The organism is Thiohalocapsa sp. (genome assembly GCF_022340605.1).
GTDB lineage: Bacteria > Pseudomonadota > Gammaproteobacteria > Chromatiales > Chromatiaceae > Thiohalocapsa.
In genome coordinates, this window is the sequence record NZ_JAJDNQ010000076.1 from 56,906 (window position 1) to 113,387 (window position 56,482).

General features: G+C 68.7%; 55 protein-coding genes (2 of these 55 cut by a window edge). 22 read left to right on the plus strand and 33 right to left on the minus strand.

The features are described from left to right. The 3 genes from LJE69_RS09945 to LJE69_RS09955 all read left to right on the plus strand — a co-directional run. Positions 1-285, plus strand: the 3' portion of a protein-coding gene (locus LJE69_RS09945; protein WP_296924424.1) for a hypothetical protein. 213 nt of this gene lie to the left of the window's left edge; only the last 285 of its 498 coding nucleotides appear in the window; its start codon lies off the left edge, out of view; it ends in the stop codon at positions 283-285. Positions 286-530: 245 nt separating this feature from the next. Further along, on the plus strand, positions 531-2,636 hold the full coding sequence (locus tag LJE69_RS09950) for a PTS transporter subunit EIIC (RefSeq protein ID WP_296924426.1): 2,106 nt from the start codon (positions 531-533) through the stop codon (positions 2,634-2,636). A 114-nt stretch (positions 2,637-2,750) separates the two neighbouring features. Next, positions 2,751-2,891: a DUF4870 domain-containing protein gene (locus LJE69_RS09955; protein ID WP_296924428.1), complete on the plus strand. Its 141-nt coding sequence runs from the start codon at positions 2,751-2,753 to the stop codon at positions 2,889-2,891. Between the two features lie 405 nt (positions 2,892-3,296). On the opposite strand, the gene LJE69_RS09960 is transcribed toward LJE69_RS09955, so the two are convergent. After that, positions 3,297-4,325, minus strand: coding sequence for a cytochrome c (locus LJE69_RS09960; protein ID WP_296924430.1), 1,029 nt, complete (start codon positions 4,323-4,325; stop codon positions 3,297-3,299). A gap of 8 nt (positions 4,326-4,333) precedes the next feature. Continuing rightward, entirely contained in the window at positions 4,334-4,792 is a 459-nt protein-coding gene (locus LJE69_RS09965) for a cytochrome c (RefSeq protein ID WP_296924432.1), read from the minus strand. Positions 4,793-5,256: 464 nt separating this feature from the next. Between LJE69_RS09965 and LJE69_RS09970 the strand changes: the two genes are divergently transcribed. Continuing rightward, positions 5,257-5,817, plus strand: a complete 561-nt coding sequence (locus LJE69_RS09970; protein WP_296924434.1) for a hypothetical protein — start codon at positions 5,257-5,259, stop codon at positions 5,815-5,817. Positions 5,818-5,886: 69 nt separating this feature from the next. Here the strand turns inward: LJE69_RS09970 and LJE69_RS09975 are convergent, their stop codons facing one another. Next, entirely contained in the window at positions 5,887-6,276 is a 390-nt protein-coding gene (locus LJE69_RS09975; protein WP_296924436.1) for a nuclear transport factor 2 family protein, read from the minus strand. Positions 6,277-6,440: 164 nt separating this feature from the next. Between LJE69_RS09975 and LJE69_RS09980 the strand changes: the two genes are divergently transcribed. From LJE69_RS09980 to LJE69_RS09990, 3 genes are all read left to right on the plus strand, one after another. Further along, positions 6,441-7,343 carry a hypothetical protein gene (locus LJE69_RS09980; RefSeq protein WP_296924438.1) on the plus strand — a complete coding sequence of 301 codons (903 nt, stop codon included), beginning with the start codon at positions 6,441-6,443 and terminating at the stop codon, positions 7,341-7,343. A gap of 17 nt (positions 7,344-7,360) precedes the next feature. Further along, the gene (locus LJE69_RS09985) at positions 7,361-7,924 is read left to right on the plus strand and encodes a hypothetical protein (RefSeq protein WP_296924440.1); all 564 of its coding nucleotides are present in this window, start codon (positions 7,361-7,363) and stop codon (positions 7,922-7,924) included. Positions 7,925-8,179: 255 nt separating this feature from the next. Further along, a complete protein-coding gene (locus LJE69_RS09990; protein ID WP_296924442.1) occupies positions 8,180-8,941 on the plus strand; it encodes a DUF2189 domain-containing protein in 762 nt (253 codons plus the stop codon). A 125-nt stretch (positions 8,942-9,066) separates the two neighbouring features. On the opposite strand, the gene ilvC is transcribed toward LJE69_RS09990, so the two are convergent. The 3 genes from ilvC to LJE69_RS10005 all read right to left on the minus strand — a co-directional run bounded on the left by ilvC (position 9,067) and on the right by LJE69_RS10005 (position 12,634). After that, entirely contained in the window at positions 9,067-10,083 is a 1,017-nt protein-coding gene (gene ilvC, locus LJE69_RS09995) for a ketol-acid reductoisomerase (RefSeq protein WP_296924536.1), read from the minus strand. 143 nt (positions 10,084-10,226) lie between these two features. Further along, positions 10,227-10,718, minus strand: coding sequence for an acetolactate synthase small subunit (gene ilvN, locus LJE69_RS10000; protein ID WP_296924444.1), 492 nt, complete (start codon positions 10,716-10,718; stop codon positions 10,227-10,229). Between the two features lie 188 nt (positions 10,719-10,906). Beyond that, the gene (locus LJE69_RS10005; RefSeq protein WP_367114655.1) at positions 10,907-12,634 is read right to left on the minus strand and encodes an acetolactate synthase 3 large subunit; all 1,728 of its coding nucleotides are present in this window, start codon (positions 12,632-12,634) and stop codon (positions 10,907-10,909) included. Between the two features lie 515 nt (positions 12,635-13,149). Between LJE69_RS10005 and LJE69_RS10010 the strand changes: the two genes are divergently transcribed. From LJE69_RS10010 to LJE69_RS10025, 4 genes are all read left to right on the plus strand, one after another. Beyond that, the gene (locus LJE69_RS10010; RefSeq protein WP_296924449.1) at positions 13,150-13,494 is read left to right on the plus strand and encodes a phenylpyruvate tautomerase MIF-related protein; all 345 of its coding nucleotides are present in this window, start codon (positions 13,150-13,152) and stop codon (positions 13,492-13,494) included. 530 nt (positions 13,495-14,024) lie between these two features. Beyond that, positions 14,025-15,752 (plus strand): proline--tRNA ligase, encoded by a 1,728-nt coding sequence (locus tag LJE69_RS10015; RefSeq protein WP_296924451.1) that lies wholly within the window; start codon positions 14,025-14,027, stop codon positions 15,750-15,752. A gap of 84 nt (positions 15,753-15,836) precedes the next feature. Further along, the gene (gene fabA / locus LJE69_RS10020) at positions 15,837-16,352 is read left to right on the plus strand and encodes a 3-hydroxyacyl-[acyl-carrier-protein] dehydratase FabA (RefSeq protein WP_296924453.1); all 516 of its coding nucleotides are present in this window, start codon (positions 15,837-15,839) and stop codon (positions 16,350-16,352) included. A gap of 16 nt (positions 16,353-16,368) precedes the next feature. Further along, positions 16,369-17,976 (plus strand): alpha/beta fold hydrolase, encoded by a 1,608-nt coding sequence (locus LJE69_RS10025; protein ID WP_296924455.1) that lies wholly within the window; start codon positions 16,369-16,371, stop codon positions 17,974-17,976. A 48-nt stretch (positions 17,977-18,024) separates the two neighbouring features. Here the strand turns inward: LJE69_RS10025 and LJE69_RS10030 are convergent, their stop codons facing one another. Continuing rightward, positions 18,025-19,155, minus strand: a complete 1,131-nt coding sequence (locus LJE69_RS10030) for a trypsin-like peptidase domain-containing protein (protein WP_296924457.1) — start codon at positions 19,153-19,155, stop codon at positions 18,025-18,027. Positions 19,156-19,515: 360 nt separating this feature from the next. Between LJE69_RS10030 and LJE69_RS10035 the strand changes: the two genes are divergently transcribed. The 3 genes from LJE69_RS10035 to LJE69_RS10045 all read left to right on the plus strand — a co-directional run bounded on the left by LJE69_RS10035 (position 19,516) and on the right by LJE69_RS10045 (position 21,985). After that, positions 19,516-19,710 (plus strand): YgaP-like transmembrane domain, encoded by a 195-nt coding sequence (locus LJE69_RS10035; RefSeq protein ID WP_296924459.1) that lies wholly within the window; start codon positions 19,516-19,518, stop codon positions 19,708-19,710. A gap of 193 nt (positions 19,711-19,903) precedes the next feature. Continuing rightward, on the plus strand, positions 19,904-20,791 hold the full coding sequence (locus LJE69_RS10040) for an ABC transporter ATP-binding protein (protein ID WP_296924461.1): 888 nt from the start codon (positions 19,904-19,906) through the stop codon (positions 20,789-20,791). 162 nt (positions 20,792-20,953) lie between these two features. Beyond that, positions 20,954-21,985 (plus strand): ABC transporter permease, encoded by a 1,032-nt coding sequence (locus LJE69_RS10045; RefSeq protein WP_296924462.1) that lies wholly within the window; start codon positions 20,954-20,956, stop codon positions 21,983-21,985. Between the two features lie 25 nt (positions 21,986-22,010). Here the strand turns inward: LJE69_RS10045 and LJE69_RS10050 are convergent, their stop codons facing one another. The 4 genes from LJE69_RS10050 to LJE69_RS10065 all read right to left on the minus strand — a co-directional run bounded on the left by LJE69_RS10050 (position 22,011) and on the right by LJE69_RS10065 (position 26,162). Next, on the minus strand, positions 22,011-23,270 hold the full coding sequence (locus LJE69_RS10050; RefSeq protein ID WP_296924464.1) for a Bcr/CflA family multidrug efflux MFS transporter: 1,260 nt from the start codon (positions 23,268-23,270) through the stop codon (positions 22,011-22,013). A gap of 349 nt (positions 23,271-23,619) precedes the next feature. Then, positions 23,620-24,834: a D-alanyl-D-alanine-carboxypeptidase/endopeptidase AmpH gene (gene ampH / locus LJE69_RS10055; RefSeq protein ID WP_296924466.1), complete on the minus strand. Its 1,215-nt coding sequence runs from the start codon at positions 24,832-24,834 to the stop codon at positions 23,620-23,622. A gap of 453 nt (positions 24,835-25,287) precedes the next feature. Further along, positions 25,288-25,488: a hypothetical protein gene (locus LJE69_RS10060; RefSeq protein WP_296924468.1), complete on the minus strand. Its 201-nt coding sequence runs from the start codon at positions 25,486-25,488 to the stop codon at positions 25,288-25,290. 263 nt (positions 25,489-25,751) lie between these two features. Continuing rightward, positions 25,752-26,162: an RpiB/LacA/LacB family sugar-phosphate isomerase gene (locus LJE69_RS10065; protein WP_296924469.1), complete on the minus strand. Its 411-nt coding sequence runs from the start codon at positions 26,160-26,162 to the stop codon at positions 25,752-25,754. A 514-nt stretch (positions 26,163-26,676) separates the two neighbouring features. Between LJE69_RS10065 and LJE69_RS10070 the strand changes: the two genes are divergently transcribed. Next, entirely contained in the window at positions 26,677-27,147 is a 471-nt protein-coding gene (locus LJE69_RS10070; RefSeq protein WP_296924471.1) for a DUF29 domain-containing protein, read from the plus strand. A 291-nt stretch (positions 27,148-27,438) separates the two neighbouring features. On the opposite strand, the gene LJE69_RS10075 is transcribed toward LJE69_RS10070, so the two are convergent. The 14 genes from LJE69_RS10075 to adk form a co-directional block, all read right to left on the minus strand. Next, positions 27,439-28,776 (minus strand): sigma-54 dependent transcriptional regulator, encoded by a 1,338-nt coding sequence (locus LJE69_RS10075; protein ID WP_296924473.1) that lies wholly within the window; start codon positions 28,774-28,776, stop codon positions 27,439-27,441. Positions 28,777-28,978: 202 nt separating this feature from the next. Continuing rightward, a complete protein-coding gene (locus LJE69_RS10080) occupies positions 28,979-30,538 on the minus strand; it encodes an ATP-binding protein (RefSeq protein ID WP_296924475.1) in 1,560 nt (519 codons plus the stop codon). Beyond that, complete coding sequence (locus LJE69_RS10085) at positions 30,525-30,971, minus strand: hypothetical protein (RefSeq protein ID WP_296924477.1); 447 nt, start codon at positions 30,969-30,971, stop codon at positions 30,525-30,527. The genes LJE69_RS10080 and LJE69_RS10085 overlap by 14 nt, the downstream gene beginning before the upstream one ends. After that, positions 30,952-31,980: a hypothetical protein gene (locus tag LJE69_RS10090; protein ID WP_296924479.1), complete on the minus strand. Its 1,029-nt coding sequence runs from the start codon at positions 31,978-31,980 to the stop codon at positions 30,952-30,954. The genes LJE69_RS10085 and LJE69_RS10090 overlap by 20 nt, the downstream gene beginning before the upstream one ends. Positions 31,981-32,034: 54 nt before the next feature. Then, positions 32,035-32,523, minus strand: a complete 489-nt coding sequence (locus LJE69_RS10095) for a hypothetical protein (protein WP_296924481.1) — start codon at positions 32,521-32,523, stop codon at positions 32,035-32,037. Between the two features lie 416 nt (positions 32,524-32,939). Next, positions 32,940-33,314, minus strand: coding sequence for a hypothetical protein (locus LJE69_RS10100; RefSeq protein ID WP_296924483.1), 375 nt, complete (start codon positions 33,312-33,314; stop codon positions 32,940-32,942). Next, complete coding sequence (locus LJE69_RS10105) at positions 33,311-33,511, minus strand: hypothetical protein (RefSeq protein ID WP_296924485.1); 201 nt, start codon at positions 33,509-33,511, stop codon at positions 33,311-33,313. The genes LJE69_RS10100 and LJE69_RS10105 overlap by 4 nt, the downstream gene beginning before the upstream one ends. Before the next feature lie 362 nt (positions 33,512-33,873). After that, positions 33,874-34,017: a hypothetical protein gene (locus LJE69_RS10110; RefSeq protein WP_296924487.1), complete on the minus strand. Its 144-nt coding sequence runs from the start codon at positions 34,015-34,017 to the stop codon at positions 33,874-33,876. 119 nt (positions 34,018-34,136) lie between these two features. Further along, the gene (locus tag LJE69_RS10115; RefSeq protein WP_296924489.1) at positions 34,137-35,432 is read right to left on the minus strand and encodes a bifunctional alpha/beta hydrolase/OsmC family protein; all 1,296 of its coding nucleotides are present in this window, start codon (positions 35,430-35,432) and stop codon (positions 34,137-34,139) included. Between the two features lie 264 nt (positions 35,433-35,696). Beyond that, positions 35,697-36,860, minus strand: coding sequence for a DUF4340 domain-containing protein (locus LJE69_RS10120; protein WP_296924491.1), 1,164 nt, complete (start codon positions 36,858-36,860; stop codon positions 35,697-35,699). Between the two features lies 1 nt (position 36,861). Next, complete coding sequence (locus LJE69_RS10125) at positions 36,862-39,870, minus strand: Gldg family protein (protein WP_296924493.1); 3,009 nt, start codon at positions 39,868-39,870, stop codon at positions 36,862-36,864. Further along, positions 39,863-40,858, minus strand: coding sequence for an ABC transporter ATP-binding protein (locus LJE69_RS10130; RefSeq protein WP_296924495.1), 996 nt, complete (start codon positions 40,856-40,858; stop codon positions 39,863-39,865). The genes LJE69_RS10125 and LJE69_RS10130 overlap by 8 nt, the downstream gene beginning before the upstream one ends. A 371-nt stretch (positions 40,859-41,229) precedes the next feature. Next, the gene (locus LJE69_RS10135) at positions 41,230-42,387 is read right to left on the minus strand and encodes a DUF4124 domain-containing protein (protein WP_296924496.1); all 1,158 of its coding nucleotides are present in this window, start codon (positions 42,385-42,387) and stop codon (positions 41,230-41,232) included. A 183-nt stretch (positions 42,388-42,570) separates the two neighbouring features. Continuing rightward, positions 42,571-43,230: an adenylate kinase gene (gene adk / locus LJE69_RS10140; protein ID WP_296924498.1), complete on the minus strand. Its 660-nt coding sequence runs from the start codon at positions 43,228-43,230 to the stop codon at positions 42,571-42,573. A gap of 377 nt (positions 43,231-43,607) precedes the next feature. Between adk and LJE69_RS10145 the strand changes: the two genes are divergently transcribed. Beyond that, positions 43,608-43,946 carry a sulfur globule protein CV3 gene (locus LJE69_RS10145; protein ID WP_296924500.1) on the plus strand — a complete coding sequence of 113 codons (339 nt, stop codon included), beginning with the start codon at positions 43,608-43,610 and terminating at the stop codon, positions 43,944-43,946. A 312-nt stretch (positions 43,947-44,258) separates the two neighbouring features. Here the strand turns inward: LJE69_RS10145 and LJE69_RS10150 are convergent, their stop codons facing one another. The 5 genes from LJE69_RS10150 to LJE69_RS10165 form a co-directional block, all read right to left on the minus strand. Then, positions 44,259-45,953 (minus strand): tetratricopeptide repeat protein, encoded by a 1,695-nt coding sequence (locus tag LJE69_RS10150; protein ID WP_296924502.1) that lies wholly within the window; start codon positions 45,951-45,953, stop codon positions 44,259-44,261. Positions 45,954-45,972: 19 nt separating this feature from the next. Then, positions 45,973-47,907 (minus strand): CRTAC1 family protein, encoded by a 1,935-nt coding sequence (locus tag LJE69_RS10155; RefSeq protein ID WP_296924504.1) that lies wholly within the window; start codon positions 47,905-47,907, stop codon positions 45,973-45,975. Positions 47,908-48,186: 279 nt separating this feature from the next. After that, positions 48,187-51,033 carry a multiheme c-type cytochrome gene (locus LJE69_RS10160; RefSeq protein WP_296924506.1) on the minus strand — a complete coding sequence of 949 codons (2,847 nt, stop codon included), beginning with the start codon at positions 51,031-51,033 and terminating at the stop codon, positions 48,187-48,189. Between the two features lie 164 nt (positions 51,034-51,197). Beyond that, on the minus strand, positions 51,198-51,398 hold the full coding sequence (locus LJE69_RS20990; RefSeq protein ID WP_367114651.1) for a UPF0175 family protein: 201 nt from the start codon (positions 51,396-51,398) through the stop codon (positions 51,198-51,200). Further along, on the minus strand, positions 51,332-51,523 hold the full coding sequence (locus LJE69_RS10165; RefSeq protein ID WP_296924508.1) for a hypothetical protein: 192 nt from the start codon (positions 51,521-51,523) through the stop codon (positions 51,332-51,334). Before LJE69_RS10165 ends, LJE69_RS20990 begins: the two co-directional genes overlap by 67 nt. 58 nt (positions 51,524-51,581) lie before the next feature. On the opposite strand from LJE69_RS10165, the gene LJE69_RS10170 reads away from it, so the two are divergent. The 4 genes from LJE69_RS10170 to LJE69_RS10185 are packed head-to-tail and all read left to right on the plus strand — an operon-like array spanning position 51,582 to position 53,595. After that, on the plus strand, positions 51,582-52,214 hold the full coding sequence (locus LJE69_RS10170; RefSeq protein WP_296924510.1) for a type IV toxin-antitoxin system AbiEi family antitoxin domain-containing protein: 633 nt from the start codon (positions 51,582-51,584) through the stop codon (positions 52,212-52,214). Then, positions 52,211-52,549, plus strand: coding sequence for a nucleotidyl transferase AbiEii/AbiGii toxin family protein (locus LJE69_RS10175; RefSeq protein ID WP_296924512.1), 339 nt, complete (start codon positions 52,211-52,213; stop codon positions 52,547-52,549). The genes LJE69_RS10170 and LJE69_RS10175 overlap by 4 nt, the downstream gene beginning before the upstream one ends. After that, on the plus strand, positions 52,546-53,421 hold the full coding sequence (locus LJE69_RS10180) for an IS630 family transposase (RefSeq protein WP_296924514.1): 876 nt from the start codon (positions 52,546-52,548) through the stop codon (positions 53,419-53,421). The genes LJE69_RS10175 and LJE69_RS10180 overlap by 4 nt, the downstream gene beginning before the upstream one ends. A gap of 12 nt (positions 53,422-53,433) precedes the next feature. Further along, the gene (locus tag LJE69_RS10185) at positions 53,434-53,595 is read left to right on the plus strand and encodes a hypothetical protein (protein WP_296924516.1); all 162 of its coding nucleotides are present in this window, start codon (positions 53,434-53,436) and stop codon (positions 53,593-53,595) included. A 6-nt stretch (positions 53,596-53,601) separates the two neighbouring features. Here the strand turns inward: LJE69_RS10185 and LJE69_RS10190 are convergent, their stop codons facing one another. Further along, complete coding sequence (locus LJE69_RS10190; RefSeq protein ID WP_296924518.1) at positions 53,602-54,159, minus strand: hypothetical protein; 558 nt, start codon at positions 54,157-54,159, stop codon at positions 53,602-53,604. 396 nt (positions 54,160-54,555) lie between these two features. Between LJE69_RS10190 and LJE69_RS10195 the strand changes: the two genes are divergently transcribed. Next, positions 54,556-55,038, plus strand: a complete 483-nt coding sequence (locus LJE69_RS10195; protein WP_296924520.1) for a nucleotidyltransferase domain-containing protein — start codon at positions 54,556-54,558, stop codon at positions 55,036-55,038. Between the two features lie 5 nt (positions 55,039-55,043). After that, positions 55,044-55,490, plus strand: a complete 447-nt coding sequence (locus LJE69_RS10200) for a hypothetical protein (protein ID WP_296924523.1) — start codon at positions 55,044-55,046, stop codon at positions 55,488-55,490. A 161-nt stretch (positions 55,491-55,651) separates the two neighbouring features. Here LJE69_RS10200 and LJE69_RS10205 read toward each other — a convergent pair whose 3' ends face one another. Then, positions 55,652-56,383: a M48 family metallopeptidase gene (locus LJE69_RS10205; RefSeq protein WP_296924524.1), complete on the minus strand. Its 732-nt coding sequence runs from the start codon at positions 56,381-56,383 to the stop codon at positions 55,652-55,654. 48 nt (positions 56,384-56,431) lie between these two features. Further along, positions 56,432-56,482, minus strand: partial view of a glycine zipper domain-containing protein gene (locus LJE69_RS10210; protein ID WP_296924526.1) — the 3' portion only. 576 nt of this gene lie beyond the right edge of the window; 51 of the gene's 627 nt are visible here — the last part of the coding sequence; its start codon lies beyond the right edge, outside the window; its stop codon occupies positions 56,432-56,434.

A 56,482-nucleotide genomic window follows, 5' to 3' on the forward strand; every position in this document is an offset into this window, starting at 1 on the left:
GCCGAAGCGAGCATCCAGACCGAGGAGACCAAGGCCGACGACACCGCCGTCGCGGCTGAAGCGCAAGAGCGCATCACGGCCGCCGAACGGAAGATCGAGGCGCTCACCGAGGAGCGCGACCAGCGCCTCGCCGAGCTCGCCGCGCAGCGCGACCGCGGCAGCGGCAACCCCGCCGACGACCAGACCTGGGAGATCGTGCAGGGCACGATGGACGCCGTAGAGGACCAATACGACGCGCGCATCAAGGCCGTGCAGACGGAGGTCGATGAGCTGCGCGGTCGGTAGCCACCGGTAGGCCGGGCCGGGCCACGCAGGTCGGGCCGAGCCACAGCGAAGCCCGACAACACCAGCCAGCGCAGGTCGGGCCGAGCGACAGCGACGCCCGACAGCACCAGCGTCGGGCCTCCTGACGTCGGCCCGACCTACGCGACTCGGCATGATTTGATTTCGATGGAAGCGCGGCGGGGACGCCGCTCCCACAGCACGAAGCCATTGCGGCGGGGACGCCGCTCCCACGGGAGACAACAAGCATGAGCCTGAAAGCCACCTGGGATGCCGCCTTCGCCAATCTACAGAAGATCGGCAAGGCGTTGATGCTGCCGGTATCAGTGCTGCCGGTGGCGGGCATCCTGCTCGGCGTCGGCAGCTCGCTGGCCAATGCCGAGAGCCTGCCCGACTGGCTCATCGCCATCGGCGAGGTCATGGCCGCCTCCGGCGGGGCGGTGTTCACCATCCTGCCGCTCATCTTCGCCATCGGCGTCGTACTGGGCTTCACCAAGAACGACGGCGTTGCCGCCATGGCCGCCACGGTCGGCTACTTCGTGCTCATCGCCGCGCTCGGCGTCATCGGGCTCATGTTCATCCACTGGATGGCGCCGGCGGAGCCGCTGGCGCTCGCGGACGGCAGCAATGCCTACGTCGAGTACGACCCCGCCCACGAGCGCTTCATCTGTCTCGACGCCCAGGGCCGCACCTTGAGCAAGGTACGGCTGGACGAGATCGCCCCCGGCACCGACGGCAGCCGCGAGATCCGCTGCGGCGACGGCGACGCCCAGGTGGTCGCGCCCTTCTCGGTGCAGGAGGTCTCCGAGGGCGGCGGCGCGCTGGCGCTGTACCAGGACGGCAGCGGCAACGCCACGCCCTTCCCGGTCGCCAAGAGCCGCGCCGAGATCAAGAAAGTGATGGGCATCGAGTCCATCGACACTGGCGTCTTCGGCGGCATCCTCATCGGCTTGATTGCTGCCTGGCTGTTCAACAAGTACTACCGCATCCAGCTCCCACCGTACCTCGGCTTTTTCGCCGGCAAGCGCTTCGTGCCCATCGTCGTGTCCTTCGCGGCCATCGGCCTGGCGGCGATCCTGGCGCTGGTGTGGCCGCCCATCGGCGGGGCCATCCGCAGCTTCGGCGACTGGGCCGCCTACGGCAACCCCGCGGCGGCGGTGACCATTTACGGCGTCGTCGAGCGCATGCTGCTGCCCTTCGGCCTGCACCACATCTGGAACGTGCCCTTCTTCTTCGAGGTGGGCACCTACGTCGACCCCGACACCGGCGAGGCGGTGCACGGCATCATCAGCCGCTACTTCGCCGGCGACTACGAGGCGGCCATCCTCGGTGGCGGCTTCGTGTTCAAGATGTTCGGCCTGCCCGCGGCGGCGCTGGCTATTTATCACTGCGCCAAGCCGGAGAACAAGGCGCGCGTTGCGGGCATCATGGGCTCCGCGGCGCTGACCAGCTTTCTGACCGGCATCACCGAGCCGCTGGAGTTCGCCTTCCTGTTCGTGGCCCCGCTGCTCTACGTGGCCCACGCAGTGCTGGTGGGCATTGCCTATCTCGTCACCTATCTGCTCGACGCCCGGCTAGGCTATTCCTTCAGCCACGGCTTCATCGACTATGCGCTCTACTGGGTCAACAACATCAAGCCCTGGATCATCCTCATCCTCGGGCCCATCTTCGCCTTGGTGTACTACGGCGTATTCCGGGTGCTGATTCTGAAGCTCGACCTCAAAACCCCGGGCCGCGAGCCGGCGACGACGGAGGCGACGGAGTACAAGGACATCGTCGCCGACGAATACGCCAAGGAACTGGTGCTCGCCTTCGGCGGCAAGAGCAACATCAAGGCGCTGGACGCCTGCATCACGCGCCTGCGCATCGAGGTGGCCAACATCGACAAGGCCGACCCTGACAAACTCAAGGCCATGGGCGCCGCCGGCGTCGTGGTGGTGGGCAACAACATGCAGGCCATCTTCGGCCCCAAGTCCGACAACCTGAAGACGGACATGGAAGAGTACCTCGCCCACGCCGGCGCCGAGGCGGAGCTGCCCGAGGGCGCCGCGGCGCCGAAGGTGCGCTATAAGGCCGACGAGCTCCGCCCGCGCGCCCGCGACCCGGAGGCGCCGCAGAAGGTCCGCGGCATCATCCGGGCCTTGGGCGGTGCGGCCAACATCCTGCAGACCGAGGCCGCCGCGGAAACGCGCCTGCGCGTCGCACTCAGCGACGAGACCAAGCTCGACGATCAGGCGCTGACGGCAGCCGGCGTCGCTGCCGTCATGCGCCTGCCGGACAATGTGCTGCACCTCATCGTCGGACTCAACGCGGACCAGTACGCGGCGGAGATGAAGGCGGCGCTGGCGGGGTAGATACCGTGAAAGGATTCGGTGTATGTCGGGTTGCGCAGCGTAGCCCGACGATGGGCGTCCGTAAGCTATTGATTGTCGCGTTACGCTATCGCTAACCCGACCTACGATCCTGAAGTGCTGAGCCTGGTCGTCATCGGCATACCGCTGTTGCTCGCGGTGCTGGTGCTGACCATCGTGTTCCCGATCATCGGCGGCGTGAAGGCCAACAACGGGGAGTTGTGGCGGTATCCGCTCAGCATCCAGTTTCTCAGCTAGGTGCCGGACCGCTCGGGACAGGGCTCGTGGTCTCACCGACGCTGGCGTAACCTTGGGCTCCGGTTCCGGGTGCCGGGCCGAGTCGCCCGGAGTACGCCCCTCGTCCGGCCTCTTGGCGTCGGCCCGACCTACGTCGCCGGGGCCCTGATCATAACTCCCCTCACAGCCATGACCCCGTGGGAGCGGCGTCCCCGCCGCGATTGGGCGCCCGTCGTGCCGAGGACGGCGCCGTCGCGGCGGCGGACGCATTCATGATCGACGCCTCGCTCGGACCGGCCATCGGGCCTCGTTCGCCGCTCCACCTGCACCGATCGGAACCGCCAATGCGATCCCGCAACGGCTAGGTCGGGTAACGGTCGGGCAACGGGCGCAGCAATGAGGACAAAGCGTTCGCTGCGGCGCAAATCAGTCTTCTTGTTGGTGCGCGATGGGCGGCAGGGACAGGATGTACTCGGCGATGGCGGCGCGGTCATCGGCAGTCAGCTTGGCCGTGCCTTCGTCGATGACGTGGGCCATGGCGCCGCCGGCGAAGTCGCCGCTTGGGTCCATGCCGATCTCCAGGTAGAACGCCAGCATGCTCCGGGTCCAGGTGCCGATGCCGGTCGCCTTGTCCGGCGTGATGTTGGGCGTGCCACCACCCTCGATGCCCGCGTCGGCACCCGAGTAGCGGGCGCCCTGCTCGACGGCGCCGAATACGTTGCGGGGCGAATGGCACTCAGCGCAGTGGGTGGCGGCCTCGGCGAGGTAGGCGCCGCGGTTCCAGGTGTCGCCGCGCGCGGGGTCGGGCTGGAAGGTACCGGGGTGGAAGTACAGCGCCTTCCAGATACCGATAGGCCAGCGCCAGGCCGGGAACCACGCCAGCTCGTGTGGGCGGTTCGGCTGCGCCACCGGCTCCACCGTATCCAGGTACGCCTTGAGCGCGAGCTTGTCCTCGCGGGTGAGCTTGGTGAAAGAGGTATACGGGAAGGCAGGATAGTAACTCGTGCCCGACGGCGATACGCCCTCCGACAGCGCGCGGACGAAGTCCTCGTCGGACCAGCCGCCGATGCCGTAATCCGGGTCGGGCGTGATGTTGCTGGTGTAGAAGGTGCCGAAGGGGCTCTCGATGGCCCGCCCGCCGGCCAGCGGCTTGCCGCCTTTCGCCGTGTGGCAGACGCCGCAGAGCGCGGCATGGAAGAGGTAGCGGCCGCGCTCGACGGTGGCATTCGCGGCGCTGCCTCCACCGCGGGCCTTGCCCCGAGCCGTGTCGCGGACCTCGGAAGCCGCCGTGCTGCCCTGCTCAGGGGCCGCGGCCTGATCGGCCCGGGCGCCCTGCTCCGCTGTCTGCTGGGCCGCTACCGCGCTTGCCAGCATCAGCAACAGCCAAGCGCCGGCGCCGCCGCAACGGCGGTGCCGGCGGCGGCACGAGCCGCGCGCCTCGGGTAGCGAGCCCATGCCCATGCTCAGTTCTTCCGGTAGGCCTCGTGGCAGCCCTTGCAGGCGTCGCCGAGGTCCTTGAAGGCGCCCATGATGGCGGCCTTGTCGCCGGAGCTGACGGCCTCGGAGAAGGCCGCGGCGGCGTCTTTGGCTTGCTGCGCCTTGTCGGCGAACCCCTGTGCGTCGGACCAGACCTCCGCGGTGGCGTCGGTATCGCCGAAATCGGTGCCCTCGGGGAACAGCGCCGGGATGTCCTGGGTGTTGGCGACGAGGCCGGCGGCGACCGCCTCGAGGCTCGGACCGTAGTCGAAGCCGTCGCGGAGCCTGCCGATGGCGGTGCCCACCTCGCCGCCCATGGTGGTCATGACGTTCTTGCGATACTTGATGGCCTGCTCAACCTTCTCCTGCGACAGGTCTTCGGCGAGGGCGGCGCCGGCGAGCCCCACGGCGGCCAGGGTGGCGACAATGACTTGCAGCTTGTTCATACGGTCGACTCCAATCGTGCTGTCGGATGGGTTGCTGTCGGGTGCCATAAGTGTTCGGGAAAATTGCGTGCCATCCCCGGCGCATCAAGGGCCGGCAAGCGATCAAGCGACCCGCCGGCCGAAGCTAGGGCGATGTGCCGTTTAGAATACCCCGCCTGAGGAAGCGGGCCGGCGGTGGAACTGTCGAGGCCGTCGGGTCACCTAAACCCGTCGCATCCACATTACGTCAGAAACCGGAAACCCGCGCGCATGTCAGTCACCGCCGAAAACGACGAAACCGGGCGCGCACGCCACCCTCATCAGCCCCGACCAGGTATTCCGTCACCGGGGGAACCGCTCCGATGCCAATAAAATCGACGCGCAGTCCGGCCGACGCAGCCGTGTCGCGCCGGGCTCACAGCCGCTTACGCCAGATGCGGGACCGGATGCCGGGGCGGATTCGGGACCTGATCCTGGCAGCGGGAATGGCAATCGGCGTCGCCGCGCTGCTGGCGGGTCCGACGCTTGCCTCGTCCGCGGCGCCGGCCACACAGGAACGTGCGCAGCCCGCGGCCACAACGGTCCCGGGCATCCCGGAGGTGCAGGACATCGACGCGCTGGCGCCCATCCCACTGCGCCGCGAGATCTCCCGGGCCGAGGGCCGCATCAGCGACTTGCGCAAGGAGCGCGCTGCCGAGCTGGCGGGCCTCGATGCCGCGGCTGCCGAGGCGCGGTCCGCCATGGAGCAGGCACGGGCGACACCGCAGTCGCGCCACGGAGTACCGGCGACGGGCGGCACCGCCTACGCGGCCAACACGGCCGACGCGGCTGGAACAGCCCCCCTGCTGAACGCGGACACCCACGCCCAACGCCGCCGCGAGATCGACGAGCGCTATGCCCGGCTGCTGGCCAAGGCCGAGGCCCGCCTGGAGCGGCTGCTGGACCGCCAGGCGGTCATCGACCCCGATGCGCCGGACCAACGGCGGCTGCGCCATGCCGGCAACCCCGACACGGCGGCACACTGGCCGGAACCCGCGGGCGAGTGACCATCTGGCTCGTGTGGGCGTTCGCGTGATCCGGCGCGCCGGCTCTCACTGCCGGGTCACCATGTTGGCTCACTGGGCTGGCTCGAACAGCGCCCGCCACCGATGCGGATCGAACAGCAACTCGATGCGCGTGATGCGCCCGCCCTGCACGCTGGCCCACTGCGCCGCGGGGGTGGAGATGCGCTCAGAGAGCTGGGTCTCGAACACGAGCCAATGGCAGACCTCGTCGCCGTCCACGAAGACCCGCCGGCGCTGGATGCCGAGCAGGATGCCGCCGGTCATCATCATGTACTCGAGAAACGCCGCACCGTCGTGGATGCTGGCGATGGGGCTCACGTAGCTGAAGCCATCGGGTGCAATCAGCGCGGCTATCGCATCGTGGTCGTGGGACGCGAGGGCGTCGAGATAGGCATCGACGACAGCTCGCGCGGATTCGTTCAGGGCATCGCAGGCAGGCATCCTCGGCCTCGCGCCGGGAGTTGAAACGATCCGCCCGATTCTAAGCCAAGGACGAGCCGTTGCCACGTCGTCTACCATGAGCACAGACTGGGGGCAGATCATCAGATGATGGCAGGCGATGGCAGGCGCCAGGTTGTGGCCGCGCACCGCCCCGTCATCATGGCATGAGCACCGACAAAGGCATCGACAACATGGCTGGCTGCAGAAAACCCGGCGTCGTGGACGTGTGCGACGAGGTCCAGGCCGAAAGCGCGACCGCCTTGGGCACACACGGCGCGGCCGGCACGGCATCCACTCCGAACTCGATACAGAGCCCGGTGGAGAAACCGGTGGAGAAACCGGTGGAGATCAGAGACCTCGGCGCCGGCTGGGCCGGGTGGGAGGTGAGCCTGCGCGGCAAGACCGCGGTGCGCCTCAGCGGGCAGGACTTCTTTATCACCGGCCGGCCGCAGCCCGGCATGTGGGTGCCGAAGGAAGGCAGCACGACCGCCCTGTTCATCTACAAGGCGTCGAATCCGAAGCGCGTTTTCCGGCTGGATTATCACGGCCTGAAGAGCACGGCGGGCCGCCCGGTGTGGCATTACAACGTCACCAAGGGCTTCGCCCACATCGATGGCCTCAAGACCACCGATCACGCCGTCACGGCGGGCAGCCAAGCCACGGGGCGTGCGCTGACCGTCTTTCGCTGGGGCGGCAGGGCGCTGTTCGTGGTGGGTGTCGGCATGAGCGTCTACGATGTCTGGCACGCGGAGCGCAGGGCGCGCGAGGTAGTGCGCCAAGTGGGCGGATGGACCGCCGGCATCGCCGCCGGCCGGTACTGCGCACGTGTCGGTGCCTCGGGCGGCGCATGGCTCATGGGTGTGCTCGGTCAGGCCGGTCCGCAGGCGGCGGCGCCGGAAGAGCTCGTCACCGTGCCCGTCGGCGCCCTGGTGGGCGGCGCCGCGGGCGGCGTCGGCTGCGGCGTCGTCGGGATGTTCGTCGGCACGGAGGTCAGCGAGAGCCTGTACGACTGGATCTTCACGCCACTCGAGAAAGAAGAATGGATCGTGCTGGGCGAGACGGAATAGCGCCGCGTGTCACCCTGGTGCGCGGCTACCACCCGCTGACACCGGTGCCCGAGGCGGCGTTGCAGGCGAGCCTCACGGCGCGCCTGGCGGTGGTGCTGGACACGGCATCGCCGGACCACGACACGCTGCATTTCCCGGCCGAGGTCTTCCTGTCGCTGCTCGCCGCGGCCACCGATACGGTGACGCACGACGCCGTCGAGGTGCAGGCGGACGCAGAGAACCGCTACGACAACCTCGACCCCTTTGCGGCGCACCTGCGCGCCGCGGCGGAGGACGAGCGCCTGCCGCCGCTGCGTGTGCTGATCCTGCACCGGCGGCAGTTGGTCATTATGGAAGAGACCGAGTTCTGGGCCTTCTGCGGCGGCCCGGCCCCTTACGGTGATTCCTTTACCGCCTCGTTCTACACCGAGCCCGCCACCGCCGAGCGACTGGAGCAAGCGATCGCGGCCGCCTGCGCGCGGCTGCGGATCTCCATCGACGCCCGCATCCAGGGAGCGGATCGTCCGGTGCCGACCTGGCGCCGGCGCCTCGCCGGCATCCTGCCCGGCCGGCTTGGGCCATCACGGCCCCGCTCTGATTGATCTCTGGCGCGCCGGCGAGCGCTCCGGTCAGCGTCGGACGTCCCGCTAGCCTCGCCTCGATTGCCGGCAGCCTTGTAGTTCGGCCGGCGCGTTCTAGGCTTAAGATAATGCCCGAGCAAAATACTCGGGTGCCAACCGCGCGCTGGACGCCACCGGACGCCGATCGACCGGGTGATCGCGGTGCTGCCGCGGACTCCGGCCCCTCGGGGTCGCCCGGGGTGGCGTTCCGCCGCACGCGATCATCGGAGGTTCACCATGGCCACCCTGACTCATTCAGGCATATCACCCTTGAACATCAAGGGCGTCAGCCTGAACCGCCCCTTTATCTGGCTGCGACAGGGATGGGACGACCTGCGCCACAACCCCGCCGCGAGCCTCGCCTACGGATTCATCGTCTCGGCGCTGGGCGCGCTCCTGCTCACCTTCTGGAGCCATCCCTACTTCATTGCCGCCGACATCACGGGCTTCCTGTTGGTGGGCCCGATGTTCACCGCCGGGCTGGTGCAGTTGTCCCGGTGCCGGGAACGGGGCGCGCCCGTTGGCTTCGGGGACTCACTGTCGGCCCTCGGTGACCACCGTGATGCGCTGGTGCGCTTCGCGCTCGGGCTGCTGGTCATCGGCGCGGTCTGGTTCGCCGCCTCCACCATCATGATGGACATGGCGCTGGGCAGCGCGGCGCCAGGGGTGACGGAGACGATGTGGAGCGGCATGCTCTACCACGTCAGCACGGCACAGTCCCTCTCCTACGTCGGCGTCGGCGGCATCCTCGCCGCCATCGTATTCACGCGCTCCGTGGTCGCGGTCCCGATCATCATCGACCGCGACGCCGACGCCGCGACGGCCGTGCGTGCCAGCTATGGCGCAACCTTCGCCGACCTGCCGGCGATGCTGGTTTGGGCGGCGCTGATCGTGGCGCTCGTGGCGTTTGGATTCATCACCATGCTGATCGGCATGATCGTCGTCTTCCCGCTGCTCGGCCATGCCACCTGGCACGCCTACCGCGACCTCATCGGCTGAGCTGCCGGCGTATCGACGCGACAGCAAAGGCGCATCTCTTGGGGACATTCACGCGGAGCGGCCAAAAAAAAGGCCGCCTCGCGACGGCCTTGTAGGGCGCTGGCCCCGAGCTGGAGCGCGCGGCCTCAGTTCTTCGACTTGTCCACGAGTTGCTTCTCGCGAATCCAGGGCATCATTTCGCGCAGGCGCTCGCCCACCTGCTCGATCTGGTGCTCTTGGCCCAGGCGGCGCATGGCCTTCAGCGCGGGCGCGCCGGCCTGGTTCTCGAGGATGAACTCCTTGGCGAAGCTGCCAGACTGGATCTCGCCCAGAATGCGCTTCATCTCGGCCTTGGTCTCGTCGGTGATGACCCGCGGGCCGCGGGTCAGGTCGCCGTACTCGGCCGTGTTGCTGATGGAGTAGCGCATGTTGGCGATGCCGCCCTCGTAGATGAGGTCGACGATGAGCTTGACCTCGTGCAGGCACTCGAAATAGGCCATCTCCGGCGCGTAGCCGGCCTCGGTCAGGGTCTCGAAGCCGGCCTGGATCAGCGCTGTGAGGCCGCCGCAGAGCACCGCCTGCTCGCCGAAGAGGTCAGTCTCGCACTCCTCGCGGAAGGTCGTCTCGATGATGCCGGCGCGGCCACCGCCGTTGGCGCTGGCGTAGGCCATGGCAATGTCGCGGGCACTGCCGCTCGCATCCTGGTAGACGGCGATGAGGCTCGGCACGCCGCCGCCCTGGGTGTAGGTGCTGCGCACCAGGTGGCCCGGGCCCTTGGGCGCGATCATGATGACATCGAGGTCAGCGCGCGGCTCGATGGCACCGAAGTGAATATTGAAGCCGTGCGCGAAGGCAAGCGCCGCGCCCTGCTTGATGTTGGGCTCGATCTGCTCCCTGTAGAGCTTCGCCTGGTGCTCGTCCGGCGCCAGCACCATGACCACGTCGGCACCGTCCACGGCGGCGGGGATGTCGCGCACCTCGAGGCCAGCGTTGGTGGACTTGGCGGCGGAGGCGCTGCCGGGGCGCAGGCCGACGACGACGGAACAGCCCGATTCCTTCAGGTTGTTGGCATGGGCGTGCCCCTGGGAGCCGTAACCGATGATGGCCACCTTGCGGCCCTGGATCAGCGAAAGGTCGGCGTCTTTGTCGTAATAAACGTTAATCGGCATTTAACTGGAACCTGGGTTCGATGTTGGAACGTGCGCAGCCCGCGCCGATGGCGAGTCGGACTGCAAAAAGGGCCGAGGGCCGAGGGCCGCGTGCTCGCCTCGGCCCTCGGCCCTCGGCCCTCGGCCCTCGGCTATGGCTATACCGTCAACCCCTTCTCGCCGCGAGAGATGCCGGTCGGGCCGGAGCGGACGACCTCGATGATGAGCCCTTCCGGCACCGCCTTGATGAAGGCGTCGAGCTTCTTGGATGCGCCGGTCAGCTCGACGACATAGCTCACGTCGGTGACGTCGATGACCTTTGCGCGAAAAATGTCCACCAGCCGCATGAGCTCGTCGCGATCATCGCGCGTGGCCCTGAGCTTGACGAGCATCATCTCGCGCTCGATGTGCTCGCCCTCGGACAGGTCTTGCAGCTTCACCACGTCGATGAGCTTGTTCAGCTGCTTCTTGATCTGCTCGACGATATCGTCGTTGCCGCTGGTGACCAGGGTCATGCGCGAAAGCGTCGGCTCGTCCGTCGGCGCGACGGTGAGGGACTCGATGTTGTAGCCGCGGGCGGAAAACAGACCGGCGATGCGCGACAGGGCACCGGATTCGTTTTCCACCAGCATGGATAAGATGTGTCGCATGCGTTCGATTCTCGACCATTGTGTGCCGTCTTGGCGCTACGGCAATGCTTGGCAATCAGGTGCGCAGTGCCTAGTGCGTAGTACGTTGGCGGGGGAGCCCGCACTTCGCAGTGCGCACTTCGCACTTTGCCGGCCAAGACAGAGTGCGACGGCCACTGCCCTACTCCAGTATTCGTTCTCGTTTGGCGCTATGCGAGCTCCCGCTCCGACATCGTCGGCGGCAGCTCCATCTCGTGGTGGCCCTTGCCCGCGCAGATCATCGGATAGACGTTCTCGGTGGGGTCGACGACGACGTCGAGGAACACGAAGCGGTCCTTCATGCCGAAGGCTTCGCGCATGGCCGCTTCGAGCTCGTCCGGCTTCTCGACGCGCATGCCGACGTGACCGAAGCTCTCCGCGAGGTGCACGAAGTCCGGCAGCGCATCGACGTAGGAGTGCGCGTAGCGGCTCTCGTAGAAGAACTCCTGCCACTGGCGGACCATGCCCATGTAGCCGTTGTTGAGCAGGATCACCTTGATGGGCAGGTCGTACTGCTTGCAGGTGGCCATCTCCTGGATGCACATCAGGATGCTCGCCTCGCCTGAGATGCAGGCCACCGGAGCATCCGGATGGGCGATCTGCACGCCCATGGCCGCCGGCAGGCCGAAGCCCATGGTGCCCAAGCCACCGGAGTTGATCCAGCGCCGGGGCTTGTCGAACGGATAGAACTGGGCCGCGAACATCTGGTGCTGGCCGACGTCGGAGGTCAGGTACAGATCGCCATTGGTGACCTTGTACAGGGTCTCCACCGCGAACTGCGGCTTGATGACCTGGCTGGTGCGGTCGTAGCGCAGGCAGTCCACGCCCCGCCACTGGTCGATCTGCTGCCACCAGGCGGTGAGCGCATCCCGGTCCGGTTGACCGCCGAGGTCCTCGAGCACCGCCAGCATGTCCTCGAGCACGCTCTGCACGGGGCCGACGATGGGCACGTGCACCTTGACGGTCTTGGAGATGGACGACGGGTCCACGTCCACGTGGATGATCTCGGCATGCGGGCAGAAGTGCTCGATCTTGCCCGTCACGCGGTCGTCGAAACGGGCGCCGATGGCGATCAGGCAGTCCGTCTCGTGCATGGCCATATTGGCCTCGTAGGTGCCATGCATGCCGAGCATGCCGAGGAACTGCTTGTCCGTCATCGGATAGGCGCCAAGGCCCATCAGCGTGCTGGTGATGGGATAGCCGAGCTGGCGCACCAGTGTCGTCAGAGCCTCGGCGGCATCCCCGAGCACCACGCCGCCACCGGTGTAGAACACTGGCCGCTTGGCGGCGAGCAGCTTTTCCACCGCCCTCTTGATCTGCCCGTGATGACCGCGCTGGGCCGGGCTGTAGGAGCGCAGATGGACGTCCACCGGGTACTGATACGGGATCTTGATGTTCGGGTCAGTGACGTCCTTGGGGATGTCCACCACCACCGGTCCGGGCCGGCCGCTCTTGGCGATGTAGAACGCCTTCTTGATGGTCAGGGCCAGATCTTCGACCCGCTTCACCAGGAAGTTGTGCTTGACGCAGGGGCGGGTGATACCGACCGTGTCGACCTCCTGGAAGGCGTCGCTGCCGATCACCGGCGTCGGTACCTGGCCGGTGAGCACCACCATGGGGATGGAGTCCATGTAGGCGGTGGCGATGCCGGTCACGGCATTGGTGGCGCCGGGGCCGGACGTGACCAGACAGACGCCCACTTTGCCGGTGGCGCGGGCGTAGCCGTCCGCGGCATGGCTGGCGCCCTGCTCGTGGCGCACCAGGATGTGCTTGATCTCGTCGCGCTTGAATAGCGCGTCGTAGATGTGCAGCACCGCGCCGCCGGGATAGCCGAAGACGGTCTCGACCCCCTCATCGATCAGCGCCTGTACGGTGATTTCCGCGCCACTGAGCTGCATCAGGGCATTGGCCGGGTTGGAACTGTCGCCCGGAGCGGGCTGATCGGGCATGGTCTGATCCGACTGGGCATGATCCACGGGGGGCGACCTCTCGAAAAGCGGGTAGCGGCGCCTTGGCAATGGCGGCGGCCGGCGGGCTAGGCAATGCTATCGAAGCGAGACCGGCGCGCGCCGATGCGGACATCTCGGAGCTGCGGGAATCACGGCACGATGCCGGGCGCAGCCGCGGTGGGGCACCGGGGCCCCGACCCATACGACCAGGAGCCGAGGCGGGATGCGCGCCGGGAAACAGCTGAAAATACGTGAATCCTACGGTCTTGGTCAAGACTGCGCCCGCATCCCCAAAGCCCATCGGCCCCTTCGAGCTGCGTCGGCGACGCGCCCCCGCGGCGTTGACGCGCCGGTCCGTCGCTGCAAATACTTCGCTCGCGCCCTGACCAAGACGCTTGCGATTGAGCCCGCGCGCGGTGCACCCGGCGCCACGCACACCAGTCACCCCTCCGGAGGTACCGCCCATGCCGACCCTGATGATCAAGACCAACGCCGACCTCGCGGACCGCCCCCGCGACACCCTGCTGCGCACCGCCTCCGCCGCCGTCGCCGAACTGCTCGGCAAGCCGGAGGGCTACGTGATGGTGCTGCTGGAGCCGGTGGCGGACATGTGCTTCGGCGGCGATGCCGCGCCCTGCGCCTACCTCGAGCTCAAGAGCCTGGGTTTACCGGAGCAGCGCACGACCGAGCTCTCGGCGGCGCTGTGCGACCTCGTCGGACGCCAGCTCGGGGTGCCGAAATCGCGCGTGTACATCGAATTCGCCTCGCCGCCGCGGCACCTGTTCGGCTTCGACGGCCGGACCTTTTGACACCGCGGGCATTTCGATGCCATTGGTAGCGGTCAACTGCTCTTCCTAGGTTTACCAAGCATCTCGCTGGTACCCCGTTTCAGCCACTTTTGCAGGGCGCCAACCCGAGTGGGGCCGGAGCCCAGGAACCTGGTCGAAGTCTCTGCTCGTGGTCGTGGTCGTAATCGGATACTCGACAACGACAGCGACAGCGACAGCGACAGCGACAACGAAAGCAAAGTTAGGAGAAACGCTGCACTAGAGTGTAAGCACTGAACAGCACGGCCACCCTGGAGACACCGGAATTTCTTACACACGAAATACACGAAACACGCGAAAAGGGGAGGATTTACGACAAGACGGGGCCTTTTCGCCCCTTTTGCGTGTTGCTTAGTTCTTCTTCAGAGTCCCCGCGGGTTCGCGTGCGACCGCCCCCTGACACGTGCCCGACTGCCCGCGGCGGGGGGCCATGCCGCGGCCGGCTCAACTTGTCCGCATCCGCCACCGCCGCTAGACTGCTGGATTTTGTGCCACCGCTCCTATCTTCCCCGATGCGCACGTCCCGCTTCCCGCTCCAGACCGTCAAAGAGACCCCGGCCGATGCGGAGATCGCAAGTCACCGGCTGATGCTGCGCGCGGGCATGATCCGCAAGCTCGCCGCCGGCCTCTATACCTGGCTGCCGTTGGGGCTGAAAGTGCTGCGCAAGGTGGAGCGCATCGTGCGCGAAGAGATGGACCGCGCCGGCGCGCTAGAAGTCGCCATGCCGGCGGTACAGCCCGCCGAGCTGTGGCAGGAGTCCGGGCGCTGGGAGCAATACGGCCCGGAGCTGCTGCGCCTGAAGGACCGCCACCAGCGTGACTTCTGCTTCGGCCCGACGCACGAGGAGATCATCACCGACCTCGCCCGCAACGAGCTCAAGAGCTACAAGCAGCTCCCGGTCAACTTCTACCAGATCCAGACCAAGTTCCGCGACGAGGTACGCCCGCGCTTCGGCGTCATGCGTGCACGCGAGTTCCTGATGAAGGACGCCTACTCCTTCCACCTGGACCACGCCTCGCTCGCCGAGACCTACCAGGTCATGTACGACACCTACAGTCGCATCTTCAGCCGCTGCGGGCTCGACTTCCGCGCCGTGCAGGCGGACACCGGCGCCATCGGCGGCAACGCCTCGCACGAGTTCCACGTTCTGGCCGCCTCTGGCGAGGACGCCATCGCGTTCTCCACTGACAGCGACTACGCTGCCAACGTGGAGCTGGCGGAGGCCGTCGCACCCGCCAACGCGCCGCCGGCACCGGCCGAAGACGCCCGCATCGTCGATACCCCCAATGCCAAGACCATCGCCGACCTCGTCGAGCAATTCGGCCAGCCCATCGAACGCACCATCAAGACGCTGGTGGTGGCCGCGGCCGACCCCGAGACGGGAGAAGAGAGCGGTCTGGTGGCGCTGCTGGTGCGCGGCGACCACGAGCTGAATGCCGTCAAGGCCGAGAAGCTGCCCCGCGTGGCAAGCCCGCTGCGCATGGCCAGCGAGGACGAGATCCGCGCGGCCGTCGGCGCCGGCCCCGGCTCGCTGGGGCCTTCGGGCCTGGCGCTGCCATGCATCGCCGACCGCGCCGCCGCGGTGGCGGCCGACTTCAGCGCCGGCGCCAACACCGACGGCAAGCACTGGTTCGGCCTCAACTGGGGCCGCGACCTGCCGCTGCCGGAGGTTGCCGACCTGCGCAACGTCATCGACGGTGACCCGAGCCCGGATGGGTCCGGCAGCATCACCATCGCCCGCGGCATCGAGGTAGGCCACATATTCCAGCTCGGTACCAAGTACTCTGAGGCCATGAAGGCCGTGGTGCTGGACGAGGCGGGCAAGGCGGTCACCATGACCATGGGCTGCTACGGCATCGGCGTCTCGCGTGTCGTCGCCGCCGCCATCGAGCAGCACCACGACGACCGCGGCATCATCTGGCCCGCCGCCATCGCACCCTTCGAGGTGGCCCTGCTGCCCATGAAATACGCCAAGTCCTACCGCGTCCGCGAGGCGGTGGACGACCTCTACGAGCGCCTCACCGCCGCCGGCATCGAGGTGCTGTTGGACGACCGCGACGTACGCCCGGGCTTCATGTTCGCGGACATGGAGCTCATCGGCATCCCGCACCGGGTCGTGGTGGGCGACAAGCACCTGGACAACGGCCAGGTGGAGTACAAGGGCCGCACCGACGCCGAAATGCAACTGATTTCCATCGACGAGATCGTCCCATTCCTCGAGCGCAGCCTCGCCGGCTGAGGCCCGGACGTCCGCGCCGGGCGACGCCTCTTCCGCGCTCCCAGGCCGGCCCCGAATACCCAACACCAAGGACTCCAACCCCGCATGAGCAGAACCGAATCCTTCGACCGCGAGCAACTGCTCGCCTGCGGCTATGGCGAGATGTTCGGGCCGGGCAACGCCCAGTTGCCGGTGCCGAACATGCTGATGATGGACCGCATCACGCACATCGCCGACCACGGCGGCCACTACGGCAAGGGCGAGATCGTTGCCGAGCTGGATATCGACCGGGAGCTCTGGTTCTTCGGCTGCCACTTCCCCGGCGACCCGGTGATGCCGGGCTGCCTGGGCCTCGACGCCATGTGGCAGATCGTCGGCTTCTACCTGGCCTGGATCGGCAACCCCGGCCACGGGCGCGCGCTCGGCGTCGGCGAGGTGAAGTTCACCGGCCAGGTGCTGCCGACGGCCACCAAGGTCACCTATCGCGTCAGCATGAAGCGCGTGATCACCCGCAAGCTGGTGCTCGGCATCGGCGATGGGGTCATGGACGTGGACGGCCGCCCCATCTACACCGCGAAGGATCTGCGGGTGGGGCTCTTTACGTCCACCGAGGGCTTCTGAGTCCACGCCTGCCGCTGTGCTGCAACGCACGAGACATCTCACTGCGCCCCAAGCGTCGCGCTGGCATCTTGCGCACTGGGTCGCGGCGGTAGCTGGGCTGGCGCTGATGCTGGCGGGGCTGGCCGGCTTGTTCGGAACCCGCGCCGGGATCGCCATCCACAGCACCCGCATCGGCACGACGCCGGTGACCGTCTTCCAGGCCAAGGACGCGCCCCCCGGGCCGGTTGTCGTGGTGGCCCACGGCTACGCCGGCTCCCGGCAACTGATGCATCCCTTCGCGGTGACCCTGGCCCGCAACGGCTACCGCGCGGTCGTATTCGACTTCCCCGGACACGGCCGCAACACCAAGCCGCTGGCCGGCCAGATCGGCGACCCCGCGCGCGCCGCGGCGTTGGTCGGCGCACTGTCGGAGGTGGTGGACTTCGCCCGCGACCTGCCGGGCGGCGACGGCCGGCTCGCCCTGCTCGGACACTCCATGGCCGGCGACATCGCCACACGCTACGCGAGCGCGCATCCGGGCGTGGATGCCATCGTCGCGGTGTCGCCCTACCTGTCGCTGCCCCTGGACCGACTGCCCACGGTGAACCTGCTGTTCATCTACGGTGCCTTGGAGCCCGCAGTCATCCAGGCGCAGGGGCGCGAGGCCGTGGCCGCCGCCGGCGGCTTAGACCCGGCCGCGGTGGAGACAAACGTCACTTACGGCAGCCTCGAGGACGGCACCGCCCGGCGGCTGGTGATCGCCAACCGCGTCGAACACATCGGCGTGCTCTACAGCGCCACCTCGCTGCGTGCCGCGCGCGACTGGCTCGATGCCGCCTTCGGCCGCGGCACGCACGACGGCGGCCAAGCTGGGAACAAGCCCAACGGCACCATCGACCACCGCGCGCCCTGGCTCGGACTCTACTACCTGGGCGTGCTGCTGCTGGCCTGGCCGCTTACGCTGCTGCTGCCGACGGTGTCGGCGGAGCGCCTGGGCGCCGGGTCAGATGCCGACTGGGGTTGGCGGCGCTTCTGGCCCATCGCGGTGGTGCCCGCCGTGCTGACCCCGCTGTTACTCTGGCCGATGCCGACGGACTTCCTGGCGATCGCCATCGGCGACTACATCGCGCTCCACTTCGGTCTCTACGGCCTGCTGACCCTGGCCGGGCTCTGGCGTGCCGGCGCCCTGCCGCAGCTCGGCAACTCGTCCATCAAGGCGCTGCTCGCCGCCATCGCGCTGGTGGCCCTGTTCGAGATCCTCGCCCTGTCGCTGCCGACGGACCTGTTCGTCACCAGTTTCCTGCCGGCACCCCACCGCCTGCCCACCGTCGCAGCACTGTTCGCCGGCACCGTGCTGTGGTTCATCGCGGACGAGTGGCTCACCCGCGGGCCGCGCGCACCCCGGCTCGGGTACGCGCTTACCAAGCTGCTGTTCCTGGCGTCGCTGATGTTGGCGGTCGCGCTCAACCTGAGCAAGCTGTTCTTCCTGGTGATCATCATCCCGGCCATCCTGGTGCTATTCCTGGTCTACGGGCTGTTCAGCGGCTGGATCTACCGACGCACCCGCCAACCGCTGGTGGCCGCCATCACCAATGCGCTGGTCTTCGCGAGCGCCATCGCCGTGAGCTTTCCCCTCTTGGGCTGACGACCGCGTCGGCGCCGGACATCACCCTGGTGCGACCGCACCACCGCATCAGTCCAACTGCCCGAAACTCCCGCCCAGCGTCACCTCCAGTGACGCCTGCGTCCCGTTGCGCAGCACGTGCAGGACCACTTTGTCGCCCACCTCATAGCCTTCCAGCCGGTCGATGAGCTCGGTCATGGAGGTCACCGGCTTGCCGTCCACCTGTTGGACGATGTCGCCGGGAATGATCTCGCCGGCGCCGGTGACATGCGCGCCCTGGAGCCCGGCGCGGGCGGCCGGGGATTGCGGGTCCACGCGCAGCACCAGCACGCCCTCGACGCCGAGCTCGTCCAGCACCGGGCGGCTGATCTCGTCGTCGCCGTAGAAGCCGATGCGCGGGCGCACGTACTCGCCGTGAGCGATGAGCTGCGGCACCACCCGGTTCACCACGTCCACTGGCACCGCGAAGCCGATACCGGAGAAGCTGCCGGACGGACTGAAGATGGCGGTGTTGATGCCGATGAGCCGCCCGGCGCTGTCAAGCAGCGGACCGCCGGAGTTGCCCGGATTGATGGCGGCGTCGGTCTGGATCAGGCCGCGGATCTCGCCGCCCGCCTCGTCGGATGCGATGGTGCGGTCCAGCGCCGAGACGACGCCGGTGGTGAGGCTGTAGTCGAAGCCGAAGGGATTACCGATGGCCAGCACCTTCTGCCCCACCTGCAGATCCTTGCTGGTGCCAATGAGGGCGGGCCGCAACCCCGCCGCGGAGGCGCCGATGCGCAGCACGGCCAGATCATGCTCCGCGCTCGCGCCGACGAACTGGGCGTTGTAGATGCGACCGTCCGCGAGCCCCACCCTAGCCGTACGCGCTTCCTCGATGACGTGCCAATTGGTGACGATGTGTCCGTCGTGGTCCCACACCACACCTGAGCCGGTGCCGCGGCGGACCTCGGTGAGGTTGCGCGTCCACGGGCTCAACAGCGGCGCCGTCGTGGAGATGTAGGCCACCGACGGACTCGCTTCGCGAAAGATCTCGATGGTGGACTGCTCCTCCGACGCCAGCTCGCCGCGCGCCGTGACGGCTCGCGGCTCCGCCTGCATGCTGACGAACGCATCCTCCAGCCAGGGCTTCAGCGCCAGCGAGACGATGAACAGGATGGCCGCCCAGAACAGCAGCCGCGAGAGTTGGAAGCCATGCATGGTGTCGGCGATCCGGGCGATGGGTGGAGGTGTGGATGTGCGCGCCGACAACCGTCGCCGCGACGTGCACGGCATCAACGGGGACGCAGCGGGCAAGGCGCACCGGGCGACAGCTGAAGGAGATCCCGCGCTGCCGTCGGCATTCAGCCTACGCCGATCCGGCGCCCGCTTGATTGTCCGATCGCAACGACCCGAAGCTCACGATCACAGTATACTAACCCTATTATCATCATGGTTTACGGCGGGAAATCCACGGCGCCCGCACCCACCTCCGGCGTATCCGATCGACAGTCGCGCACGCGACTGCGGGCGCGGAGACCGACGCAACGTCACCAACCCAACACAACGGGAGTTTCCACGATGGTCAAGAACATCGGTAGCCAAGACCAGAAGATCCGCTACATCGCCGGCGCCCTGCTGATCTTGGCGGCGCTGTTTATGAAGAGCTGGATCATCGGCATCATCGGCCTCATCGCCATCGGCACCGCCTACATGGGCACCTGCCTGGCGTACCTCCCCTTCGGCATCAACACGAAGGAAGGCGAAGAAGGCTGACAGCCGCCTTCCCTCGCAACGCCGGCAGCCCCGCGCAGCGGCGGGCGCCGGCCGAGGCCTTGGAGCTTCCGGCTCCAGGGCCTTTTGTTTGTCTGCCTGCCCGGCACAGCCGCGGGTGCCGGGGTGCTTCCCCCAGGCACCCATGTGCCAGCATTGCCCTGTGGCCGAGGACAACCGCCCCCACCTTGCCCGCATGCAGCCGATACCCCTCATCGAAGCGCGCGAACTCCGCAAGCACTTCCCCGGTGTCAAGGCCGTGGACGGCATCAGCTTCACCGTGCGGCCGGGGCAGTGCTTCGGTCTGCTCGGACCGAACGGCGCCGGCAAGACCACGACCCTCGAAATGCTGGAGGGTATCCAGCAACCCACCGCCGGCGAGGTCCTGTTTCGTGGTGGACCACTGGGCGCGGACTTCCGCGAGGCCATCGGTATCCAGTTCCAGGCAACGGCCCTGCAGGACTTCCAGACCGTCGGCGAGTCGCTCGCCATGTTCGCCCGGCTCTACCGGCACACCGCCGAACGCGACGAGCTGATCCGGCTCTGCAACCTCGGCGAGCTCCTGCACCGCGACACCCGCAAGCTCTCCGGCGGCCAGCGCCAGCGACTGCTGCTGGCCATCGCACTGGTGAACGACCCGGACCTCGTGTTCCTCGACGAACCCACCACGGGGCTCGACCCGCAGTCCAGGCGCAACTTCTGGGGCCTCATCGAGACCGTCCGCGCCCGCGGCAAGACCGTCCTGCTGACCACCCATTACATGGAAGAGGCCGAACGTCTCTGCGACGAGATCGCCATCATCGACCATGGCCGCATCATTGCGCAGGGGGCACCGGGGACGCTGGTGCGGGAGCACTTCCCGCCAGTGATCGTGCGGCTGCCCGCGGACGCGTGGCCGGCGGACGAGCCGCTGCCGAGCTACGCGAGCCGCAACCATCACGAGATCGAGCTGCACGCGGCGCAGGTGCCGCCGGTGCTGGATGAGCTGGAGCGCATCGGCGCCACGCTCACGGGGCTGCGGGTGGAGACGCCGAGCTTGGAGGATCTGTTTCTGAAGCTCACTGGGCATAGTTTGCGGGCTTGATCAGATAGGGCCGAGGGCCGAGGGCCGAGGGCCGAGGGCCGAGGGCCGAGGGCCGAGGGCCGAGGAACAGTGTTCCGCAAACCCTGCCCCCAGGTGCTTGGCGCTTGGCGCTTGGCCCTTGGCCCTGAGCCTCCCTCTCAGCTTGTTGCCGGGCTTACGAAGATGTTCCAAAGAATTCTTGCCCTCCTCGTCGCCCGCAACCGCGAGTTCTACCGCGACAGCGCCGGACTCATCTGGAACATCGCGATGCCAGTGATGATGATCGTCGCCTTCGCGTTCATCTTCGGCGGCGGCCCCGAGGACCTGTTCAAGGTGGGCGTGCTTGGCGATGCGGACGCGGCCGCGGACGCGAGCGGCTTTCTCGCCACGCCACATCTGACCTTCGTGCCCATGGACGACGAGCCCGCCGCTGTCACGAAGATCGCCCGCCACCAATTGGACCTGCTGCTGGACCTGCGCGCACCGGGCGGCGCCATCACCGGCTACTGGGTCAACCCGAAGTCGCCCAACGGCGACGTCACCGAGCGGCTGCTGCTGGGCGCTTTTGCCCGCGCCGGCGCGCCACCGCCGCAGCGCCACCCAGCCGCCGGCGAGGCGCTGAGCTACGCGGACTGGGCGCTGCCCGGCGTGCTCGCCATGAACGTCATGTTCTCCAGCCTCTGGGGCGTCGGCTGGGTGGTGGTGCGCTACCGCAAGAACGGCGTGCTGCGGCGGCTCAAGGCAACCCCGCTACGCCCGCTGGAGTTCCTGTCCGCACAGGTGCTCTCGCGGCTCATGGTGGTCATGGCATCCAGCACCGTCGTCTACCTGGGCGCCCTGGCCATCCTGGACTTTCCCATGCGCGGCTCCTATTCCGCGCTGGTGCTCACGTACGTGGCGGGCGCCCTCTGCATGATCAGTCTGGGCCTGCTGGTGGCCGCACGGCTGCGCACCGAGGAGCTCGCCGACGGCCTCCTGAACCTGATGTCATGGCCGATGTTGCTACTCTCCGGCGTCTGGTTCTCCATGGAGGGCACAAGCCGCGCGGCGCAGTGGCTCTCCGAGCTCATGCCGCTCACCCACCTCGTGGACGCCGCCCGCGCCATCATGATCGACGGCGCCGGCGTGCTGGACGTGCTGCCGCAGCTCGGTCTGCTGCTGGCACTCGCGGCGCTGCTGCTGGCAGTGGCGGCACGCGTGTTCCGCTGGGAGTAGCGCGCCTGCCGACAGCGTGCCGGGGCTACTTCGACAGGGGCGTCCCTTCGCCGCCCACCGGCGGTACCCCTGGCCGATGATGCGCATCCGCGGGCACCTCGGCACAACAAATCAGCTGGTAGGTGGCCGCCGCCAGCAGTCCGCAGCAGGCCATGCCGAGCAGCAGCGGTAGTGCCGTGCCGTCGTGCAGCAGGCTGGTCACCGAGCCCGTCAACGCACCGAAGCCGAAGCGGCCGGCGCCGGCAAACGCGGACGCCGTGCCCGCCATGCGCGGGAAGAAGGCCATGAAGCCGGCCATGGCGTTGCCCATGACGAGCCCCGCCATGGCGATGTAGGCGAGTGCCCCGAGCGCGATGAGCCACAGCGGCGCCACCACGGCGAGCAGAGCCGGCAGCAGCGCGATGAGCAGCAGCATCAGCGCCGCCCCGGCTTGCACCGTGAGCCCGAAGCGCAGCAGCCGCTCCGCCCCCCAGCGTGGCACCCAGCGCGCGTTGAGCGCCGAGAACAGCATCGCCGCGGCGATGTTCAGGCCGAATAGCGGCCCGAACCAGCCCGCCGGCACCTCGTGCAGCTCGATGTAGACGAAGGGCGAGTTGACGATGAACACCATCATGCCGCCGAAGCTCGCCATCCCCGTCAGCAGGTAGCCGAGCGCCGCGCGGTGGCGCAGCAGGGCCCAGTAGTTGCCCAACACCCGCGCCGGCGCCGGCGGATGGCGCCGCTCCGGCGGCAGGGTCTCCGGCAGCAGCCGCAAGAACAGCACCGCCGCCACAGCGGTGATGCCCAACAGCCCGACGAACACCCAGTGCCAGGTGCCGTAGAGCAGGATCAGCCCGCCGACGCTCGGCGCCAGTAGCGGCGCCAGTCCCATCACCAGCATCACCAGGCCCATGACCCGGGCGTAGTCGTCGCGGTCGAACAGGTCGCGCACCAGCGCCGGGATCGTCACCGCCACCGCCGCGCCGCCCAGCGCCTGCACCGCCCGGGCCCAGAGCATCGCCGTCATGCTGGGCGCGAGCGCGCAGGCGACCGCCGCCAGCGCGAAGACCGCGAGCCCCACCGCCACCGGCAGCCGCCGGCCAAGCACGTCCGACAGCGGACCGAGGACCAACTGCGCCGCAGCGAACACGCCCAGGTACACCGTCACGCTGAGCTGCGCGAGCGCCACGGGCGCGTGCAGATCCTGCGCAATGGCCGGGATGCTCGGCAGGTACATGTCGATGGCGAAGGGCGTCAGTGCCGACAGCAGGCCGAGCGTGATCAACAGCGGGAGGGAAACGGGCATTGGATCTCCGTGGTGCGGATGGCGCCGGACAGCGAACGGTATCGACAATTCCAAGGCCGTGCACTCGTGCAACACTGCGCAAGCCGCAAGACCGTCCCAAGTCGTTGTCGCTGTCGTTGTCGTGGTCCCACCCGTGCGGGTATGCGATTACGACAACGACAACGACCACGAGGGAGCCTGGCCTCAGGATTTCCGCAGAGAAGCGCTGGTGCCGACACCCAACGGCCATCATCGCACGCGAGCCGGGCTTGCCGGCCTTGGTCGGCGGGAGCGGCGTCGCCGCGGGGACGCCCAGGTGGAGAGCGCGATCGCGGCGGGGACGTCGCAACCACGGAGGAAAATCGCGGCTCTATCGGGGGGCGATGGAAGCGATCAGCTCGTTGACGGTGCTCGCCATCGTCATCGCGGCAGCAACGTCGAATGCGTTGATGGCCGCGAAGGCACCGACCTTCTTCGCCGGCGAGAAGGCGCAATAGACGAAGATCCCCTGCAAACCGCCAGCCTTCTGCAGGATCAGCGGGCGGCTGCCCTCGGCGGTCATGACAATCCAGCCGAGCGCCAAGGCATCCATGTGACCCGATTCGTCGAGTCCATAGACCGGATCGAGCTCGTCACGGAAGACATAGGCGGCGTGGTCGACGAGACGCATCTCGGCGTCCGCGGGAGAGAAGCGGTCCATGTGCCACGCCAGCCATTTGAGGATGTCATTCGCAGTGGAGTACAGCGAGCTCGCGCCGGCCATGACCGGCGTCGCCGGAACATTGGGCAGCGGGGAGCCGTCGAAATCGTGCCCCTGCATCAGCCGCTGCTCATCGCCGGAGTTCAGCTCGAACACGGTATCCTCAAGGCCGATGGGGTCCAGAACGCGTTCCTTGAGGACCTTGGCATAGGGCTGCCCGGCGGCGTCGCCGAGCGCCGCGGCGAGCACGTCGAAAGCAAAATTGGAGTAAAGCGCGCCCGTGCCGGGCGGGAACAGCAGCGGATCGGCGGCGAGCGCCTTGACGTAGGCGTCCTCGGTGAGTGTCTTGAAGGGATCGTCCTTGGGACCCGGCTCACGCGCCACCTCACGCGGCAGGCCGGAGGTGTGGGTGGCCAGGTCGATCAACCGGATGACGTGCTGCCCCCGCGCCGGCACGGTGACGCCCCAGTCGAGGTGGTGCTGGAGCGGGTCAGTGAGCCGCACGGTGCCATCCGCCACCATGCTTGCCAGCACGGTCCCGGTGAAGACCTTGGTGACGGAGCCGATCCGCATCAGGGTATCGCCGTCTGGGGCCTCGTTCGACCCATCGGCGATTTCGCCGAAGCCGGCCACGGCGGTCTCACCATCGCGGATGGCGCCGAGCACCAGCGCCGGAACCTTGCTCTGCACAAAAAGGACGCCGCCGGTGAAGTTGACCACCTCTTGCAGGAGCTTGTCCTCGGCGGCCGCCGGGACACAGAGGGCCAGCAGCAACGCCCCCGCGCACGCACCCGAGCGCCAAGACCGGCTCACATCGGTTACAAGCAGTCTGCCCACGATGTCCAACTCCTCCGATCGCTGCCCGGACTCGCGTCGAATGGGCATGTTGCCATGATTCGCCCGGCCCCGATCCAACGTGCTGTATCGGCGCAGAACACCGCAACGGCGAAGCGTACCGTGTGCGGGCTACGGGCACCTACCTAGCGAGGCGCTGCCTCAGACCGACAACGGCATGAGGGGGCAGATGTCGCGTCGATCAACCCGCGGCATGCAACAAGGGCCGGCGGCCGAGGGCCGAGGCCCCAAACGCAACCGCACAGCGTCGGTCGACTGCCGTTCCGGCCCTTGCCCCTTGCCCCTTGGCCCTTCGCTCTTGCTGATCGGTGCTGCGGTGCACACGAAACTTGACGCATCTGCAACGATTTCGGCCCTTCAAACAATCGAGTTGCGAGCGACCGGGTCGGCGCCGCGTCCGCCCGCGTGTGCGCGTCCATCCCCGGGCAAGGGGTGGCGCCGGGCGTGGCCGCTCGGACCGACGCCCGGCCTTGCGCATAATCCTTAGCCTTCGTCGTCATCGTCATCGTCATCGTCCAGTTCGTCCTCCTCGATCAGCGCCGTCATCTTGCGGTACAGGCGCTCGATGAGTTCTTCCTGAAAGTCGATCATCCCGTCGATACTCGGGTTCTGCGCCGCCTTGGATGCGATATCCGCCGCCATCTCCAGGATAGAGAGGCGGTCTTCGATATCCAGCGTGCTCATGGCTCAACCTCGTCTCGGTGGTTTGGCCCGCGCCCGGGCGGGTGTGGGGTAATCGGCGGCGTTCATTGCCCGCGGAGCATGCTGCGTCAGTAAACACCCATTGCCTTACCGGCCGATGACGATGCACCGGGCGATGGCGGCTTGCACGCCCGCTGCTCTCGCTGTGCATGCCGGGCGTCGGCATCCGAATTGCCAGAGGCACGGGATCAGGAAGGACAGCCGGAACAATCGGGCAACCACCGGCACTGCTGACAGGCGGGCATTCATGAAACCGCCGCTGACACGAGAACCAGCCCGGACAGAACGCGGAGCGGCAGCGCACCCTGACCCGCGACGCGGCGCTGTTCAGCAAGGTGTCGGGTCAGCACGTTCGCGTTGTTGATGGAGCGCGCCCTGGCCGCGGTCGCCGCATCCTCGCACACCGCCGCATACACCCCCGCATGTTTGTTGGCGACGATGGCCATCCCAATGCCCGTGCCGCAGACGAGCACGCCCCGGTCATAGGCACCTGAGCCCAGCATTTCTGCAAGCTCATGCGCGACGTCGTAGTAGGCGCGCTGCTCTTCGCTGCTGCCGCCGAGGTCCACGCATTCGTGGCCAGCAGCTTCCAGATGCCGCTTGACCGCCTCTTTCAAATCGACCCCAAAGGGGTCTGCACCAAGCCCGATGATCATGGCCCACCCCGCTCGTTGGAGTGACGTGGGGATGATAGCCCTTGCGGCACGTCCCTTAAGGAGCTGATGACTCGGGGCCGCGGCGCAAGCTTGCCCTTGATCCACGGATTGGGCACGACCCCTCCCGTCAGACACCAACCCCCGTCGCTCAAGCAGTAACACCGCTCCCTTAGCGCCCTTGGCTGGGCCTGGCTCGCGCCGCCTCTAGCCGTCGTTTCACTGTCCCAGTGCCGCAACCGGCGGCGCGCTGACATAACCTCGACGGCACCCGGCTAGGCGTGCTGGAGGACTTCTTCGGCGAGCCGCCCGCCTGGGCGAGGTGCCGGCGCCGCCCGAGACCGGCTTCATCGGCCGCTCGCGGGAGCTGCTCGCGCTGGAGCGCCTGCGGTCTCCTCCTCTCCCGCCGGGAGATGGGCCGGATTTGATCCGGCCCCGGGAGCGGACCGAGCCGGGCTTGCCGCCCCCGGGCAAAGCTGGCACCCTCCGGCGAAAATGATCGCCCCGGTATCCCACCATGTCCCGGACCTCAGCACACCCACGCAGCGGCCAGCCGCCGCCCAACACCCGCTACGAGGATGACATCGCCGCCTGGGCCGACGAGCAGGCCGCGCTGCTGCGTGCCGGCCGGCTCGACGAGATCGACATCGCCAATATCGCCGAGGAGATCGAGGACGTGGGCCGTAGCGAACGCCGCGAGCTGGACCATCGCATGGCCCTGTTGATCGCCCATCTGCTCAAGTGGCAGTTCCAGCCGGAGCGCCGCGGCGCCAGTTGGCAACTCACCATCCGCAACCAGCGCCGCGGCCTGCACCGGCACCTCCAGCAGACGCCGAGCTTGCGCCCTCGCCTCGCCGATCCCGACTGGCTGCAGGCGGTCTGGGACGACGGCGTCGCCAGTGCCGCCGGGGAGACCGGCCTCGCGGGCTTCCCGGAGCAGTGCCCCTGGCGCATCGATGAGGTCTTGCGGGAGGACTGGCTGCCCTGAACGGGGGTCGCACCCATTCCGACGCGAGGTCTGTGCCCGCCGGCGAAAACGCGGGCCGCGGAATGTCTGCGTACCTCCGTGTGAGACCCATTTGTCCCATACGGAGCCAACTCAGCCCTTGGTCCTTCTTGTACAGGCGGACGCGCTTCGCCTATCCGTCCTATGGGGAACCGGCCGTGCGCGGCGCGTGGCCCTTGGCCCTTGGCCCTTCTTGTATACGCTGTAGGGTCCGCTGCGCGCACCAATGCGCCTGAGGGGACAGCTTGGCCGAGGGCATGATCGGCGCCCGCCTCACCCCTCGCGCCGCCGCAGCCCGTGCTTGACCATCTTGTAGCGCAGCACCCGCTCGCTGATGCCGAGCGCCCCGGCGGCGTGGGTCTGCACCCAGTCGGCGCGATCGAGGGCCGTGGCCAGCAGCTCGCGCTCCACGGCGTCGAGGCGCTCCTGCAGCTGGCCGGCACCGGTGTTTTCGGCACGGCGCAGCTCCGGCGGCAGGTCGGCGGCGCGCAGCACGCTGCCGCGGGCGAGGGTGACGCCGCGCTGGATGACGTGCTCCAGCTCACGGACATTGCCGGGCCAGGCGTACTTGACCAGCAGGTCCAGGGTCTCGGCGGGGAGCTGCATCGGGGTGCGGGCATCGCGGGCGATGAAGTGCCCGGCCAGGGCCGGGATGTCCTCGCGCCGGTGGCGCAGCGGCGGCAGCTCGATCTCCAGCACGTTGAGGCGAAAGTAGAGGTCTTCGCGGAAGTCGCCGGCGTCCACCAAGGCGCGCAGGTCGCGGTTGGTGGCGGCGACGACGCGCACGTCGAGCGGGATGTCCGCCTCGCCGCCGACGCGGGTGATGCGCTGCTCCTGGAGCGCCCGCAGCAGCTTCGATTGCAGCGCAGCCGGCAGCTCGCCGACCTCGTCCAGGAACAGCGTGCCGCCGTCGGCCAGCTCGAAGCGCCCGCGGCGCTGGCGGGCGGCGCCGGTGAAGGCGCCCTTCTCGTGGCCGAACAGCTCGCTCTCGAACAGGTTCTCAGGGATTGCAGCGCAATTGACCTCGACGAAGGGCGCGGCGGCGCGGGAGCCGAGCTGGTGGATCAGCCGCGCGATGAGCTCCTTGCCGGTGCCGGTCTCACCGCGGATCAGCACGCCCCAGGGGCTGTCGGCGACGCGCCGGACCAGCGACAGGACCTCGCGCATGGCCGGCCCCTGGCCGATGATCGCGACCGGCGCAGGGGCGTCGTCGTCGAGCGTCTCGGCCACCGCGGCCACGTCCTCGCCAACGGCGACCTCCTGCTCGATGTGCCGGACCTTCTCCAGCAGTATCTGGAGGTCCACCGGCTTCTCCAGGAAGTCGTCGGCACCGAGCTTCATGACGCTCACCGCCGTGTCCACGGCGCCGTAGGCGGTGATCATGACTGCCCGCACCAGCGGGTTCAGGGCCTTGAGCTCGGCCAGCAGCCGCTCGCCGGTCAGGCCCGGCATGCGCTGGTCGAGCAGCACCAGTTGCACCGGCTCGCGCTGGAACAGCTTCAGCGCCGCGTCGCCGTCGGCGGCGGCGAGCACGCGGTAGCCCTGGTGCTCGAGAAAGCCCCCGAGCAGCTCGCGCTGGAGTGGATCGTCGTCGGCGATGAGGATCAGCATGGGGTGGTGATGGTTGCTTGAGGGAGCCGAATGCTTGCAGATGAGTCAAGTTTGCCGCCGCTTCCCTGCTTGTTGTCGTTGTCGTTGTCGTTGTCGACGTCGAGTATCCGATTCCGACCACGACCACGACTCGTCGGTCCGAGGCCAAGCCGCCCCGGCGTGCTCACGCTGTTTCTGAACCGTTGCCGAGCGCCAGTGCGGCTCACGCCGGCAGCCGCAGCCGCACGCGCAGCCGCCCGTGCTCGGGGACGTCCACGACGAGCTGCCCGCCATGGGCCTCGGCGATGCGCCGCGAGATGGCCAGCCCGAGCCCGGTGCCGTCGGTCTTGGTGGTGAACCAGGGCTCCAGCAGGCGCTCGACGGGCTCGATGTCCGCTGCCAGGCCGTCGTTGGTCAGCGTCAGCGTCAGGCCGTCTCGCTCTCGCGTCAGCCCGATGTCCAGCCTGCCGCCGCCGTGCATCGCCTCCAGCGCGTTGCGCAGCAGGTTGTCGAGGACGCGCCCGAGCAGCGTCGGGTCGGCCGGGAGCCCAGCGTCCGGGGTCAGGGCCAGGCTCACGGCGATGTCGGCCGCGTCCAGGCGCTGCGCGTACAGCGCCAGCCGATTCTGCACCAGCCGGTCGAGCCGCACCGGTTCGCGCCGCGGCGTGCAGGGCCGTGCGTAGTCCAGCAACCCGGTGATGGTGCCGTCGGTGCGGCGCGCTGCATCGAGCAGCAGCTCCAACAGACGGCGGTGGCCGGCGTCGAGCTCCGTCGCCTCCAGGCGCAGGCGTTGAAGGCCCATGCCGATGGCATTGAGCGGATTGCGGATCTCGTGGGCGACGGATGCCGCGGCGCGGCCCAGGCCGGCCTCCTCGCGCTGTTGCGAAAGCCGGCGCTCGAAGGCGCGCAACTGGCGGTCGTGGGCCTGCTGGCGGCGGTACAGCAGCCAGGTGCCGAGGCCGCCCGCCAGGGTCAGCGCCAACGCGAAGGCGGCGAGCTCCCGCCACAGACGGCCGCGCTGGCGCAACAGCGGGCCGGCATCGAGGTCCAGCACCAGCTCGGCACCGGCGACACCAATGCGGGCGCGCGCGGCCGGCGTGCCGTCGTCCAGGCGGCGGATGCTCACCCGCGGCGGCGCCGTCGCGCCATCGCGGGCCATGGCCGGATCGGTCGCGCCGTCGAGCTGCACGCCGAGCACGCCGGGCAGCGCGGCAACGGCGTCCAGCGCCCGCGGCAGACCCACCGCCGCGCGCAAGCGGTCGATGCGGCGGCTGTCCATGCCGACCAGCACGCAGCCGGCGGCGGCGCCGCGCGGCACGCCGTAGAGCACGGTGTGCAGACCGGGCGGGCGCAGCAGCCGGCGCAGGCGGCCGCAGCCCGGGGCCTCGCCGGCGGGCCAGTCCGGCGGTCCCTGCACCGCGCCGTCGCGGCGGACGATGCGGATCACGGACAACCCCGCCTGTTCGGCGAAGGCGGTCAGCTCGTCCGGGCGGAACGGCTCGATGCCGTCCAGGTAGTCGGCGAAGCGGGCGGAGCTGGCCAGGAAGGCGGTGAGGGCCTCATCGGTGATCTCCTGGGCGAGCACGGCGCCGCGCGCATGCAGGGCCACCGCGTCCGCCAGCAGCCGGGCATGCGCCGCGGTGTCCGCGACGAAGCCGCGCTGCACCTGCCGGGTCTGGAGCACGAACCAGCCCACGGCCAGCCCGATCAGCATGCCGAATACAAGCAAATTGCCGAGCCACAGGGCCGGCAGCCGGCGGGCGCGCCGCTCAACGACCGCCACGGTGTCCGCCCGTGCGTCCACCCATGCCGCTGCCCATGCCGCCGAGACCGCCGCCGCGGCCGGCACCCCGGCTGAGGCGGGCGCGCACGCCGGTCAGGTCGCGGCCGCCGCCGCTGCCGCCGGCGGGGCTGACGCGGGTCCCGCTGCCGGCGCCAGTGTCGGCACCAGTGTCGGTGCCGGTGCCCCCGCGCCAGACGCGCACGCGACTGCCGACGGTCAGGTCTCGGGCACCACTGACGTCGGCCAGCGGCACGGAGAGCCGGGGGTTGCCCGGGCTGTCCATGGCGACGACGACGGTGTCGGCCTGGATGCTGATGACGCGGCCGAGGGCCGGTTCCGCCGCCGCCACCGAAGCGGTGCAGCCGAGCCCCAGTGTCAGCACCAGCAGTGCCGACAGCGGGACGCGGGCGCCATCACTGCCATGCCAGACCACACCAGGTCACCGCTTGTGCAAAGGACTTGATCGCCACCGTCGAGCGGTTGTCGAGCCAGCTCACCGAGCAGGACAGCTCGGCCCGCCCCAGCGGCCGCCGCGCCGCCAGCGCCAGGGAGCGTCCCTCGTCGCGGCGGTGAAGGTCTTGCGGGGCCCGGTCGTAGTCGCTCCGGTACCAGCCGAGGCCCAGCTCCAGGGTCCAGCCGGCGACGCCGCCGCGGCTGAAAAGCAGATCGACGGCGACATTGTCGTAAGACTCGGCGGGCTCGGTGGATGCGCGCCGACCCAGGCTCAGCGTACCCAGCCCGGACAGCAGCGCTGAGAAGTACCAGGCGCCGTCAAGGGATAGGATGGCGAGCCCGTCATAGCGCTGGCGGGGCTCGAATCCCGCGAGTGCGTCCAACGCAGTGGCGCCCGTGCTACGGTCCACGCCGGCTCCAGGCGCGCCCCGCTGCGCGCTCAAACGCGTCCGCTGCGCGCGGCGGGTTCTGCCGCGCGACGCCGACCCCGGCCGGCCCGACCAGGGCAGCGAAGAGTTCAGATAATGCTGGCCGCGCAGCTCGGCGCCGACCACAAGCTCGGTGCGCGGTGTCACGATGGGCTGCCAGCGTCCCGCCAGCGCCAGCTCGTTGCGTGCATCCGCGGTGACCAGTTGATCGCGGTAGACGCCGGCCTCGGCCGATAGCGTGAGGGGGTCGGATCGCGCCCCCTCTGCGGCCGCGAGCCAGTCGATGCGGACGGCCGCGGTCCAGTTGTCGTTGGCACCCGCGTAGTCGCGATACCCGGCCTCGGCATCAAATGAAAGGTCGTCCCTGACCTGCCACTGCGCACCAAGGCCAACCTCGGCGAAGCCGAGCGAGACAGCGTCGGAGGACTGCGCGGGATTGCTGTCGAAGCCGAGGCCGAGCTCGGCCGACAGTACCGGTGATGGAACCATCGGTTGCGAGTCGGCCATGGCGGCGGCGGTGCAGGATGCGGTGCAGCAGCCGGTGCAGAATAGGGCGGCCATGCCGGTGCCCCTCCGGATGCCGGCCCTTTTCGGCCTGCCCCGCCGCCGCATCCGTTACCTGGCGCGCCCGCCGCGGGCGCCGGCGCGGACCTGGCCACCGCCACCGGCCGCCGCCTTCTCGCCATCGCCCGCCCCACGCCAGAGCGGCTGTCCGGTGACGGGGTCACGCAGCTCCACGGTCGCATCGTCAAGGTACACCACCGTGGCAATGGCCTTCTCGGTGCCGTCGGAGAAGGTGATCCAGCAGACATCGACACTCAGCGCCTCACCGGCCACCGGCAGCGCCACGCCCTGCTCCTCCCAGTAGCGCGCCGGGCCCAGGGCATAAACGGTCACGATCTCAGTGCCGGTGTCGATCAGCGTGCCGGTGCCGCCGGTGCCGAGTTCCATGAGCGTGCCGGACAGGTTCTCGCAGGTCCCGGCGTAGAGGTCGATCATGGGCCCCGTGCCGTCGCCGGGGCCGGCGGCCAGCGGCTGCGTCGACACGGCGCCAACGCCCAGGATCAGGGTCAACGCGGCGGCAAGGGTTGCGGTGCGGTTCATCATGTCATCTCCGGTTATTGCATCGAGGTGGCCGGAACGGCGGCCGGATGCCAGTGCGCCGTCCAGTGCACCCACCTCTCCGCAGGTGTCATGCCAGAGTGACGTTCTCTTTTGAAACAAGTGCTTGTCGCGCCGAGCCGCGTGCAGGGGCTCGACAAATGCTGCCGCCCTCGACAATTTTGTCGATCGGACCAGCGGGGCATGATTCCACGCGGCGGCGCGGCCGCGCAACGGCAGACGACGAGCCGGGGGAGCAGGAACTGCAGACCGCCCCTCCGGCCGCCCGGCTTGCAGGGCCATCCGCGCCGGCCGGGGCGCGCCCCGGCCGGCTCGGCAGGACTTGGTCGAATGGGGTGATACCTCAGCGCCGGGGCTGGTTCGAGGCGGTGGCGGTCACGGACTGCGGGAGTGTTCCGCTACGACGCCCAAGCATCATGATGATCGCAATCCCTGCTCCTGCTCCCGGCCTGGGCTCCGACCCCGGCGTCAATCTCCGACATGGCTTGGACGAATGCCTCGGTCAGGATGTCGTCATAGAGCGAGAGCGCGCAGCGATGCATGGCTTCCAACCTCGGATCATGCCCGAGCAGCTCGCCGGCACAGCCCAGCGTATCCACCATCTCCATCAGGAATGCAACGTCCTCGTCGCTCAGCGCCTCACCGTCCGCCACCTGCACCTGAATGCCCAGCGCCCGCGGCAGTTGGCGTTGGATGAATTCGGCGGACAGCGATGCCACCGCCTGCGCAATCGGCGGATCATGCTCGCTGCATGCCGCGGTGTCGCCGCTCATTCCCACGGGAACGACAGCCAGTCTTCCAACTCGTCCAGCGCCACGCCCGGCACATTGCCGCCCGGGTACACGGGCTGCATGCTGAACGGCTCCACCAGTCGGTAGAGCGACACGCCGGCCTCGCCGGGCGGCTGCAGCAGACGCAGCCCGATGCGATGCGCCATGGTGCTCACTTGATGCTCTCGAATCGCGCTCATGGTCGATGACCTTTCCGATTACCTGATGGCCGGGCAAGCTATCAGCGCGCCGTTTCAAGGCTATGTATGCGTGGTGAAATTTCGGTGAAGGCGAGGGGCATTGCCCCACGCTGACGGCCCTCCGCGCCATCGCCTGCCGGACGAGGCCGGGACTCGGGCTCGAACGCTGAGGCAAACGGGGGGCATGCGTGTCGCTCCGCCCGGCGGATGACGGGCGAACATGACCCCGAATGTTGAGCAAGACCCGCCGAAGCATCCATCGAAATCGGCGTCGATATTGGGATCGAAATCGCGATCCGGATCGATTCCGATCCAGAGTCCGTTGCGAGCCGCCCTGGGACGCGGCCGTGTTATGGAACAGTTCAAGAACAACTGAAATAGGGAACTCGGTCATACCGCTGGGTGATGGCGCGATTCCGCTGCTGGTCGGCCAGGTCACCAGGGTCGAGGAAATCGCCGCGCACGTCGCCCTGAATACCCTGTGCTTTCGCGTGCTCAGTAATCACGACGACGACTCATCCTGGAACGAATTGTTAACTCGGTAGGTCAGGCCGAGGAACGAGGCGCGACACGGCGCTCGATGTCACCGCCTGATCGTCGGGCTGCCTGCGTTGGCCCGACCGGCTCAAGCCCGATCCTCGGCCCCGGCGTCCGGATCGTCGTTGCTCAGCCGCGCGACCATGTGCGGGCGACCCATCAGCGTGCGGTGCACCGGGCATCGGTCCGCGATCTCCAGCAGGCGCGCCCGCTGCGCCTCGGTGAGGTCGCCGGTGAGGTCGATGTGGCGCTCGATCCGCGAGATGTGGCCCTGGTTGTCGGCGAGGCCACGGGCGTCGTCATTGCAGTCGGTATCGCAGTCATCGACGTGGATACGGTCGTGGCGCAGCCGAATCTCGACGTCATCCAGCGGCAGGCCCTTGCGGTCCGCGTACATGCGGATGGTCATGGAGGCACAGGCACCCAGGGCCATCAGCAACAGATCGTAGGGCGTCGGGCCGAGACCGCTGCCGCCGGCGTCCTTGGGCTCATCGGCGAGGAGTTGGTGGTGCTCGGTATAGAGCCCGCGCAGGAAGCGGCCGTCGCGCTCGGTGATTACCACCTCGCCGGGCGCTGCCTGCGGTGCCGTGCCGAGGCCAGGCTCTTCGGCGTGCGCCCGCAGCCCGAGATACCGGCTCGCCCAGGCCACCAGGGTCTCGGCGACGTACTCGGCGTCCTCCCGGTTGGTGAGCAGGTGGTCCGCCGCGCACAGGGAGATGAAGCTCTTCGGGTGCAGCGCCGCGCGGTAGATCTTGGCCGCCTCGGCGATGGGCACGATCTCGTCCACGGGCGAGTGGAAGATCAGCAGCGCGCGCTTCAGCTTGCGGATGTGGTCGGCGTCGGCGTAGTGCTCGAGGTCATCGAGAAACTGCCGGCGGATGCGAAAGCGCCGCTGGCCCACCTGCACCTCCGCCTCACCGGTGGCCTCGAGCTCCCCGCGCACGCCGCTGAACAGGTGCTCGACGTGCTTCGGCGTCGCCGGTGCGGCGATGGTCACCACGGCCTCGACGCTCGGCAACTGCGGCGCCGCCGCCAGCACCGCGGCACCGCCGAGGCTGTGGCCGATCAGCATGGCCGGCGCCGCGTGCTCCGCTGCCAGCGCGTTGGCGGCGGCGATGAGGTCCTGCACGTTGGAGGTGAAGCTGGTATTGGCGAAGTCGCCGTCGCTGTTGCCCAAGCCCGTGAAATCGAAGCGCAGCACGGCGATGCCGCGTGCGGCCAGCGCGCGGCTGATGCGCGAGGCCGCGGCGATGTCCTTGCCGCAGGTGAAGCAGTGCGCGAACAGTGCATGGCGCAGGGTCGGCACGTCGGGCGGGGGCGTTTCCAGCAGTCCGGAGAGCTTGTGGCCTTCGGCATTCTGGAAATCGAGCTTGATGCGCGCCATCGCGGGCTCCGGCTGAGGCGGGCGGGGACGCCCGGGGACGGCTCAGTATGCGGATGGCCCCGGTTCGCTGCAATGCAGCATGCCGAAATGCCGGGCGGGGTGGGAGCGGCGTCTTCGCCGCGATCGGCGCCGGCAGGCTCGGCTTCGCGGCGAGGACGCCGCTCCCACGTCATTGAGACTGTGAAAGTATTCGGTGTAGGTCGGGTTACGTTATCGCTAACCCGACCTACGATCCGCTCGTTTTCGGCGTCGCGAACAATACTTTCACGGTCTCTGTTGCGGCGGGCGGGCTTCTTGAGTCGGGGTGGCGTCGGCGGCCGGCCCCGGCTCCATCTCTTTGGCAGCTTCGGCGGATGCGGCGGGCGCCGGGGCTTCGCCAACCGCGCCAGCCGCGCCCTCATCACCAGCTCCCGCCTCGGGCTTCTTTTTGCCCAGCAGCTTGTCCTGGTCTGTCCCCACCAGGGTCTCGGCATCGAAGGCGCCGATGCGATAAACGTAAGGCGAGCCGTCGCGCTTCAGCGCATAGTCGCCACTGTCGCCGATGGGTGCCAACAGGTAGCGGCGCTGCTTGCCGTCGTAATCGACGGTCAGTACGCGCTTCGGGGCATCGAGGTCGTACTTGGCGTCGCTGTCGGGTGCGAGCACGCCGCTGTAGCTGACGGTGGCGACGGCATCTACCAAGGCGTCGGTGGCGGCGCCGTCCACCTTGCCGTCGCTGCCCGCCAGCGACCATCCCTCCTCACCGCGCGTCAGCGCCCATTTGCCAGCCGGGCCGCCATCCGCATCGGCGGCGGCGATGCCGGTGATCTTGCCGCGGTCGATCTGGAGCTGGCCGCGGTCGATCCAGTCGTCGGCCTTGTCGCTGAGGTCGAACAGGCCGAGCCGCAAGTCGTAGACCGCGTCCTCGCCGTCCACACGGGCGAAGGTCCGCCGGAAGCCGGGCGAGTCGCCGACGAACAGGGTCGCCTGCTTGCCGCCACCGCGCAGGGTCAGCCGCCGCTCGAAGTTGTCGTCGGCCACCTTGAAGCGGCGCTGGGCATCGGCACTGGTGGCCTCCGGGAGCGGGCGCTTGAGGCCATCGAGGTCGTCCAGCAGCGACTGGACACGCGTGTCGCTGGCTGGAAAGTCACCGAGTCCAGGCAGCACCCAGGCGTCGCCGCTGCGCCTGAGCACCAGGCTTGCGCCATCGCCGGAGGCGATGTCCAGTTCGGCGACCTTGTCGAGGTCCAGGTCCAGCAGCGGCTCGTCCTGCGCGGCCGGCGCCATGCTGTGGCCGCCGCCCAGCATCAGCGCTAGCGCGAGCTGGACCACCAGGGCAGCGGCGAGCGCCAGCACCAGCGGCGCGCGCAGCGCCGCCCGCCAGTCGCCGTCGAGGCCGAGTTCGCGGCGGGTGCCGGTCTCGGCCGTGGGCGTGGTCGTATCCGTCATGTCACTGCCCTCCCGCCAGCATCTCGGTGAGCGCCCGCTCGCGGCGGCGGCGCAGCACCCGATGCAGCCAGTACACCAGCACCAGGCCGAGGGCGGCCAGCGCGTAGTTCAGATACTCCCAGATCATCTGCGCCTCTTGACTCACGGGCGACAACAGCCGACTGAACTGGCCACGGCCGCGGAGCGCCAGCAGGCCGCGGTCCTCCAGGGACCATTCCACGGCGTTCTGAACAAGCTCCAGCGGCTTCAGGTACTCGGTTCCAGTGGCCCGGGTGGCGAGGTCGATGGCGACGTCGCTCAGGAAGGTATCGGAGCCGATGACGATGAGCCGCGCCGACGAGGGCGAGTGCTCCACCACGGTGGAGACCACCGGTTGCTTCGGCTTGGCGTCGGTACCCTCCCCGGCCGCGGCGTCCGCGGCCACTGCCGGGGCGCCGGCCTCGGCAGCCGGCCCGGCATCGACGGCCTTCGCATCGGCCGCGCCGCCCTTGTCGTCCTTCTCGCCCTGCGCCTTTTCGGGCGGCAGCAACGGCGAGCGTTTGCCGGCGAAGGCGGAATCGAAGCGACCCTCGATGGACAACGCCAGCAGCTTGCGACCCCGGTCCTTGCCTCTCGGGAAGCCGAGCGAGCCGTACTTGTCGATGTCCGGCTGCAGGTCCGGCGCATCGCTGGTCCAGGCGTCGCGGGAACTCTCGATGAGGCGAGTCACCTTGCGCCCGGCGTTCTTGTCGGCATCCAGTGTGATGGGCGAGGACCAGTTCATGGTGAGCTGGCCGAGATTGGCGGTGATGCCGCTCTCCTTGGCGAGACCGTCGGCACGCACGTCCGCGAAGTACGGATAATCCAGCTTCTGGATCTCCTCCACCGTGAAGCCGCCGATCTGCCGCTGCACCGGAATCGGAAACGGCGAGCTCTGCGGGTCCAGCACCAGGCTCCGCGCAAGCTGCACGCCTTGGTGCTCGAGCCAGTTCTCGAGCCCCGTCTGCGACGGCGCCGCGCTGAGCGCGTTGCCGGTCAGGTCCACGTCGAAGCTGCTGGTGGCCAGCACGACGGTGCCACCCTGCATCAGGAACTGGTCCACCGCGAACTGCTGCTTCTCGTCGAGGGCCGTGGGATCGACGACGAACAGCAGGTCCGTGTCGTCCGGCACCTGTCCCGTGCCGAGATCGGTCTCGCGCAGTGCGAAACCTTGACGCAGCGTGTCCTTGAGCAGCGTGTAGCCGGGCCCCGACGGTTGCGGCATGCCCGGGAAGCCGGCCGGCGCCGGCTCCGGCGTGTAGAGGGCGACGGTGCGCAGCACGCCGGGCGCGAAGCGCTTGATGCCGGCCTCGATGGCCCGCCGCAGGCCGGCCTTGTCGAGCCCTTCCGGCAACGGCACGGGCACGGCGCGCCCGCCCTGCTCGAGCACCATGAAGAAGTAGAACGGCCGCGGGTCCAGCAGCCCGAGGGCCACGGGCTGGAAGCCGAAGCGCTGGTCGATCTCCGCGGCCAGCTTGGGGTCGGCGTCCGGATTCTCGATCTTCCAGTCGAAGCGCGCTGGCTCGGCGTGATCGGGGGCGTCGCGGTTGGCCTCCTCGGCGAGGTCCGTCAGCACCGCCTCCAGGTCCTTGCGCACGGCTGGCAATGGCTCCGGCAGGGCATCGGCCGCCGAGATGAAGCCGCGGAAGTGGATGGGCTCGCCGATGCCGGCGAAGGCGTCGCCGCCGCCCCGATAGCCGTATAGCACCTTCTTGATGGTGCGGGTCAGGTCATACTCGGGGTTGCGCAGGCGCACCTCGAGATCGGTGTCGCCTTGGTCCTTGATCTCGATGAGGTCCTGGAAGCCCAAGACCTCGAACTGATCGCCGTACTTCACCAGGATGTTGAAGTAGGAGTTCACCACCCCCGACTGGTATTTGCCCTCCGTCTGGAAGGCGACCGGGCGGATGCCGTATTTCTCGCCCGCCTCGCGCTCCAGCTCCGGCGACGTCGCGGGGTCCACGAACTCCACCCGGACGTTGGGGCCGCCGACCACCTCGTACTCGCGCAGCAGGTCCCGCAGTTGCGGCACCAGCGGCGCCAGCTTTGGATGCGTCTCGGCGCTGAAATAGCCGCGGATCAGGAGCGGCTCCTGGAGCTGGTGCAGGTAGTTCCGCGTGGCCTCGGAGACGGTGTAGATCTTGCCTTCGGTGAGGTCGGCGCGGGCGACGCCCACCTGCTGCAGCCAAAGGTTCGCGGCCACCAGGTTCGCCACCGCCAGCACCGTGATGAGCTGCCAGCGGTGGTGGCTGGCCTGCCGGTCGCTGTCCGCCGCCCAGCGCAACCGCTCCAGGCTGTAGATGCAGAGCGCCAGGAACACGCCCACCAGGCTCAGGTAGTAATAGAGGTCACGCAGGTCCACGACGCCGCGGGTGATGGACTCGAACCGCGAGCCCGTGCCGAGCAGCCTGAGCAGCTCGCCGCCGCCATGGCCGAACAGGTTGGTCAGCACCGGCGAGCCGATGAGATAGAACACCGCGCACAGGAGCGTCGTACCGATGAGCGCGACGATAGGGTTGTCCGTGCGCGCGGAGACGAACAGCCCGATGGCGATATACGCCGCCGCTAACAGCAGGGTCGCGAGATAGGCGCCCAGCACGGGCCCCCAGTCCAGCTGGCCCAGGAAGCTCACCGTCACCGGCAGCGGCAGGGTCAGGGCCAGGGCCACCGCCACCAGCGCCAGCGCGGCCAGGAACTTGCCCAGCACCAGCTTCCAGGTGGGCACGGGCAGGGTCGCCAAGGCCTCCCAGGTGCCGGCTCGGCGCTCCTCGCTCCACAACCGCATGGTCAGCGCCGCGGCGAGGAAGATCAGCAGCAGCGGCATCCAGTCGAACAGCGGCCGGGTGTCCGCGATGTTGCGCGCGAAGAAGGCCTCCACCCAGAAGAAGACGAACAGGCAGGCGGCGAGAAAGGCGCCGATGAACAGATAGGCCACCGGCGAGCCGAAGAAGCTGGAGAGCTCCTTGCGGGTGGTGCGCAGGATGTCAGACATGGGCGGCCTCCCGCGCCGGGGCGGCGGCGCCCGGCTGCTCACCAGCCAGCTCGCCGAACGGCGCTGCCGCCTGCCCGTCGGCGATCTGGCCGAACAGGGCCTCCAGGTCGTAGCGCTCCCGCTCCAGCCCGTACAGCGCCCAACCCTGCCCGGTGACGGCGGCGGCCACCCGCGGGGCCGCGGCGTCGGGGTCGTCGGTGGTCAGGGCATAGCCCCGGCGGCCGTCCTCGTCGCCGACATGGCTCACCGCGCTGATGCCGGGCAACTCGGCCAGCAGCCCGCGCACCTCGCCGGGGTCGCGGTCCAGGGTCACGCGCAGCCGCGGCGTCGCGCCGATGGCACCGATGGGGCTGTCCACGGCGAGCCTGCCGGCGTGCATGATGAGCACCCGGCCGCAGACGGCCTCGACCTCCTGCAGGATATGGGTGGAGATGATGACCGTCGCGTGGCTCGCCTGCTCGCGGATCAGCGCGCGCATGTGCTGGATCTGCGACGGGTCGAGCCCGTTGGTGGGCTCGTCCAGGATCAGCACGTCCGGCTCATGCAGCAGCGCCGCGGCGACGCCGAGGCGCTGCCGATAGCCACGCGAGAGCGTCGCCACGGTTGCCGTCGCCTTGGCGCCCAGCTCGGTGCGCTCGATCGCGCGGCGGATGGCCGCCGCGCGCGCCCTGTTCGCAATGCCGTGCAGCGCCCCCTGGTAGTCCAGGTGCTCCAGCACCGTCATGTCCGGATACAGCGGGCAGTTCTCCGGCAGATAGCCGATCTTGCGCTGCACCGCGCGGCGGTGTGCGGCGATGTCCTGCCCATCGATGCGGATGCTGCCCGCGCTGGGCTCCAGGTAGCCCGTGAGCATCTTCATAATTGTGGTCTTGCCGGCGCCGTTGTGGCCCAGCAGACCGACGATCTCGCGGCGGCCGATGTCGAACGACACCTGGTCCACCGCCTTGAGCGCGCCATAGCTGCGGCTCAGGTCGCGTACCTCGATCATAGTGCGTGCTTCTCCGGTTCGAGCTCGGCTGCTCCGGCGCCGCCGGCGACAGATGCGAATCAGCCCCTAACGGCGCGGCGGGATTTCACAGCAGGGCGCGCTCGGGTCGCAAGGGCGAGGGGATGACGATTTGTTAAGAAGTGCGGGGTGCGGAGCGGAGTACGGAGTACGAAGTGCGGGGTGCTGCTCTGCCGCCGGTCGCGGCACCGAGAGTGCCGGTCCCACAAGGGCTGCTCCCATAACCGCTACACCGAATACTTTCACGATCTCTGTTGCGCGATCCACGGATTTCGCTGCGCTCATCCACGGCAAGGCTTGGCTGTTCTTATTTCGCCCCCAGAGACCTCGGCCCTCGGAACCGGCTTATTCCGCTAAGGCAGACACTCGACATGTACGGTAAAGCCGGCGGCGCGGCGGCGCAGTTCCTGCCGCGTGAGTTTGCCGAGGCCGGCGGCGCTGTAGTGAGCGATGTCGGCGCTGGTGAGGAAGCGCAGCAGCGCGCCCGCCGGCATGAGCCGCGGCGGCCCGCCGTCGTCCGCGGGCGGCAGCGCCAAGCCGGAGAGGAGTCCGGCGCTGTTGAGGAGGGGAGCGCCCAATTGTGCGGGACCGGGCTCCAGCGCGAGCGGCAGCGGCCGAGCGGCGTCGATCTCCGTCGCGGCTGCCGCATTCGCGGCTGCATCGGACGACACGGGAGCCGCCGGCGCCGCGGCGGAGGACATATCCACGTCCGCGTCCGCAAGGCCGACCTCTCCCGACAGCACCCCCCGCAAGGGGAGGGTCATGGCGAACAGCATCTGGTCCGACGGCTTGTCGGCGACAGCGAACACGGCAGGGCGGCCATGCAGATCATCCGCCAGCAGGACCGCGAGACCGACCGCCGAGTCGCGATGCAGCAGGCTCGCCTCGTGCCAGGCGCCGCCGCGATAAACGCGCAGCCTGCCGCAGTCCGCAATCAGCCGGTCCGCCGTCAGTACCATGCCCTGCGGGTTCAGCAGGATGCCGCTGCCGGCGGCCCGCCGCAGGCCGTCCGTGCCACCCGGGGCACCGCGGTCGAATTCGAAGCGCCCCTGAAGGCACCGCCTCGCGGCGGCCTCCGCAATGCCGGCAGGATCCGAGGTACCCCGCCCGGCGAAGGCGAACACCTGGTTGATGATCTCCAGCACGTCGTCGCCCAGGATGCTGCGGCTGCCGCGACCGGCGCGGCGGCCGTAGCCGTCGGCAAAGCTGCTCGGGTCCGCCCGTCCACTGAGGATGGACACGGCCCGATCGATGCCCACCCCCTGCCGCATGGCCCAGGCGAGCTCCAGTGCGAAGTCACGCACCCGATCGCAGAGCACGTCGTCCGAGCCGCCGCCATCCATGCCGGCGTCGGCATCGACATGCGGCGTCGGGCGGGCTGCCGCGGCGCGGAAGGCAGCACCAGACGGCTCTTCACAGGCCGTCTGCGAGTAGGTCACATTGCCGTCCGCGTCCACACACTTGTACATCGCCGATGCCACCGGCGCACCGGACAGCAGCAGGCTGAGCACACAACACCGAATCCACATGGTCCGCACGAGGTTGCAAGCCGGTCGGTGTGTGCATTGTCGCACGCGGGCCGACAAATCGTGCATTTGAACCGACGATCCGGGGCGCGCACGGCACCTCGGGCACGGGCCTTGCCGGCCCGCGGCTGACGGGAGCAGGCGGCGACCGCGCGGCCGCCGCTGCGCTCAGCCCTGCTCGAGCTGGGAAATGATGCCGTCGCGGATCTCGCTGACGCCGCCGACGCCGTTGATCTTGATATAGCGCGGCGCGCCCTCGCCGCCCTCCTCGGCCCACTTGGAGTAGTAGTCGATGAGCGGCGCCGTCTGGTCGTGGTAGACCTTGAGCCGGGCCTTCACGGTCTCTTCCTTGTCGTCGTCGCGCTGGATCAGCGGCTCGCCGGTCTCGTCGTCCTTGCCCTCCTCCTTCGGCGGATTGAAGACCACGTGGTAGGTGCGGCCCGAGGCTAGGTGCACGCGCCGGCCCGACATGCGCTTGATGATCTCCTCGTCCGGCACGGCGATCTCCACCACGGCATCGACGTAGACGCCGGCCTCCTTCAGCGCATCCGCCTGCGCCAGGGTGCGCGGGAAACCGTCGAACAGGTAGCCGTTCTTGCAGTCATCCTCGGCGATGCGCTCCTTGACCATGCCCATGATGATGTCGTCGGACACCAGCCCGCCCTCGTCCATGATCTTCTTGGCCGCCTTGCCCAGCTCGGTGCCGGCCTTGACGTGGCCGCGGAGCATGTCGCCGGTGGAGATCTGCGGGATGTTGAAATGCTCCTTGATGAAGCCGGCCTGGGTGCCTTTGCCGGCCCCGGGGCCGCCGAGCAGGATGACGCGCATGGTGGGTTCCTCAGTGTCGTGTTTGTGAGTCGGCAAGGCTGCCACAGGCGGGCAATTGCGGCAATTTCAGCAATCGCATGGGTCAATAACCCTGGCTTATCCAAAGGATTGCCACAGACTATGAACCAGCCGCGTCGCGCCCGGCCGCGGCTGCCTCGGCGCGCTCCCGCCGCTCGCTTGCGGCGTTCTCCGGCGAGCGATTGAATCCCGCTCCGAGGCGCGCGAGTGGCGGCAATATCGGCCGTTCCGTGCCGGGCATCGGCCGCGGGGTTTCCTGGTAGTTGCCCTTATCGCGTCTGGTATTTCCGTGGCTATACTTGGCCGCGGGCTCGCAAGTTCCCCCAAAGTTGAACACGACGAGAACGAGGAGGCGATCCATGAAGAAGCTGATGCTGACTGCTGCCGCCGGCGGTGCCTTGCTGGCGGCCCTGGCCACGACACCTGCGCAGGCCTTCTGGGGTTCCTGGGGCGGCGGCCCCTGGTACGGCGGCCCCTGGTACGGTGGCCCCTGGTATGGCGGCTATCCGTACGGCGGCTGGGGCGGCGGCTATCCGGGCTACGGCTGGGGCGGCTACCCGGGCTACGGCTGGGGCGGCGGCTATCCGTACGGCGGCTGGGGCGGCTACCCGGGCTACGGCTGGGGCGGCTACTACCCCTATGCGGCACCTGCGGCACCGGCAGCACCTTCTACGCCGAAAGAGAGCAAAGAGCGCTGATACCGCCACCTATACACGGCGGGCGCACTGCCCGCCGGCTGATTTAGGGCCGGGGAACCGGCCCTTTTTCGTGAGGGGCTAGGGGCTGGGACGCTACGCTCATGCACCCTGGGCGTGGCTAGGGGCTGACTGGGTTGGAACCGGGCGGCTATCACTTCTGTGCCGCGCCGACGGCAACCGCTGCGCCAACGGATGCTTGCTCGTGTCGCCCTGGAGGGCGACACGGGTAGGCGCCACGGCCGACGCTGCAGGCGCTCTCCGCATTCTCCCGCCTCTGCACCAACTCCTAGCTCCTAGCTCCCAGGCCCTTCTTCAATAGGGTTTGGTCGCCGGATAATCCCGCATCACCTGTGCCGCGTTGAAGAGCGGCGGAGCCAACAGCGTATCGCCCTCCGGCCAGGGCGCTGGCAGGTGGCCGTCCGCATAGGCCGTCAGCTCGGTTTGGAGCAGGTCGGCCTCCGCCGGCGGCAGCATCCAGGCCGCCTCCTGCATCGGTTTCAGCAACGCCGCGGCACCATCGAAGTCGCCACCGGCCGCGCGGGCCAGCGCCAGCGCGCGCTGGTGCGGCGGGATTGGGCCGCCGGCGGTGGGGTCGGCGATAAGCGCGCCGGCGAGTGCGCGGGCGGCCGCCGGGTCGCGCAGGCCCGGGTCATCCGCGGCCGCCAGCATCCGCGCCAGGGCGTAGCGGAGCTGCGGGTCCTCGGGGTGCGCATCGGCCAGCGCCCGTAGCCGGGCGAGCACCTCGCCGGCAGAGGCACCGGCGCGTAGCGCCGCCACCTGCCCCAGTACCCGCGCGGGGACGACGTCCTCGTCCACCGCCAGCACCTTGGCGTAGCCGTCCGCCGCCGCATCGAAGCGCCCGGCACGGAAGTCCAGGTTGGCGAGCTGGAACAGCGCGCCGGAGTGCCCGGGCTCCAGCGCCAGCACCTGCCGGTAGCGATTCGCGGCCTGTGCAAGGTCGCCCCGCTGCTGGGCGATGACGCCCTGGAGGAACAGCGCCAGCGGTTGCTGCGGCGCCAGCTCCAGTGCCCGCGCCAGCTCCGCCTCGGCCTGCGCCTGCGCACCGGTGAGCCAGAGCACACGGGCGTAGCTGACGCGCGCGGCAGCGTTGTCCGGGTCCACGTCCAAGCCATCCGCAAAGCGCTGCACGGCGGTGTCGTAGTTGCCGCCGCGCACCGCGTACAGCGCCTCCTTGAAGGCCGGCAGCGCACGATGCGTGGCGGCCGTCAGCTCGTCGATGAGGGGGTCGGCGACGACCGGCGCGCGCAGCTCGAACAAGGCCAGCTCGTGGCGTGCGCGCTCGTTGTCGCCGAGCGCGCGGTAGGCCTGGGCCAGCGGATAGTGCACCTCGGTGGCATCCGGCGTTGCCGCGAGCGCGGCCTGGAGCAGCGGGATGGCGTCGTTGTAGCGCCGCTCCAGCACCGCGATCTGGCCCAGGTAATAGTTGGCAGGGCCGGCGAGGCTCGGCTCCTCGGCGGCGCGCTGGAGCGCCTGCTTGGCCTCGGCCAAGTCACTTTGGTCCATGCGCACCTTGCCCAGCCGGACGTACAGCGGGGCATAGTCCGGTGCGATGGACCTTGCCCGCTCCAGGTACGTCACCGCGTTTTCGAGGTTGCCGGCGAGCATCGCGAGGTAGCCCGCGTAATAGGGCCAGCGTACCTCGTCCGGCTGCAGGGCCATGGCGTTGTACAGGCAGACGTCGGCCTGCGCCTCCACCTCCACCAGGATCAACAGCGCGCCGAGGCGCCCGTAGGCGGCGGCCAGCGCGTTGCGGTCCGCTTCCGGCGTTTCCAGCAGGGTGTCGAGCTCGGCGCGGGCCCTGGTGAGCGCCTGCTGCATCAACGGCTCGGCGCCGCTGATGTCGGCCTCCGGGATCGGCTTGAGGTCGATGCCGAAGGCGCGCGGCGGGTCGGCCACGAGATCGGCCTGCACGCCGGCGGCGGCCGCGAGCAGCGCGAGAAGGAGCGCGGCACTCAGGACGGCGATCAGGGCTGGCTTGGCCCGCACAGCGGACCCTACATGGTGATCAGGCATCGTCGCGGCCCTGGTGAATGGTGAGCGTGGTGTCCAGCGCGCTCGGGACGACGGTCTGCTCGCTGCCGTCCGGCCACAGGATGCGCAGGCTGATGGCGGCGGGGTCCGCGAGATCGCCCAGGCCGAAGGTCACCGGCCGCTCCACCTGCGACATGTAGCCGCGGGTGGGCCGCACGTCGCGGGTGCGGGTGATGCCGTTGGCGGTCAGCTCGATGCGGGCGCCGATGGCGTCGGTGTCGGGGGCCTTGCCCATCAGGTCCAGCCGCAGCCAGTGGTGGCCGAGCGCCTGGTCGTTCCTGAGCAGGGCCGGCCGCCGCCCGTTCTGGGTGATGAGCATGTCCAGGTCGCCGTCGGCATCGATGTCGGCAAAAGCGATGCCGCGGCCAACGAGATCCTGCGCCAGGTCGCCGACCGCCGCGGGCGTCGGCGGCAGATGCACGAAACGCGCCTGACAGGCGTCGCCGCAGTTCCAGAACAGCGACGCGGGCTGGGCGTAGTGCTGGCTCTGCTGGACGCGGTTGATCTCGTGCTCCAGGTGGCCGTTGGCGAGCACCAGGTCCTCGCGGCCATCCAGGTCGTAGTCGAAGAACATGAGCCCGAAGGTGAGCGGGATGCGCGAGGCGGGCCCCATGCCCTCCAGCACCGCCTCGTCCACGAACGGCGGGCGGCCATCGCTGGTGACGAAGAGCGAGGCCATCTCGTTGGCGAAGTTGCCCACCGCAATGCCCAGATCGGCATCGTCACGATAGTGCGCGGCGTCCACGCCCATGGCCGAGGTGCCCTTGCCGTTGCGGTCATAGGCGACGCCCTCGAAGATGGCCGTCTCCTCGAAGCGGCCATCGCCGAGGTTGTGGTAGAGGAAGTTCCGCACCGTGTCGTTGACCACCATGAGGTCCAGCCAGCCGTCGCCGTCGTAGTCGACGGGCACGACGCCGAGCCCCTTGCCCACCGGGTTGCCGGTGATGGGGTCCGGCACGTGGACGCCGGCGGCGGCGGAGACGTCGGTGAAGTGCGGATTCCCCGCGGCGTCCGGCCCATCGTTGCGATAGAGCAGGTTGTCGGTGCCGACGAAGTTCAGCGGCGCACCGTAGGCGCGGCCGAGGCCCGTGAGCCGGAAGTCGATCTCGAGATCGATCTCCCGCGACCACTTGACGTAGTTCACCACGAACAGGTCCAGGTCGCCGTCCTTGTCGTAGTCCAGCAAGGCCGCGCTGGAGGACCAGGCGTCGTCGCGCCCGGCGACGCCGGCGGCCTTGGTGATGTCCTCGAAGCGCCGGCCGCCATCGGCTGCCGGCACATTGCGGAACAGGTGGTTGGCGTTCAGCGTGGTCAGGTAGAGGTCGTCCCAGCCATCGCCGTCCACGTCGCCGACGGCCACGCCCATGCCGTAGGTGGCGATGTCCAGCCCGCTGCCGGCGGTGACGTCCTCGAAGTGCCCGCTGCCGTCGTTGCGATAGAGCTTCTGGGTCGGCTGCTCCACCAGCGTCTCGTGCCCAGGCCACTCACGGGAGTTCACCAGGAACAGGTCCTGATCGCCGTCGCGGTCGTAGTCGAAGAAGGCCGCACCGCTGCCGATCGTCTCCGGCATCAGCCGCTCGCCGTAGGCGCCGTTGGTGTGCACGAAGCCGATGCCGGCGGCCTTGGTGACGTCGGTGAAGCGCACGGCGGGGGGCGTGGTGGCGGCCGGCGCGGCGTCTCCGCTTAGGGCGGATTCGTCGGCCGGTGCCACCTGCGGCAGCGCGATCTCGGCCTCCTCCACCGGCGGCGCCGCCGGCTCCCGCAGCAGCAGATAGAGCACCGCGGCGCTGACGCCCAGCGCGACGATCACCGCCAGCGACAGCAGGAAGGCGCGGCGGATGCGTGCCTCGCCGCGGGTGGGTGCCGGCTTGGCGCCGGATGCGGACGGTGGTTTCTGCTCGATGTTCATACGCGGCTTTCGATGGCGTCAGAGACTGGGGAAGCGCCCGACACAGGTCCGGCGGCGCTCCGGGGTACGTCGGGCGTAGGTCGGGCTGAGGAACGAAGCCCGATATAGGAGCGCTTGCGATCGGCTGATGTCGTGCGACGGGCTGTTTGTCGCGACTGCTTGTCGGGCCTCCTAACGTCGGCCCGACCTACGGGGTCTGCGTCGGCGCGACCTATGGGCGTGTCGGGCCTCCTAACGTCGGCCCGACCTACGGCCTCTGGATTGGCCCGATCTATGTGCTCAGTCGCCCGCATGCGCCACCTGGGCGTCTTTGGCCACCGGGCGCAGCGCATAGATGGCCACGGCCTCCGCGGCATGGTTGGCCGCCGGGTTATGGGCGCGGTGGATGCTGACGGCGCGCTCGATGGCGTTGTCGTCGGTGCGGTAGAACTCGTGGCGCTCGCGGTGCAGGGCGGCGCCCTTCGCGTCGCCGAGGTCGGCGAGCACGAGGCTCATGTTGTAGTGGGCCGCGGCGTTCTCGGGGTCGATGGCCAGCGCCTGTTGCAGCCGGTCACGGGCACGCGCCAGGTAGGCGTTGCGGCTCTCACGGCGTGCGGCACCGCGCTCGCGGCGGGCGCGCTCGTACAGGGTGCGACCCAGGTCGGTGAGCATGCGGTAGTCGTCGCTGAAGTCGAAGCCACGCTCGCGCGCGTCGCGGAAGCGGGTCTCGGCCAGCGCATCGAGCGCGTCGATGGCGCGGTCGAGATCGCCCTGGTCGCGGGCGATGAGACCGGTATGCCAGGCCACCACCCAGGGCGGTGCCCCCTGCGCGGCGGCGCGCGCCAGGGCCTCGGCCGCCTCGTCGAGCCGGCCCTCGCGGTGCAGCACCCGGGTCAGATTCATGGCACCGTCGCCGCCGCTGGCCCCGCTCTGCTTGGCGCCTTGCCCGACGGCTTGATGGGCGCCCTGATCGGCTGCGGCCTCGGCTGCGGCCAGTTGCACGCGCTCCACCTCGCGGAAGGCCGCTTCCGCCTGGCGCGACTCGCCGCGCGGTCCCTCGCGGAACAGCCCGATGCCGTAGTCGTTCCAGCGCTGCCAGACGGGGATGTCCGGTGGCGCTTTGGCGTCGGCCGCGAGCGGCGCGCCACCGGCCACTGGCAGCACGACCCGGTCTGCCGCCAGGGTGGTAATCGGCAGGTCGTTGCCGGCGAAGCGCTCGCCTTCCACGAAGCGGTAGAAGCGGGTGTCGAACTTGCGATAACGCAGCGCCGCGTCCACGGTCAGCGGACCCTTGGCGTCCGCGGGCACGTCGAAGTCATAGTGCACCACCGCCGCCGCGCCGGGCGGGATCTGGTGGTTGTAGAGGGCGACGAAGATGTCCTGCGCGTTGCGCCGGGCGATGCGGTTGCCGTCGCGGTCCAGCAGATAAGCGTTGCAGTACCACGCCCAGTCGTCCACGCCGCCGTCGGCGCCGAGCGCGCCGGAGCGGGCGATGACCTTGCCGCCGGCGCGCAGCGTCACGTCCAGCCAGAGCTCGTTGGAGTCCACGGTGCCCTGGGTCAGCTCGTGACCCATGCCAGTGGTGCGCACGACCACCTCCAGCAGATAGCGCTTGCCCGGCTGCAAGGTCGGCAGCTCGGGGCGCAGCGGGGCGTGCAGCTCGCCCTCGATGTGCCCGTCGTCCTTGAGGCCGAAGATGTCCACCCGCGTCGCCTTCTGCATGGCCTCGACGCGCGCGGCGTTCTCCTGCGCCGGGCGGTCCATCAGCAGCGGCACCGCGGTGTTGGCGGCGGCGAACAGGTGGTCGTGCACCGCCAGTGCATGGCCGGCCGGGCCGCCGAGCCGCCGCGCCGCCGGGTCGGCGGCGGCCACCGCCGGCATGTGGCAGTTGTTGCAGCCGGCCTCGGCGTGCTTCGGATAGTAGAAGCTGTCCACCCGGTGGCCAGAGACGCCGCTCATCAGGAAGCTGTCGTAGTGGTTCTGCCCGCGCAGCCAGCGGTAGTGGTTCAGCGCCTGTGGCAGGTGCACCTTGTGGCAGGTGGCGCAGAATTCGGGGCTCTTCAGCACCGGCTTCAGCAGCGTGTGCTTGTGAAAGGCGGGCTTGGCGCGAATGAGCTGGCGGTGCACGAACTGGCCGATGGCGGAGTCACTGTCCGCGAACGGATAGCGCGGCGGCGCCGCGATGCTGTAATCGCCGTTGCCGACGGGGCTGTTGACCGCGGTGATGGCATGGCAGCCGAGGCAGCCGATGCCGGCCGAGCCGGCCGGGTCCCCGTCTGGGTTATAGGAGGGATCATCGAACCGCCCCGCGAACAGCGGCACCTGGTCGTGGCAGGCGGCGCAGAGCCGCGCCGCCTGCACGTTTCCGTCGCGTTCCAGCAGCACCGCGCGGGCCTCGTCCACCGAGGCGCGGTAGGCGGGATTGTTGAAGGAGCTCAGATGATGCATCGATCCCGCGTGCTGCGCCGCGATGTCCGCATGGCACTCGGCACAGGTCTCGTCCTGCATCAGCCGCGCGGGCTCGATCCTCGCGCCATCTGGCACCTTGGCCAGCGCCGGCTCGAAGGCCCGCACCATCACCGGCTCGTGCCGAAGCCCGAGCCCATGCAGCATCAGCGCCAGCACCGCGAAGCCCACCGCCGCCCCGGCCCAGGCGACGCCCGTGCGCCAGCGCAGCGGCGGCCCCGCCAGCCGATGCAGCACGAACAGCCAGATGGCCAGCACCGGCGTCAGCACGTGCACCCAGTAGGCGACGCGTCGCACCGCGGGATCATTGACCTCGAAAAAGCCGAACCGCGTCAGCAGGATGCCCGACACGAACAAGGCCACCAGCGTGGCATAGAGCGCCACGCCGGCGCGGATCGCGTAGCGGTTCGACCGCAGCCGCGCGCGCCGGAAGTGCAGCGCCCCGAACACCAGCGCCGGCACCATCAGCACCAGCCCCAGCACCAGATGCCCGAAGAACATCACCAGGTACACCTGGTTTTGCAGCACCGCACCGGACAACCGCTCCGCGACGGTCACCGCAAGCAGATACAAGGAGTTGACGGCCATCACCCCGCCGAGCATCAGCACCACCACCAGCAGGCGGCGCAGCGCGGGGGTCAGGACAAGAATCGTCGAGCGCGGAGCAGTGGTTTCGGCCATGACGAGTCGCCGGACAGGCAGTGCAAGCCGTCCGCTGGCCAGACCTCCTCAGCGCGCGGAATATACTGCCGTGCGCCATTTCAGGGCGCCCGGAACTTGATGAGAGGTGTGGTTTTTCCGAACATCCCCAGGCGGCGTGCCGCTGGCCGGGCCACCGTTCGGTGTCAACCTGCGGTAACAGAGACGGCCAATGAACCAGCATCGATGTCCAGCCAGGCCGCCAGCAGAAACTCGACCCGGCCCATACCGCTCAGAATGGCGGCTTTGCCTGACGAGATGCGACCGAGCTCGAACAGCTTTAGCGCAAGCAGGAAGCGGCCTTGGCCTGGCGCGCCGACCACAGGCCGCGGTCCGTGTCGTGCCACAGCTTGCGCTCGGCGGCGTTGATGTGGCCGTCGGCCTTGACGAGCCGCTCCAACAGCGCCTGGCGCAGGGCCGCGCCTTGGGGCAACTCGGTGAGCCGCAGCTTGTCCCAGATGTCCGTTTCCATGGTTCCGTAATGTCGGTATCCGTAGACGGTGCCTAGCTTTTCGTGACATGCTTCGCGCATGTCGACAACGCAAGATGCCATCCTAGCGCTTGCCCGTGACCGGGGGCTTGTCAGACCCCTGGACCTGGATGCCCGCGGTCTGCCGCGCGTCTCCCTGACCCGTCTGGTGCGCCAAGGCCGGCTCGCGCGAATCGGGCGGGGACTTTATGCGCTGCCGGACCGGCCGGTCTCGGAGCACTCGGCGCTCGCCGAAGTCGCTCGCAGGCATCCGGGCGCCGTCGTCTGTCTACTCTCCGCCCTGCGCTTTCATGAGCTGACGACGCATTCACCGTTCCAGGTCTGGCTGGCCATCCCGACCAAGGCCCGTGCACCCCGGCTGGACTATCCACCGCTGCGGATCGTCCGCTTCTCCGGGGCCGGCCTGGCCGAGGGCGTCGAGGAGCACGACATCGACGGGGTGCCGGTGCGCATCACCGGCGTCGCGCGGACCGTCGCGGACTGCTTCAAATACCGCAACAAGATCGGTCTCGATGTGGCCCTCGATGCGCTCAAGGCCGCACTCAAGGAGGCGCTGAAGGAGCGGGGGCAGGGCGGTCGGGGGCGACAGGCGAGCATCGACGAGCTGTGGCGCTATGCGCGGCTCGATCGGGTCGCGAACGTCATGCGTCCTTACCTGGAGGCCCTGGCGTGACCGGGCCGGACATCGGCGCATCCGTTCGCGCGCGACTGCTGAACAAGGCGAAGGCCGGGGGCCAGGACTTCAACCTGGTCCTGACCCGCTACGCCCTGGAGCGGCTCCTCTATCGCCTGGGCGCGTCCGTGTACGCCGAGCGCTTCCTCCTCAAGGGGGCCTTGTTCTTCGACCTGTGGTTCGACATCCCCCATCGCCCGACCCGGGATGCCGACCTGCTCGGATTCGGCCCCGCGGAGCTCCCGGTTCTGGACCAAGTTCAGGAGCCCAGGCTGCGCGAGCAGCTTACTAAGCCGCTCGAAAGTAAAGTCATGCCTGGGATAATGGCGGCATGAAATGCAAACGCGATTCCGACGGGCGCAAGCTCGACCATCAGTCATTGCAGACCCTGCGCATGCTGGCGGTGAGTGCCGTCAAGCACGGCCAGCCGGTCGTGGAGGTGGCGGCCGCGTTCGGGGTGAACGAGCGCACGGTGTATCGCTGGCTGGCGGCCTTTGCCGAGGGCGGGCAGAACGCGCTCAAGGCCAAGCCGATTGCGGGCGTCCGCCCAAGCTCAAGGACAAGCATCTGCATTGGCTGGCGAGCACGGTGCGCAACACGACCCTGCAGCAGCATTGCTTCGACTTTGCGTTGTGGACCTTGCTCTCTGATCGGCGAGGTGATCGAGCGCCAGTTCGGCATCAAGTTGTCGCGCTCGGCGGTGGGGCGGGCGATGGCGGCGCTGGGCTTCGCGCCGCAACGCCCCCTGCGCCGGGCGCGCGAGCGCGATCCGGTGCTGGTCGCGCGCTGGGAGCGCGAGGACTACCCGGCGATTGCCGCCGAGGCCAAGCGTGCGGGGGCGCGCGTGTTCTTCGCCGATGAGGCCGGGATGCGCTCCGACCATGATGCCGGCACGACCTGGGCGCCGATGGCCCACACGCCGACGGTGGCGACCACCGGTCAGCGTTTCAGTATCAACATGCTCTCGGCGGTGGCCGCCGACGGCCACTTCCACTTCATGGTGCATGAGGGCTGCGCCACGGCCGAGGTCTTCGTCGACTTCCTCGAACGTCTGCTGCGCGACGCCGATCGGCCCGTGTTCCTCATCGTCGACGGGCACAGCATCCACAAGACGCGCATCGTGCGCGAGCTCGTCGCGGTCCAAGCCGGGCGGCTCAAACTGTACTTCCTGCCGCCGTACTCGCCGCACCTCAACCCCGACGAGTAGGTCTGGGGCAACGTGAAGGCCACCGTTGCCAAGCAGACCGTCGCCAACAAGCGCGACCTCAAAGAACAGGCATCGCATGCGCTGCAACGCCTGCGCGCATTGCCCAAGGTGGTTGCCGGTTTCTTTCGCCATCCACACTGCCGCTATATCCGCGATGCCCACGCTGCGGCCTGACATTACTTAATGGACGGTTAGCCGGTGCAGCTCGCTCAACGCGCCGCGGAGCTCCGTCAGCCAGTGCAGCGCAAGGCACTCCGCGGAGCGCTCGCCAACGTCTTCCGCATGGATGGGCATGACGCCGGTCAGGTCGGCGAGCGGAATGCCCTCGACCCACTTCAACAGGGACGCGAAGCGGTCGGCTTCCCACTCCGCTGCAATCGCGTGGATCGCGGACAGGTTCGGATGCGTCGTGTAGGCACGGGCGAGCTTGTAGGCGCGGATGACGGTCTTGCCATCCGCCTCGTCGTTGATGAGCTTGGCGACGTAGGTGCCGAAGCGCTCGTCCGAGTCGGTTTCAATCTCCACGACTTTGAAGGTTTGACCCACCCCACCGCCACCGAGGCGGCCAAGGATCTTGAAGCGCGAGTCCTGGAAGGGCACGACCGTGTCCTCATCCCAGAACTCGGCCGCGGGCAGCGACGCTGACGCTGCGCTTACCTGCTCGGCTGCGTCCGCATCGCCGATGGCGGCGAGGCTCGCCGCAAGTTGCTCCAGCGAGACACGCTGGTCAGGCGCCATCTCGCAGCCTTCGGCGAGTGCGGTGTCCGCTGCGCGCGAGAGGGGATCTCCTGCGCAAAACAGTGTGCGTTTCGATTACGATAACGAAGCCGATGGTCGGCGTCGATCCCAGACAAACGGTATATTGCGGTGCCAGCCAAAGCGTCCCGGACCGCGTATCGCAGGGGCCACGAGCACACGATCAGGCAGCCGCCCGGGCCTTGCCGGTGCACGGACCGCCCGCTGGTGCATGCGCCCGACGGCAAGCCGCTGCCCCCGAGCGCCTGGACAGGGGGAACGTGCTCGCGCTCCTCGCGCACGACGAAAACCCTGAGGGTGGTCGCTCGGCACGGATAGGGCATGACGATTGCCGTTGGCAGGCGCAGAATTCGGGCGTGGCGGAGGTGCCCTGCGCGCGTGGCCGAGCCGGCGCCGTTCTTCGGTATCGCGAGCGCGGCATCGGGCAATGTCGGTCACCCACTCGCTTGCGCGACCGGCCGGGAAGCGGACAACGGCCGCCACTTGAAGGGCTGCACGGACCCACCCCAGCCCGCTATCGGCCATGAGGCTTTGGCAAGACGGACAACACTCGTGAACCGCGACGACATCCTCGAACAGCTACGACGACGGCGAGGCGAGATCGATGCGCGCTTTGCGGTGGAGCGCATCGGCCTGTTCGGTTCGGCCGCGCGCAACGAGTTGCGGGACGACAGCGATGTGGACGTGCTGGTGGCTTTTCGTGGACCGGCGACGGTAGACGGCTACTTCGGGCTCGACACTGAAATCGCCTGGGACGCGGCAAGCGTCCATGTGCCGAGGCTGCTGGACGCGGCACGTGATCTGCAACGGCGCTCCTCGCACTTTGGCGCAGCACCGGACGACACAGCAAACGGAGACTAAGACCCATGAGCGATACATTGCAACGCATCAAGGCCCGCAGAGAGGCCGCGTTGGCGAGTAAGCAGACCGAAGCGGAACGGCGCGCGGAGGCAGTCCGGCGCCGGGCGGAGGCGGCGGCACCGCTGTTCGCCGCGCTGAAGGACGTGGAAGGCGAACTGGTGAAGGTGTCGGTGTTGCAGCAGATCTGGCCGGAATCCTTCCACAACCGCGACGACCGTGCGCGGGTGCTGGTGGAGAGCCTATGCGGCGACCCAGGCCAGCCCTGCGGGGTGCGCCTGCACGTGCCCGGCGGCTACAAGCGCTTCGAGGTGGAGATGCTCGACGACGGCAGCCTGACGTACGTGTCGGCCCGAGAAACCGTCGGCGGACGCCCGCACGTGGCCACCTATAACGAGCGCGACCAGTGGCTCGATGCCTTCTACGGCGCGATGGCCTCGCTGCTCGAGGTCTGATGCAACATCGATGGCGCGTCCCAGCGGCACCGAATTGAACAGGTGGCGGACTGGAGGCACGCCTGCCGTACCCGGCTATGTGCCCTGAGTCACTACCGACTCGACGCGACGAGCGGGGTTGCAGCGAGTAACGACGCATTGTAGCCAAATGGCTCACGAGCTCACCGGCAGCGGGATATCGATCCACCGAAGTCTTGCAGGATCAGGCTGCGGATTTGCTTGAGCTCGCTGCCCTCCTGCACTGTGGAATCGGGAGACTCGGTGGTGAGGTATTGTAGGGCGCGCATGCGTTGCCGGAGTTGCTCCGTCGGGGCACCGGGGCGCTCTGACAGGCAACGAAGCAGGTGGTACATCGATGCGGGGTCGAAGCCGGCCATGCCCAACAGGACCACGGCTTCGGCATCGGCAGCCTCCTCCATGTCGATATTGAAATGCTGAACGATTGATCCGTACTGAAATCGCGCCGAATCCCGCGGTTCAGGCTTACAGAAGTGCCCGAGGTGCTCGTGAGCCATCTCGTGGGCGAGCACGGCAGCGAGATCGGACTCGCTGCGAACGAAAGCGATCAGTCCATCGCTAATGACGAAGCGACGGCCGCCGACTGCGAATGCCGTCGGCTCCAGGTTACGCACGACGAAGAATCGCCACTCGGCCCCGCTTCGCGATGGATCGGCCGTGCTGGCGAGACGTTCTCCCAGCACTCGAACATAGTCGCGCACGGGGTCGGCCGCGAGGCGCAGAGGCCACTCCTTTGTGATGATCTCCATGGTACGGGCACCCGCAGCGGAGCGGTGGCAATCGTCGCCACCATGACCGCCGCCGAAGATGCTTCCGATCAGGCCGCTACCAAACAAGCCAGCGGTCAGCACAAGCGCCGGATAGGCCGTGCTCATTCGCCTGCCTCGGCACCAGCCAGGTCACCACTTCGCCGCATGACCCAATCAGGCATGCACGACGAAGGTCGACTCGTCGGAGTCATAGCTCGTTCCGGC

Coding starts and splice junctions, on each gene's coding strand:
- LJE69_RS09950 (WP_296924426.1), top strand. CDS start 531: ATGAGCCTGAAAGCCACCTGGGATGCCGCCTTCGCCAATCTACAGAAG.
- LJE69_RS09960 (WP_296924430.1), bottom strand. CDS start 4,325: ATGGGCTCGCTACCCGAGGCGCGCGGCTCGTGCCGCCGCCGGCACCGC.
- LJE69_RS09965 (WP_296924432.1), bottom strand. CDS start 4,792: ATGAACAAGCTGCAAGTCATTGTCGCCACCCTGGCCGCCGTGGGGCTC.
- LJE69_RS09970 (WP_296924434.1), top strand. CDS start 5,257: ATGGCAATCGGCGTCGCCGCGCTGCTGGCGGGTCCGACGCTTGCCTCG.
- LJE69_RS09975 (WP_296924436.1), bottom strand. CDS start 6,276: ATGCCTGCCTGCGATGCCCTGAACGAATCCGCGCGAGCTGTCGTCGAT.
- LJE69_RS09980 (WP_296924438.1), top strand. CDS start 6,441: ATGAGCACCGACAAAGGCATCGACAACATGGCTGGCTGCAGAAAACCC.
- LJE69_RS09990 (WP_296924442.1), top strand. CDS start 8,180: ATGGCCACCCTGACTCATTCAGGCATATCACCCTTGAACATCAAGGGC.
- ilvN (WP_296924444.1), bottom strand. CDS start 10,718: ATGCGACACATCTTATCCATGCTGGTGGAAAACGAATCCGGTGCCCTG.
- LJE69_RS10005 (WP_367114655.1), bottom strand. CDS start 12,634: ATGCAGCTCAGTGGCGCGGAAATCACCGTACAGGCGCTGATCGATGAG.
- LJE69_RS10010 (WP_296924449.1), top strand. CDS start 13,150: ATGCCGACCCTGATGATCAAGACCAACGCCGACCTCGCGGACCGCCCC.
- LJE69_RS10015 (WP_296924451.1), top strand. CDS start 14,025: ATGCGCACGTCCCGCTTCCCGCTCCAGACCGTCAAAGAGACCCCGGCC.
- fabA (WP_296924453.1), top strand. CDS start 15,837: ATGAGCAGAACCGAATCCTTCGACCGCGAGCAACTGCTCGCCTGCGGC.
- LJE69_RS10030 (WP_296924457.1), bottom strand. CDS start 19,155: ATGCATGGCTTCCAACTCTCGCGGCTGCTGTTCTGGGCGGCCATCCTG.
- LJE69_RS10035 (WP_296924459.1), top strand. CDS start 19,516: ATGGTCAAGAACATCGGTAGCCAAGACCAGAAGATCCGCTACATCGCC.
- LJE69_RS10040 (WP_296924461.1), top strand. CDS start 19,904: ATGCAGCCGATACCCCTCATCGAAGCGCGCGAACTCCGCAAGCACTTC.
- LJE69_RS10045 (WP_296924462.1), top strand. CDS start 20,954: ATGTTCCAAAGAATTCTTGCCCTCCTCGTCGCCCGCAACCGCGAGTTC.
- LJE69_RS10050 (WP_296924464.1), bottom strand. CDS start 23,270: ATGCCCGTTTCCCTCCCGCTGTTGATCACGCTCGGCCTGCTGTCGGCA.
- ampH (WP_296924466.1), bottom strand. CDS start 24,834: ATGCCCATTCGACGCGAGTCCGGGCAGCGATCGGAGGAGTTGGACATC.
- LJE69_RS10060 (WP_296924468.1), bottom strand. CDS start 25,488: ATGAGCACGCTGGATATCGAAGACCGCCTCTCTATCCTGGAGATGGCG.
- LJE69_RS10065 (WP_296924469.1), bottom strand. CDS start 26,162: ATGATCATCGGGCTTGGTGCAGACCCCTTTGGGGTCGATTTGAAAGAG.
- LJE69_RS10070 (WP_296924471.1), top strand. CDS start 26,677: ATGTCCCGGACCTCAGCACACCCACGCAGCGGCCAGCCGCCGCCCAAC.
- LJE69_RS10075 (WP_296924473.1), bottom strand. CDS start 28,776: ATGCTGATCCTCATCGCCGACGACGATCCACTCCAGCGCGAGCTGCTC.
- LJE69_RS10090 (WP_296924479.1), bottom strand. CDS start 31,980: ATGGCCGCCCTATTCTGCACCGGCTGCTGCACCGCATCCTGCACCGCC.
- LJE69_RS10095 (WP_296924481.1), bottom strand. CDS start 32,523: ATGAACCGCACCGCAACCCTTGCCGCCGCGTTGACCCTGATCCTGGGC.
- LJE69_RS10100 (WP_296924483.1), bottom strand. CDS start 33,314: ATGAGCGGCGACACCGCGGCATGCAGCGAGCATGATCCGCCGATTGCG.
- LJE69_RS10105 (WP_296924485.1), bottom strand. CDS start 33,511: ATGAGCGCGATTCGAGAGCATCAAGTGAGCACCATGGCGCATCGCATC.
- LJE69_RS10115 (WP_296924489.1), bottom strand. CDS start 35,432: ATGGCGCGCATCAAGCTCGATTTCCAGAATGCCGAAGGCCACAAGCTC.
- LJE69_RS10120 (WP_296924491.1), bottom strand. CDS start 36,860: ATGACGGATACGACCACGCCCACGGCCGAGACCGGCACCCGCCGCGAA.
- LJE69_RS10125 (WP_296924493.1), bottom strand. CDS start 39,870: ATGTCTGACATCCTGCGCACCACCCGCAAGGAGCTCTCCAGCTTCTTC.
- LJE69_RS10130 (WP_296924495.1), bottom strand. CDS start 40,858: ATGATCGAGGTACGCGACCTGAGCCGCAGCTATGGCGCGCTCAAGGCG.
- adk (WP_296924498.1), bottom strand. CDS start 43,230: ATGCGCGTCATCCTGCTCGGCGGCCCCGGGGCCGGCAAAGGCACCCAG.
- LJE69_RS10145 (WP_296924500.1), top strand. CDS start 43,608: ATGAAGAAGCTGATGCTGACTGCTGCCGCCGGCGGTGCCTTGCTGGCG.
- LJE69_RS10155 (WP_296924504.1), bottom strand. CDS start 47,907: ATGAACATCGAGCAGAAACCACCGTCCGCATCCGGCGCCAAGCCGGCA.
- LJE69_RS10160 (WP_296924506.1), bottom strand. CDS start 51,033: ATGGCCGAAACCACTGCTCCGCGCTCGACGATTCTTGTCCTGACCCCC.
- LJE69_RS10165 (WP_296924508.1), bottom strand. CDS start 51,523: ATGGAAACGGACATCTGGGACAAGCTGCGGCTCACCGAGTTGCCCCAA.
- LJE69_RS10170 (WP_296924510.1), top strand. CDS start 51,582: ATGTCGACAACGCAAGATGCCATCCTAGCGCTTGCCCGTGACCGGGGG.
- LJE69_RS10180 (WP_296924514.1), top strand. CDS start 52,546: ATGAAATGCAAACGCGATTCCGACGGGCGCAAGCTCGACCATCAGTCA.
- LJE69_RS10190 (WP_296924518.1), bottom strand. CDS start 54,159: ATGGCGCCTGACCAGCGTGTCTCGCTGGAGCAACTTGCGGCGAGCCTC.
- LJE69_RS10200 (WP_296924523.1), top strand. CDS start 55,044: ATGAGCGATACATTGCAACGCATCAAGGCCCGCAGAGAGGCCGCGTTG.
- LJE69_RS10205 (WP_296924524.1), bottom strand. CDS start 56,383: ATGAGCACGGCCTATCCGGCGCTTGTGCTGACCGCTGGCTTGTTTGGT.